Raw genomic sequence first — 57,671 nt, 5'->3', positions numbered from 1 at the left:
TCATCACGCTGCTCTACTTTTTTGCCATTTATCCCATCCTGCTGATGTACAGCGTGGCGATTACCAACACCGTCGATAGCTTTATCGTGCACCAACTGGGCCTGGTGTCGCCGCCGCGTGCCGTGCTGGCGTTGATTTTGATTGTCGGCATGATGACCGTGGTGCGTTTTGGCGAGCAGATGATTGTCAAGGCGATGAGCGTGCTGGTGTTCCCGTTTGTGGCGGTTCTGATGCTGCTGGCGTGCTATCTGGTGCCGCACTGGCATGGCGCAGCGCTGGAAAGTCTGTCATTCAGCCAGAGTAACGGCGACAGCAATATCTGGATGACGCTGTGGCTTGCGATTCCGGTGATGGTGTTTTCCTTTAACCATTCACCGATCATCTCCTCTTTTGCTGTGGCAAAGCGCGAAGAATATGGCGCAGGGGCGGAGCAGAAGTGTTCACGTATCCTGGCCTGCGCCCATCTGATGATGGTGCTGACGGTGATGTTCTTTGTGTTCAGCTGCGTGCTCAGCCTGTCACCGGCGGATCTTGATGCGGCCAAAGCGCAAAACATCACCATTCTGTCTTACCTGGCGAATCACTTTAACGTGCCGATGATTGCCTGGCTGGGACCGATTGTGGCGATGGTCGCGATCACTAAATCATTCCTCGGTCATTACCTTGGCGCACGTGAAGGTTTTAATGGGCTGGTGATTAAATCGCTGCGCAGTCGGGGTAAGTGTGTCGCGCCGCAACGTCTGAACCGTTTGACGTCACTGTTTATGCTGCTTACCACCTGGCTGGTGGCGACGCTCAATCCGAGCATTCTGGGGATGATTGAGACCCTGGGCGGGCCGATTATTGCCATGCTGCTGTTCCTGATGCCGATGTATGCCATTCAGAAAGTGCCGGCAATGCGTCAGTACAGCGGGAAGATCAGTAATGGATTTGTGGTGATTGTCGGTGTGCTGGCAATTTCATCCATTTTTTATTCGCTGGCGAATTAATGCTATGACGGTGGCGAACTCTCGCCACCGTTAAATTGCCTTACACCGCGCTCAGTTCTAACGTGCGGCCAGTTTTAAACACACTCATTGATTGCGCCAGACGCTCAGCCTGGTCTTGCAGCGCCTGGGAGGCTGCCGACGCTTCCTGCACCAATGCGGCATTCTGCTGCGTTACCGCTTCCATCTGGGTAATCGCCAGATTGATTTCGCTGATACCGCTGCTCTGCTCGTTGCTGGCAATGGTGATTTCACCCATGATATCCGCCACGCTTTTCACGCTGTTGACCACTTCACCGATGGTTGAACCGGCATGAGAAACCAGACGGCTGCCTTCATCCACTTTCGCCACCGAATCTTCAATCAGCACTTTGATCTCTTTTGCTGCGGAGGCAGAGCGCTGTGCCAGATTGCGGACTTCGCTGGCGACCACGGCAAAACCACGTCCCTGTTCACCGGCACGCGCTGCTTCCACTGCGGCGTTGAGTGACAGGATATTGGTCTGGAAGGCAATGGAGTCAATCACGCTGATGATATCGACAATCTTCTTCGACGACAGCGCAATGGCTTCCATCTTCTCAATCACCTGTTCCATCACCTCGCCACCTTCTTTCGCTACATCAGAGGTGTTGGCGACCAGCTTGTTAGCCTCACGCGCGTTCTCGGCGTTGTGTTTCACCGTTGACGTCATTTGCTCCATCGCTGAGGCGGTTTCTTCCAGCGAACTGGCCTGCTGTTCGGTACGCGAGGAGAGGTCAAGGTTGCCACTGGAGATCTGATTGGATGCCACGGCAATGGTGTCAGAACCGGCACGTACATCAGAAACGATGGTCAGCAGGTTATCGTTCATGCTTTGCAACGCACGCATCAGCACGCCGGTTTCATCTTTGCTTTTCACTTCAATGTGGGTACTGAGATCGCCCGCCGCGACTTTACCGGCAATCTCAACCGCTTCATTCAGCGGACGTACGATCGAACGAGTCAGTAAAAAGCCGAGGATAATTGAGGCGACAATGGCGATAGCGGAGAACACCAGCGTCACCATGATGGCCGTTGAACCATCGGCAATGATGGTAATTCCTTCCTTCTGCAGCTGTTCAGACTGCGAATTGGCAAAAGCGTTAGCACTGTCGAGATAGGTATTCTGAGTATCGGTGATCGATTTCAGCACATAGGTGCTGGCACCCTCGAGATTGCCTGCACGCACCAGATCCAGCAGCGCATTTTTCTGCTGTTCAAACTTGTGACTGGCTTCCAGCAGACCGGCGATCTTCTTTTTCCCGACGGCGGTCACCTGGATCGCTTCGATTTTTTTCATCGCCGTATTGGTACGATCGGTCGCTTCAGCCAGTTGTTTGTAGCGTTTTTCGTTGTTCTCCGGGCGCGAGGTATCGATAACGATGCCACGCAGGTATTTGATCTGATCATTGACGCCATCGCGCACATCAAAACCCAGGCGCACTTTGACATAACGATCTTCGACAATGGAGGTGATGCCATTTTTGATGTTGCTGATTTTCGTGATGGAGGTAATCCCCACCACGACCAGCAGCGCCACCACCAGGCCAAAGGCGATGCCCAGCCGGACGCCGACTTTCAGGTTCTTAAAGCTCAACATAGGTTCTCCCCGTGATGCCAAAATGTATGGTTTTCAAGATAGAAAAGCAGATGAGATATCTGCATCAGGTTGATGTTTTTTAAGGAAAAAAAGTGTGCTCACTTCGGCGGGACAAGCCTGACCGGCACGCGCAAGCGCTATGGTTATCGGATGTTAATGTTTTTACTTTAATTTTTTAGAGGTGTGTCACAAAAATTTGACCGGAAATGACATCTTGCAGGCGGGATGTAACATGCAGCGGCGCGATAACTCGCGCCGCCACGCGTGATTTATCGCACCGCCTCCAGCACGCGGTAAATCACATTCGACAATTCATTAATTTCGAATTTTGCCACATAACCATCGGCCCCGACTTTGCGCACATGGTCTTCGTTAGCGCTACCGGAAAGGGAAGAGTGGATCACTACCGGAATATGGCGCAGCACATCATCACGTTTGATGTTACGCGTCAGGGTAAAACCGTCCATCTCTGGCATTTCGAGATCCGTCAGCACCAGCGCAATTTTGTCATGGATGGATTGACCCGAAGCCTGCGCTTCCTGCTGCATCTGGGTGATTTTCTGCCACGCCTCAAGACCGGTGTTGTGCATGATGGCGGGGATGCCCATGCTTTTCAGACCCTGCTCCAGCAGCTGACGCGCCACTTTGGAGTCTTCCGCCACAATTGCGACCTGGCCTGGCTTGAGGTTGAAGTTTTTCACCGTCTCTTCGCCCGGCTCGACGCCGCGTACCGATGGGATGATGTCATACAGGATCTGTTCGACATCCAGCACCAGGGCCAGATTGTTGCTGTCACCGTCGCTATCGAGGCAGGCAATACTGGTGATGTTGCGGCTACCGATGCCCGCCTCAGCGGTGTGCACCTGATTCCAGTCGAGACGCACGATGTTTTCCACGGATTCCACCGCGAAGGCCTGGGTGCTGCGCGCATATTCCGTCACCAGCAGCAAATTCAGCCCGGTTTCCGGGGTACAACCGGTCACGGCAGGCAGGTCGATCACCGGAATAAACTGATCGCGAATGCTGGCCATACCCAGCAAAGGTGACTGCATACCCGCAGCACGGGTGATATTCGGCATCGGTACGATTTCACGCAGTTTGAATACGTTAATACCGTACAGTTCGGATTTACCTTTCCGCTGATCGGAGCCGAGGCGGAATAGCAGCAGTTCGAATTTGTTTGATAACGCGAGGTTAGCGCGTTCATCGATCTCTTTCTGGAAATTATCCATCCTGGCCTCGCTCAGGGCTGTGTTAAGGGCATGGCAACATCGCCGTGATCGGGTTATCGGCAGGTTGGTTAAAAAATAGAGAGTGGAGAGGGGAATTTTAGCGTGAAGGCGATCGCCCTCACGCTGGCCGGATCATTTCAGCAGAATGGCACGCACGCTTTTGCCTTTGATCTTGCCTTCTTTTAGCTTGATCAAGGCCGCTTTGGCCTGGGAGGCCGCAATCGCCACATAAGCATGGGTAGGGGTGAGATCGATCTTACCGATCTGATCGGCATTGAAACCGGCTTCGCCCGTCAGTGCGCCGAGGATATCACCGGGACGGATTTTGGCTTTGCGGCCACCATCGATACACAGCGTCATCATCGTGGCAGGCAGCGCTTTCACCGCATTACCTTTCAGGGTACTGGCGGCAACCCATTTGAGCTTCTGTTGCAGATAATCTTCCAGGGCATGGGCGCGCACCATCTCATCGGCGGCGACGAAACTGACCGCCAGACCGGTTTCTCCAGCGCGGCCAGTACGACCAATACGGTGCAGGTGCACTTCCGGATCCCACGCCAGCTGGAAGTTCACCACCAGCGATAGCGCTTTAATGTCCAGACCACGTGCCGCCACGTCGGTAGCGATCAACACCCGGCTGCTGCCGTTGGCAAAACGTATCAGCACGCGTTCACGATCGCGTTGTTCCAGATCGCCATGCAGGGCGAGGGCGCTAATCTGCCGATCGTTCAGGGCGGCGGCAATGTCATCGCACTCACGTTTGGTGTTGCAGAACACCACACAGGAAGCGGGTTGCTGCTGGCTGAGCTGCGCGCTCAGCAGATTGATACGTTCGCTGGCGCTGACTTCGACAAACTGCTGTTCAATGGCGGGCAGTTCGGCTTCGGTTTCGGTCGCTACTGCCAGTGCGTCACGCTGATAGCGTTCGCTCAGGCTGGCGATGCTGTCTGGCCAGGTTGCGGAAAACAGCAATGTCTGACGGGATGCCGGGGTAAAGCCGATAATGGCTTCCATGTCGTCACGGAAACCCATCTCCAGCATACGATCTGCTTCATCCAGCACCAGAGTTTGCAGCTGGCTGAGGTCGAGGTTGTCGCGCTTCAGATGATCAAGGATACGGCCCGGCGTACCGACCACGATATGCGGGGCGTGCACCAGTGAATCGCGCTGCGCGCTCATCGGCTGACCACCGCATAACGTCAGAATTTTTATGTTACGCGTGAAACGCGCCAGCTGACGTAACACGTTGCTGACCTGATCTGCCAGCTCGCGCGTCGGGCACAATACTAACGCCTGAGTATGAAACTGGCTGTTTTCAATCCGTTGCAGCAGACCGATACCAAAGGCGGCGGTTTTGCCGCTACCGGTTTTTGCCTGCGCACGCACGTCGCGCCCCTGCAAAATGGCGGGCAGGGCGGCAGCCTGAATTGGCGTCATGGCGTCAAAACCCATCTCGCGCAGGTTGTCGAGTTGGCTGGCGGGCAGTTGCGTCAGGGTAGAAAAAGCAGTCACGGAACAGTCTCTGATATCGGGCGGAGTTGCGGCGGCCAGTCTGGCAGAAAGGGGCGGTCTCATCAATGATAAATCACGCGGGGGTAGTGAGGTGATTACTTACGGGAACCAATAAAAATCTGGAAATATTTGGTTTATTTTTCGACATAAATCATCGCAAAGTTTTGATGTTTTTTCCGAAACTTCTGACAGTCTGAAAATCTGCATCAGACAAAAAAGACTGACTTTACAGCAAAGTGGCCACAGGTTAACACCAGGATCGCCCTCATTCACTGATGTTATGCTTATCTTTCCTGTCTGTTACAGGAAAATCTGATTAAACGAGGCGGTCACTCTGTTTTATATTTAGCGCGCCATTTGGCAAATATAAAACAACTTCAGAGGTCATTTCATTGAGTCACTACGTTCAGGGACATAACGAGGACATTCTGAAAATCGTCGGCCGCGCCGTGTTGACCCTACACATTCATGGAGAGACGCTGTCATCTGACAAAGTCAGTTCCATGATTGCCTGTTACGCGGAAGAAGAGCCTGTCAGCGACGAAGAAAACCAGCGGCTCTATGCGCTGGCTATTCAGATGTTATCGTAATCATCCAGCATGGCATGGGATGCAGTCGTCTATGCCTGATTATTCCTAAAGCCTCCGCACCTGGAGGCTTTCTTGTTTCAGAAGACAGACTTCGGCAGCTTATTGGTCCTACCAATCGGCTTTAAATATTGCCATGACGTCACATAATACGAAAAATCACCCCAGTCTCGTTGCTTTAGATTAACAATGCGTTAACTATCTGGACCCGGAAAGCCCGATTAGCTGAATTTTGGTCGGACCAATTTAGCTAAAAACAGCGGCAAATTACGTGTGGTGCACCTCTGATGCGTCACGCAGACTTCTGGTGACCTCTGGAGATCGCAGCATGCAAGTCTGGCAACAAAATTATGATCCTCTCGACAATATCTGGCTTTCCAGCCTGGTGGCGGTGATCCCGATTGTGTTCTTTTTCTTCGCGCTGATTAAGCTCAAGTTGAAAGGCTATCAGGCGGGGACGGCGACGGTGGTACTGGCACTGCTGGTGGCCTTGCTGCTGTACGGTATGCCGGTGGGGCAGGCGCTGGCCTCGGTGGTTTATGGTTTTCTCTACGGTCTGTGGCCGATCGCCTGGATCATTGTCGCGGCGGTGTTCGTCTACAAAATTTCGGTGAAAACCGGTCAGTTCGACATTATTCGTGCTTCGATTCTGTCGATCACCCCGGATCAACGTTTGCAGATGCTGATTGTCGGCTTCTCATTTGGTGCCTTTCTTGAAGGGGCTGCGGGTTTTGGCGCACCGGTGGCGATCACCGCCGCGCTGCTGGTAGGGCTGGGTTTCAATCCGCTGTATGCCGCTGGCTTGTGTCTGATCGTCAACACCGCGCCGGTGGCGTTTGGCGCGATGGGGATCCCGATCATTGTTGCCGGGCAGGTCACCGGGCTGGACAGCTTCCATATCGGACAGATGGCAGGGCGTCAGCTGCCGTTCCTGACCATCATCGTGCTGTTCTGGATTATGGCGATTATGGATGGCTGGCGTGGGGTGAAAGAAACCTGGCCGGCGGTGATGGTGGCGGGGGGATCGTTTGCTATCGCCCAGTTCCTCAGCTCTAACTTCCTCGGCCCGGAGCTGCCGGATATCATTTCCTCGCTGGCATCCCTGGTATGTCTGACGCTGTTCCTGCGTCGCTGGAAACCGGTGCGGATTTTCCGCTTCAATGATGTGGGCGCTTCGCTGGTGGATCAGAACCTGTCACGTCAGCGTTATAGCGCCACGCAAGTCATCCGCGCCTGGATGCCGTTCCTGTTTCTCACCGCCACCGTTACGCTGTGGAGTATCCCACCGTTTAAAGCGTTGTTTGCCAAAGGCGGTGCGCTGTATGACTGGGTATTCACCTTTCCGGTGCCGCTGCTGCATGAGCTGGTGGCGCGTATGCCCCCGGTGGTCGGTAGCGCGACGCCCTATCCGGCGCTGTTCAAATTTGATGTGGTATCAGCGACCGGTACCGCGATTCTGGTGGCGGCAGTGCTGTCAGTGATTTGGCTGCGGATGAAGCCGCAAGCGGCGCTGGAAACCTTTGGCGAGACGCTAAAAGAGCTGGCGCTGCCGATTTACTCGATTGGCATGGTGCTGGCCTTCGCCTTTATCTCCAACTATTCCGGTCTGTCTGCCACCTTGGCGCTGGCGCTGGCCCATACCGGCGATGCCTTCACCTTCTTCTCACCGTTCCTCGGTTGGCTTGGCGTGTTCCTGACCGGCTCGGATACCTCTTCAAACGCGTTGTTTGCTGCTTTGCAGGCGACCACGGCGCAACAGATTGGGGTGTCTGATGTGTTGCTGGTGGCGGCCAATACCACCGGCGGGGTAACGGGTAAGATGATTTCACCACAGTCAATCGCCATTGCCTGTGCCGCCGTTGGGCTGGTGGGCAAAGAGTCGGACCTGTTCCGTTTTACCGTCAAACATAGCCTGATCTTTACCTGCATGGTGGGGGTGATCACCACGCTACAGGCTTATGTCTTAACCTGGATGATTCCATGACAGAAAACACGCCGCGTTTAGCGGAGACGTTGCGGGCGCGGTTGCGCGCCTGGATTGATGAGCACCAGCTGCAACCCGGCATGCGCCTGCCGGCAGAGCGGCAGCTGGCGGCTGAGTTTGGTGTTTCGCGCTCGTCGCTGCGCGAGGCCATTCAGCAACTGATCAGCAGCGGTGTGTTAATCAGCCGACGCGGCGGCGGCACCTGGCTTTGCGAGCCGCAGGAGCCGTGGTCAGAACAACGTATTGTTGCCCCGATTCGTCAGCTGCTGGCTGACGATCCTGATTACCGTTATGACATCCTCGAAGCGCGTCACGCCATTGAAGCCAGCACCGCCTGGCATGCGGCGTTACGCGCTACAGAGGCCGATAAAGAGAAATTGCAGTACGCCTTCGATGCCACGCTGAAACTGAGTGAGCGTGATGATCCCGATTTGGCCGCTCAGGCTGACGTGCGTTTTCACCTTGCCATTGCCGAAGCCTCGCACAATGTGGTGCTGTTGCAGACCATGCGCGGCTTCTTCGAACTGCTGCAATCTTCCGTGATGCAAAGCCGCCAGCGCATGTATACCCAGCCGGTGATTTTTGACCGCCTGACGGAGCAACATCAGGCTTTGCTGAACGCGATTCTGGCGGGGGATGCTGAAGCAGCACGCCTCGCGGCGATGGACCACCTCGGCTTCGTCCACACCACCTTAAAAACCCTGCATGAAGATGAAGCCCGACAGGCGCGCATTACCCGTCTGCCGGGGCATGAACTGGATAAACGCAAGGACAAATCCTGATGATCATTTCTGCTGCTAGTGACTACCGCGCCGCGGCGCAACGTATTCTGCCGCCGTTCCTGTTTCACTATATCGACGGGGGAGCCTACGCTGAGCATACGCTGCGGCACAACGTCTCGGACCTCGCGGAAATCGCGTTGCGCCAGCGCGTGCTGAAGAACATGTCCGATCTCAGCCTTGAGACCAAATTGTTTAATGAAACCTTATCGATGCCGGTGGCACTGGCACCGGTGGGGCTGTGCGGCATGTATGCCCGGCGCGGCGAAGTGCAGGCAGCTCGCGCCGCAGCGTTAAAAGGTATTCCGTTTACTTTGTCGACGGTGTCGGTGTGTCCGATTGAAGAAGTGGCTCCGGCTATTAATCGTCCGATGTGGTTCCAGCTGTATGTGTTGCGCGATCGCGGTTTTATGCGCAATGCGCTGGAACGCGCCAAAGCGGCAGGTTGTTCAACGCTGGTGTTTACCGTGGATATGCCCACGCCTGGGGCGCGCTACCGTGATGCGCACTCCGGGATGAGCGGGCCAAATGCGGCACTGCGTCGTTACTGGCAGGCGGTGACCCATCCGCAGTGGGCGTGGGATGTCGGTTTGCATGGCCGTCCGCACGATCTTGGCAATATCTCCACCTATCTCGGTAAACAGACCGGGCTGGAAGATTATATTGGCTGGCTGGCCAATAATTTTGACCCATCGATTTCGTGGCAGGATCTGGAGTGGATCCGAGAATTCTGGGATGGTCCGATGGTGATCAAAGGCATTCTTGATGCAGAAGATGCGCGCGACGCAGTGCGGTTTGGTGCTGATGGTATCGTGGTCTCCAACCACGGTGGGCGTCAGCTTGATGGCGTGCTGTCCTCCGCACGGGCGCTGCCAGCGATTGCCGATGCGGTGAAAGGCGATATTACCATTCTGGCGGACAGCGGCATTCGCAGCGGTCTGGATGTGGTGCGGATGATCGCCCTCGGTGCCGACAGCGTGCTGCTCGGTCGTGCTTTCCTGTATGCGCTGGCGACACATGGTCAGCGTGGCGTGGAGAATCTGCTGACGCTGATTGAGAAAGAGATGAAGGTGGCGATGACGCTGACCGGGGCGAAAACCATTGCGGATATTACGCGGGATTCACTGGTTCAGGCTAACGCGCTGCTGTCCGAAGCAGGGCTGGCCCCGGCGCGTCCGCGCGCGGTGAGTTGATCCGGCAGAGTGAAAGGCGTTGTCTATACTTACTCCCTGTCTGACTACAGGAGGAATGACATGACCATTCATAAGAAAGGATCGGCCCATTGGGAAGGTGACATCAAAGGCAAGGGAACCGTCAGTACTGAAAGCGGCGTGTTGAGCAACCAGCCTTATGGCTTTAACACGCGCTTTGAAGGGCAGAAGGGCACTAATCCGGAAGAGTTGATTGGTGCCGCGCACGCAGCCTGTTTTTCCATGGCACTCTCCCTGATGCTCGGCCAGGCCGGACATCCGCCAAAAAGCATTGATACTACTGCGGATGTCTCGCTGGACAAGCAAGGTGAGGGCTTTGCCATCACCAAAATTGCCCTGACCAGCAGCGTATCGCTGCCCGGTATTGATAAAGCCCAGTTTGATGAAATTATTCAGAAAGCCAAAGCCGGTTGCCCGGTGTCCCAGGTACTGAATGCCGAGATCACCCTCGACTATACCCTGAATAATTGATCGCCTCAGCGGCGGACCAGAGCTAAACTCGACGATGCGCCTGCGGGCGCATCGTTACGTTCAGCCATCCGGGAGGGTGCGTGGCAAAATATCTGGCTGCGAAGAAACACTGGAAAATGGTTTTGGTATTGTTGTGCATCTGCGGGGCGTTGCTGCTGATTCGCTGGGCGGCAATGATATGGGCTTAAAAGACTGGATTAGCCGCCACAAACTCGGTGTGCTGGTGATGGTCATTCTGGTACTGGAGCTGGTGCATTATTTGCTCACTGCCAGCTGGTTGCCGTGGCAGCTGGGCCAGGCTTAGGCGTATTCGTTGTCCGGCCGCGCGCTGCGTACGTTACTGCGCGCAATACGATAGGCTTTGCGCGGATCCCCCACCACAAATTCGAAGGTTGGTGAGTAGTAAAAGGGCAGCCAGCCGCCATAGCCGCTCTCCCACTCCCAGCGTACCGGGCAGGGCCAGAGAATGCCGTCATACAAAATGTAATAAACCCAGCGTCCGTTCGGACGACGGGGGCGAGAAGTCTTCATGGGATTCACAACGGTAAAAGTGTACAACAGCTTATATTTTGAACGCTAAGCCACGTACTTGCAATGCCGCCTGGTTAATTTATACACAGGTGGCAGACTCACCGGCACCAAATTAACGGTGTACTTCACCGCAAATCAGCACCACTTTTGGCCGGACTTTATGAATCCGGTCCGCCATTTGCTCACAGGCCACTTTGGTCGGGTAAATATATTCCGACACGGGCAAGGCATCACAGGCATCGTGCCCACAAGCGCTCACTAATAAAACAAAACCAATCAACATGGTTTGGCTCCTGATACACATTTTCTCTGGTACGGAAAGTGTGACTGTTTGTTCCTTTTTTACGATCCAGTATAGCCAAACGAAACGGGAGCCGCTTATCAGCCTGAGCGGCTTTTTTTACCCGAATTTCGATATTATAACTGCACCAGGGCTTAACAGCAGCGCAATCTGAGCTAAACTGTGCGGCCCTGGAAAAATGAGAAGTGAGTCAAAGATGTCTACTGAAATTGCCCACCCGGACAGCAGCCCGAAACAAGCCGCCCTGCAACTGGTGATTGAGCTGGTGCGTGCCGGGAAACTCAGCCCGCTGCACGGCGATGCCTCGAATATGATTTCAATCTACGAACAATTCAAAAAGCATTTCGAAGCGGAAAAAGCGTAAGGTCGCGGCGCGAGTTATCGCGCTGTTTTTATGCGTAATACCAGACCGGCAGAATCGCGATAAGGTTATTCAGCGTGTGCAGGAACACCGGCAGTGCCAGGCTGTTACTGCGCAGGCGCGCGTAGCACAACAGCAGTGAGAACAGCGTCAGTGCCACGATGGTTTCCCAGTGCACGTATTGTGTGTGCATCACGGCGAACAGCAGCGACGTCAGCAGCATGCAGGCGAAGCGGCTTTTCGGTGCCCACAGCAGGAAACCCTGTAGCAAAAATCCCCGAAACAACACTTCTTCAAATACCGGTGCCAGCAAAACTGCCGTCAGCAACAGGATCAGCATCGAATTGCGTCCCTGCTGGGTTTGCGCCACCAGCCAGCCTTCCGGTTGCAGGAACTGGGTTTGTGCCGCCATCAGAATAAACAACGCACCAATAAACATCAGCGTCTGGCCGGGACGCAGGTAGCCCAGCGGAATGTCATTACGACGCTGACAATAGAAGCGATACAGGGGATAGATCACCGCAAATTCGAACAGACACAACACCGGTACCAGCAAACCATCATTCCGCAGCACCCCGTAGTTAGGAAACAGCGTAATCAGCATGGTGACGAGGTAATAAACCACAAAGCTGCCAACGTAAAACAGCGTCAACGTAACTTTGTCGGATTGGGTGTCCATAGGCGACTCAGCGAGCAGAGGAAAACGCATAGTAGCAATGGCGGTGATCGCTGTCGAGGTGGCGGCGCGCAGTTTTCTGTTGCTCAATTATTCTGCCATTGGGCTAAATCTGCCGCGTGTCACGCCGATAACCGAAAAAACCATTACAGGCGTCGCTGCGTGATTGAAACGCAGCCTGCCACCTCTTTCCGCTGTCTGTTTTTCGCGAGCATTACGCATGAATTCTGAGTTTCACCGGGATACGTTGTTGTCTGCCAGGGACAACATGGAAGCACACACGGTGCGTGTGACGCGGCGTAGCCTGCGCACGCTGACCGTGTTGCTGTTTGGTGTCCTGATACTCTCGATGCTGATGGTGCTGGCTATCGCTCATCATCAAAATAACGTTTCCATCGAGCATGACGAGATGTTGTTACGCCAGGCGTGGCATACCCGCCAGCAAGAGATGCTGATAGACGTGCGCGATTATGCCTTCTGGGGCGAGGGCTATAAAAATCTGCATCTCCAGCTCAATAAAGTCTGGGCTTATGAGGAAGAGAACCTCGGCGCAAACCTATACAAAGAGTACCACTACGAAGGGGTGTTTGTGGTCGATGGCACAGGAAAGACGCGCTACGCAGTTATCAATGGTGAGATGGTGGATACCCCGCTGGAAAGCTGGCTTGGCGTACAAACCGCTGCGCTTTTGACGGTAACTCGCAGACTGACGCACGATGCGATAGCGCGTAATTTACTGGTGAATGGACAGCCGGCTCTGATTGCCGCTGCACCCATAACCCCCGGCAAAGTGCCCAATTTACCGACTCTTCCCGGTCCGCCATCCGTGTTGGTGTTTGTGAATATTTTTACTCCGCTGAAACTTCAGGCGATGGGCAAAGCGATGGATGTGATCAATCCACGTATTCCCACCAGCAGCAGTGATGCCCGGCACGAGCCACGGTTGGTGGAAACGATCAGCGGTGCTGAACCAGTGGTGATTCGCTGGCAGCCTAAAAATCCGGGTATGGGTTTGATTTGGCTGCTGCTACCCCTGTTGCTGTTGACGGCGCTGACCATTGCGCTGGTGACACGGCGGGTGAGCCGCCATGCCTTATATAACGCGGTACTTTCCGATCGACGCTTTGAAATGCTGGTGATCAGTCAGCGTGAGCTGGCCGACAGCGAGGAGCGTTTTCGCGATTTGGCCGAAGCCGCCTCCGACTGGATTTGGGAAACCGACGATCAGGGACGCCTGTGCTATCTGTCTTCACGTTTTAGCGAAGTGACCGGCCATGATGTGAAACGCTGGCTGGGGCGACATCTTGACCATCTGCTCAGCCATCCCAGCCACTCGCTGGTGGCCTGGCTGATGCGACAGGGGGAGGATGTGCAGCGCGTGCCGCTGCGTTGCCAGTTTATGTCTGCTGCGGGAGAGCGCCGTATCGGGCAGTTGATGGCGAAAAACATTCGTCGTAACGGATTACGTGCCGGTTTTCGCGGTACTGTCTCGGACATTACCTATGAAGTCGATGCACAGGCGCGCATCCAGTTCCTGTCACGGCATGACATTCTCACCGGGCTGGCAAACCGTATGCAGTTGCAGGAGTACCTGACGGCGCATCTCGACCAGGCCACCGATGACGATCCCTTAATCGTGATCAGCCTCGATCTCGATCAGTTTAAGCCGATCAATGATACCTGGGGGCACACGGTCGGTGATGCGGTGCTGAACCAGATTTCACAACGCCTGCGTAGCCTGGTGGGTGCGCATGAGCTGGCTGCCCGACTGGGCGGCGACGGATTTATTCTGGTGATGCGTGAGGCCTCGCGCGCGGGCGTTGAGTACCGCTGCCGTGCCCTGCAACGTGCGGTGCATCAGCCGGTGTTGAGTGGTACACATCAGCTGAACCTCAGCGCCAGTATGGGAATTGTCTGTGCGCCACAGGATGCCAGCCAGCCGGAGGCGCTGCTGCGTCTGGCAGATATCGCGCTGGGACAGGCGCGGGCCGCCGGGCGCAATCAATGGGTATGGTATTCCAATGAGATGGCGAGCCATTTGCAATCAAAACGCGAAATGGTACAGGCGATAGAAGCCGCCCTTAGCAACGAGGCATTTAGCCTGCATTATCAACCGCGTTATCAGCTGCAAAGTGGTCAACTGGCAGGGGCTGAAGCCTTGATTCGCTGGCAGGTGGCGGCGGACAAGTGGATCACGCCAGATCGCTTTATTCCCCTCGCGGAAGAGAATGGGTTGATTACCGCCATCAGCGATTGGGTACTGATGCGTGCGTGCACCGATGCCTGTGCGTGGGGCGAGCAACGTTATGTGTCGGTCAATATCTCACCGGTTGAGTTTCGTACCAGCGATCTGGTGCAGCGCGTGGCTCATGCGCTGGCTGCCAGTGGGTTGCCAGCGACCCGTCTGGAGCTGGAGATCACCGAAAATATTACCTTTGAAAATCCGGACCGCGCACTGGAGATCATGCAAGGGTTGCGGACATTAGGCGTGCGTCTCACCGTAGATGACTTCGGCACTGGCTATGCCGCCCTGGGTTACCTGAAAGCGTTTCCGTTTAACGGCCTGAAAATTGATCGTTCATGGATGAAGGAGTTTCCGGAGTCACAGCAGGCGCAATCGGTGGTGGCGGGGATTGTGGCACTGGCACGGGCATTCGCGCTGACCATCACAGCCGAAGGGATTGAAACAGAAGCGCAGTTGAACGAGTTGAAAGTATTGTCGTGCGAAGAGGGGCAGGGCTACTTTCTTGGGCGACCAATGCCGCTGGCGGCGTTCAGTGCGCTGCTGGAAAAACAGGATGTTTAACGAACTTTGACGGCCACGCAGGTCATCAAAATTGCCACAACGATAAAAATTGCTAATTCCATTATCATCACCTCAGATAAATCTTAGGTCATTTTACGCAATACTTGCTGAGATAATGGGCAAATTGTGTGATTAATCCGAAAAAATGCGGAGGGAATCGCTATTTTACGAGGTTTTTCTGCTGGAAATTTTTGCGCATCACGGGCACGCTTGGTGACTCTCGGGCATCCGTTTGTCTGAAAATCCAGGAGGAGAAAACGTGAAATATTATGGAAAAGCGCTACTGGTGCTGGGATTTTTTGCCCTGACCGCCTGCCAGTCGGCGACCAAACCTGACACCGCGGCGGGGACGACCCAGGATGCGGAAAACGATATGTGCGGCGCATCGCAGTATCAAAACACTATCGGCCAGCCCTTATCGGTGTTGCATGACAAACGCTTTGATGTGCCGGTGCGCGCCATTCCGTGGAATTCGGCCGTCACCATGGACTTCAATCTGCGTCGTCTCAACTTTATGGCTGACCAGAGCGGCAAAATCAGCAAGGTCTATTGCGGGTAACATCAAACCGACATGGCATTGTCATCGGGCTGTCACAGCTTCAGGCGAGGATAGCAACGCATTTAGGAGATTTCCTCGTCACTCTCGAATATGCAATGCTCGTCTTGTTTCTTCCCGCTTCGGCGGGAATTTTTTTGCCTGCGAGATCCTGTAGCGGCGCGATTTATCGCGCAATGTCTGGGGCGTGAATCAAAACCTGCGCGATAAATCGCGCCGCTACGCAATGTGGCAAATTAAAATTTTACTCATGGGGGCGTGCCTCCAGCAGTTGCGCCAGCAGGTTGCGATAACTTTGCAGGCGTTGCTCATCACCCTCGAATTCCAGTTTGGCAATCACTCTGGCGATTACCGCTTTGCTGGTTGCGGGCTGACCATCATCCATCAATTCACGCATAATGGCGGCCAGCAGGTCGGTCTCGTGCGGTGCATGCCATGCAGGACTGTTAAAATAGTCGGTAATCGCCCGACTGGCGCTGTTGGGATGCGTTCTCATAGCTGACCTCCGCAGAGACAACGATGCCCGCCGCCCGGAACAGGCAACCGCGGGGAGATAGTGGTTTATGCATGCTCGCTGACCAGAACGGGTAGCGTCCCACCAGCGGTCGCTGGTGATTTTTTAAACATAGTTGCGACGCCAAAAATTGTCAGTAACCGCCAGAAATATTTTTTCACGTTTTGAGCTATTGGCGGTGAGCGAAAATCATCCCCGCAATGTTTTTACACATTAACCGGCTGAGAATTGCCGCCTGCGTAATATTTGCTGTGCACAGAAGTAAGCTGTACAGCGGAAAACTGCGTTTTTATCCTGATGCCATGTTTTGCCGTCCAGTAATGTCAGCTGATTGTTAAACTGAACCTTCATTTCATTTTTGATGTGCTTTCTCATGTTACGCTCCGTTGAACCCTGGAAAATCAACCTGATCTCGGTATGGTTTGGTTGTTTTTTTACCGGACTGGCGATCAGCCAGATCATCCCGTTTCTGCCGTTGTATATCGAACATCTTGGGATACGCGGAGATAATGCGCTCAGCCTGTGGTCGGGGCTCACCTTTAGTATCACTTTCGTGGTTTCCGCTGCGGTAGCACCGCTGTGGGGCAGCCTTGCGGACCGTAAAGGGCGCAAGCTGATGCTGTTGCGTGCTTCTTTTGGCATGGGGGTGGTGATCCTGTTGCAGGCCTTTGTCACCCACGCCTGGCAATTGCTGCTGTTGCGCGCCCTGATGGGGCTGACATCCGGCTATATTCCTAACGCGATGGCGCTGGTGGCAGCACAGGTGCCGCGCGAGCGCAGCGGCTGGGCGCTGAGCAGTGTGGCTACCGGGCAGATTGGCGGCGTGATCCTGGGGCCGATGATTGGCGGCCTGCTGGCTGACTGGCTTGGTCTGCGTCTGGTGTTTATCGTCACCGCCGCGCTGTTGTTGATCAGTTTTCTGGTCACGCTGTTTCTGATTAAAGAAACCGGCTATACCCCGATCAGCAAGCAGGACAAGATGAGCGGACGCGAAGTGTTTCGCAGTCTGGATAATCCGCGTCTGATGGTCTGCCTGTTCGTCACCACCATGGTGATTCAGATGTGCAACGGATCGGTGAACCCGATCCTGACGTTGTTCGTACGTGAATTGGCACCGAACGCGCAAAACATTGCTTTCCTCAGCGGCTTTATCGCGGCGCTGCCGGGCATTTCAGCGCTGATCTCTGCGCCACGCCTTGGCAAACTCGGCGACCGCATCGGCACCCAGCGCATTCTGATCGCCACCATGATCACCTCGCTGGTGTTGCTCACCGCCATGTCGTTTGTGACCAGCGCCACCCAGCTTGGCGTACTGCGTTTTCTGCTGGGTTTTGCCGATGGCGCGATGATGCCCGCAGTGCAAACGCTGCTGGTACGTCATTCCCGTGATAATGTCACCGGACGCATCTTCGGTTATAACCAGTCGTTTATGTATCTGGGTAACGTGGCGGGACCACTGCTGGGCGCGGCCGTTTCGGCGGCGACTGGCTATCGCTGGGTATTCTTTGCTACCGCGATGGTGGTGCTGCTTAACGTGCTGTTGCTGCGTCGTTTCTATCGCCGCCCGAAAACCACGCTGACTCAACCGGTGAGTCAGCGTGAATCGGCGGAGAAAACTACTGACGCAGCGTCAGAGCGAAGTGCCAGCGCTGCTGAGTAAGCAGGAACTCCGGGCTAACGCTCGGACTCCAGGAATCATCACCGCCGACACCCATATGGAAGCCATCGAGATGCAGCCAGCAACCCGCTTCCGGTTGCAGCAGGTGGCGATGTGAGGTGTCACGCAGCTGTTCCAGGCTGTGCGGGCTGAGCGAAAATGCAAAATCACCGCTCACCTGCCAGCTGCCACTATCCAGCTGACGAGTGCCACCCCGCAGGCCATTTTCGCCCGGGAAGACGTAATCGGTGCGCATCGCGTCCAGCGGCAATTGCCAGCGGGAGAACTGCGCCGCCAGCTGGCGATCGGGATAGTTTTCATCGGGTCCCAGCCCCAGCCAGCTAACCTGCTGTGGTGTGTGCGCCAGCTGGCAGCGTAACCCGATACGCGCCGGGGGCGGCAGACCGGCAGCCTGTTCCACCTCGATGTCGATAGTCAGTTCACCCGTACCGCGAATCTGATAGCGTTTGCGGCTGGTAAAAATCACTTGCCCGGCAAACAGCCACTGATGCCGCGTGTCGATCAATACGCTGTGCTTCAGGCTATCCAGCTCCATGTCCACCAACTGCGGCTCCAGTTGTTCGTAACCGGCGCGTTTCCAGCGTTCGACCCAGGCGTTAGGATCAATATTGGCGGCCTCGCTGGTGCCGATATCGTTATCAATGGGCGCGCGGATAAAACAATCCTGCAACGGAGTCAGCAGCGTCTCTTCATCGTTAACAAACCACTGCACTAGCTCACCGCTGCGGCGGGAAAAATGCCAGCGTTGGTTCGGCAGGCAGACGGCAATCAGATCGTGATTCGATTCGATAACCGGAGCCGGTTCGTGGTTCGCCAGCGTGCGCGCAGGGAGAGTGGCGGGCAGCGGCCACTGCTGCCAGGCAACGCGAGCATCGGCTTCCGACCAGGACGTCGGCTGTACCTGATGAACTGCCAGATTGAGCCAGCAATTGCCCTGTAAATTCTCCACCGGCGGCAGGCTAAATGACTGACTGCCGCGCGGTGCGATCGCCAGTGTCAGTTCACCATGAGCAATCGCTTCCCCTTCCTGCTCAATCGACCAGCGCAGCACCTCGTTGTCGCTGCGGCGAAACAGGTAATCACTGCTGACGGTAAAGCGCCAGGGATCCCGGGCATCCGGGGTGAACTGGAAAAACTGCTGGGCGCGCTGCGCTTCGAATAACGCCGGGTGTGGAGAACGGTCGGCAAACACCAGCCCGTTCATACAGAACTGACGATCATTAGGTGTGTCACCAAAATCTCCACCGTACGCCTGCCACGGCTGTCCTTGCTCGTCGTAGCGTGTCAGGCTTTGATCAACCCAATCCCAGACGAAACCGCCCTGCAGACGCGGGTGCTGGCGAAATGCCTGCCAGTATTTGGCAAAGCCGCCAAAGCTGTTGCCCATCGCGTGGGCATATTCACACAGGATCAGCGGGCGCGTTTCGCCAGGCAAACCGATCCATTTTTTCAGCGACCATTTCGGCACCGCCGGGAAGGGTTGATCCTGATCGACGCGTGCATACATCGGACAAATAATATCGGTGGCGGCGGTGTTGGCTCCGCCGCCTTCATATTGCACCGGACGGGTGGGATCGCTGCTTTTCACCCATTGATACAAGGCATCATGCGTGCTGCCGTGACCGGATTCATTGCCCAGCGACCAGATAATGATGCAGGGATGATTTCGATCACGCTGCACCATGCGCGTAACACGTTCGCTGTAAGCGGCAAACCAGCGCGGATCGCTGGAGAGGCGATTCATCGGCTGCATACCGTGAGTTTCGATATTGGCTTCATCCACCACGTATAAACCGTATGCATCGCACAGGCGATACCACAATGGATGATTGGGATAATGGGCGCAGCGCACCGCGTTGAAGTTGTGGCGTTTCATCAGTTCGATGTCGCGTCGCATACTGGCTTCATCCACCACCTGACCGTTTTCCGGATGGTGCTCATGGCGATTGACGCCGCGAATCAGCAGCGGCTGACCATTCAGACACAGCAGACCGTTCTCAATGGCGACGCGTCGGAAACCGACATCATAAGCCTCGGATTCCAGCAGTGCGCCTTGCTCATCCAGCAGCGATACCACCGCGCGATACAGATGGGGGGTTTCGGCACTCCACAGCAGCGGCTGGCTGACAGGCAGCTCCAGCAAGGACTGCTCCGGGTAGTGACCGCGCTCGTCAATAATGGTGCTGCCCGGTGCCTGTTCATGTTCGCCAATCAGGGTAGTGCCCTGCCACAGGCTCAGGCGTAACCGACAGCCTGGCAGCGGGCGTGTCGGGCTGTGGAGCTTCACGTTCACGCGTAAATCGCCGCGCACATATTCCGGGCTGAGTGCGGTCTCGATCTGCACATCCGCCAGCTGTGTCGCCGGTTTATGCAACAGGGTGACATCGCGGAAAATACCACTCATGCGCCACATATCCTGGTCTTCAAGGTAGCTGCCGTCGCTCCAGCGCAACACCATCACCGCCAGGCGATTATTGCCGGCGCGCAAGGTGCGGCTCAGGTCAAATTCGGCGGGTAAGCGGCTATCCTGCGAATAACCGATCCACTGACCATTGCACCAGAGAAAGAACGCCGAATTGACGCCATCAAAAATAATGCGCGTCTGGCCCTGTTGCAGCCAGGCATCATCGACACTAAATGTGAGCGAGTAACATCCGGTGGGGTTACTGGCTGGCACGAAAGGCGGATTGACGGGGATCGGGTATTGCACATTGGTATAAATCGGTGCGTCATAGCCTTGCAGCTGCCAGTTTGCCGGGACGGAAATGTTGTCCGCGTCGGCCAGATCCTGCAATAGCCAGCTTTGCGGTACCGCTTCCGGCTGAGTGAAATAGCTGAATGTCCACTGACCATTCAGACTCTGGCGTGAAGGGGAGGGACGATCATCGCGCGCGGCCAGTTCCTCACGCCAGCTGGCAAAGGGCGGATGCGCGTCAAGCCGGTTCAGACTGGTGACGACCGGATTTTCCCAGTCGCGTCGCGCCAGAATGTCACTGAGGGAAACAGATAAAGATGTCATGTTGGGATCTCATTAATTGTAATGCGCTCACATTGCGTGAAATTCCCCCAGCTGTAAAGTGCCGTGACGCCTTGCCGGAGCGGATTTTTTATCGCTTTCATTACGTCTTTGTCGGTTTTCTCCTGGCTTAGTGCCAGTAAATTGTTAAGCATGGTGAGCAGAGATGAATAGCGCCAGCTTACGGAGAATTCTGTGTTGTCGGGCGTGACGGCGGCTCATACACTCAGCCCGATTTCTCCATCCTGAGGTAATTATGGTCCGTATTGTTAAACTCGCAGCCGTAGTGGCATTGGTGACCGCGCTGAGCGGTTGTATTTTTCCGCCGCCAGGTGGCGGAGGTGGTTGGGGCGGCGGCGGTCACGGCGGTGGCCCGGGTCGCGGATTTATGGGTCCATAAGTGATTAACATCCTGCGTTAATTACTGTTTGGCGTGCGAAACGTTTCACGAAAGCATTATTTTTCAGAGAAACGTTTCGCCGATTAATAATAAAATGCTGCGCTGAGTTTTCTTTCCTGCCATTTTTAACTGTGTTATCTGGATCCCACAAAAATCCCTGTTGTTTTATTCTGCCCAATGCTAACGTCAGCATTTCCCTCAACTAATTGAGTTGGTCGCATGAAAAATCTGATTGCGGAACTCCTGCTTAAGCTGGCTGAAAAAGAAGAAGAGTCTAAAGAGTTAGTGGTTCAGGTTGAGGCGCTGGAAATTGTGGTCACGGCCTTGTTACGTAAACTCGAACCGGAGCAATTAAAAGACATTACTTCGGGTATTGAGGTTGCAATGTCGCCGGTTGCGCATCAGGAAGCCTCTTCGGACGCTATCCTGCTACGCAATTACGTGGAAAAACTGTTAAACCATCCCCGCATATGATTTCCCGCAACGCCTGTGATCGCCACAGGCGTTTTTCGTTATATTTATTTCTGCTTTGCTTATCTCATGCCAGGCTTATCAGGCAATAACTTTATGGAGAAGGTGCAATGAAATCGTTTCTTATGGCAATGATGGCTGCGGGTCTGCTGATTGCAGGCAGCGCGGGTGCGGCAGAGAAGACCGCACAGCAGGAAAAAATGACCATGTGTAATCAACACGCGTCCTCTCAAAACCTGAAAGGTGACGCGCGTAAAAGCTTTATGAGTTCCTGCCTGAAAAAAGACAGCAAGATGGGCACTATGACGCCACAACAAATGAAGATGAAAACCTGTAACACCGAAGCGGGTGATAAAAAACTCAGCGGTGATGCACGGAAAACCTTCATGAGTTCCTGCCTGAAAAAAAGTTGATCTCCACATAGCGGCCTGCGGGCCGCTAATTATTTGTACCTGCCACGGTGTTATTAATCTGTTTCTGTCGGCGTACTCCCTTAATTACATTTTCTTTCATCTGTAAAACGGCGAATAAACAGGCTGTTATTACCCACGTTGTTTTCCTCTCCCTGCCAAATCATCAGACTTTGCCACACTTACTGTTTGTATGGATTTATTGCTTCACATCTGACTACAGCGTAGGGAGGCACAACGTGAGCTATCAATCTGTCGTTGAACTGAAGGCGCTCAGGCAACATAAACCCACTAAATTCTCTGTGGGTGAGAAGGATATTTTACTGATCCGCGAAGGTGAACGTGTCCATGCCCTTCAGGCGAAATGCCCGCATGCCGGAGCGCCGCTGGAACAGGGGGCGGTCTGTGGCGGCGAGCTGGTATGCCCCTGGCATAAAGCGGTATTTGGCATCGAAGATGGCAGGATGCATGAACCGCTGGCCCTGGCTGACTTGAAAAACTACCCGGTGCGCATCGAACAGGGCAAGGTCTGGGTCGATACCAAACCCATGTCTGCCGCGTCACTGCCTGCTGTTGAACGGGAAACGCCGGTCTGCGTGGTGTTGGGATCAGGTGCCGCAGGGAGTGCGGCCTTGTGGACGCTGCGCCATGAGGGTTTTAAAGGGCATCTGGTGTTAGTCGAACGCGAAGCGCAAGCCCCTTACGATCGCACCGCGTTAAGTAAATTTGTTCCGTCCGGGAAAATGGCGATTGAAGATGTGCCGCGTTTGCTGAAGCAGGATGTGCTGAGCCATGTGGAACGTATTCAGGCCAATGTGGTGGAACTGAATAGCGCGGAACAGCTACTGGTCTTTGCTGATGGCAACAGCTTGCATTTTGATCAGTTACTGATCGCCAGTGGTGGCACGCCACAGCCGCTGGCGATTCCGGGACACGATCTTCCCGGCGTGCATCTGCTGCGTTCGCTTAATCAGGCCAGCTCACTGCTGAACGACGTCGATGAAACTCATCAAATCGTGATCATCGGCAATAGCTTTATTGGCATGGAGCTGGCGGGAGCATTGCGCAACCGCGATATTGACGTCACGGTGCTGGCACGTCACCCGCTGCCATTTGCGAAACAGTTCGGCGAGGAAATTGGCCAGCATTTCCGCGATCTGCATACCAGCAATGGCGTGAAAATGATCGTGGGAGAGCCGCAGGCGCTGGTCGGCAATGACAGAGTTGAGGCAGTCGCGCTGAAAAATGGCAAAAGTCTGGCGGCCAGCCTGGTGCTGTTTGCCACCGGTATTAAACCGGTAACCGGCTTTGTTCATGATCTGGCGATGCAGAGCGATGGCAGCCTGACCACCGATAGTCAGCTTCAGGTGGCAAAAAATATCTGGGCGGCAGGTGACATCGCCAGCTATCCCACCCAGCAGGGACCACAGCGGATTGAGCACTATCGGGTGGCGCACCAGCAGGGACGAATTGCCGCGCTGAACATGCTGGGCAAGCGTGAGCTATATGATCGAGTGCCGTTTTTCTGGACTGCGCATTACGGCACGCGTTACGAGTATCTGGGACATGCTACCGAGTGGGATGAGTTCCACTTGCTGGGTTCGCTGCCGGATAAACGTTTTATCGCTTTTTATGGTCAGCAGGGCAGGCTGGTGGCGGTGTGTTCAGCTGGCATGTACACGCTGACGGCGGCATTGGTGGAACATATGCAGCAGCCAATGACCGTGGCGCAGGGGATCGCGTTGTTTGAGGATTATCAGGGATAGCGAAACCCGTTATCTGCCTGTGTAGCGGCGCAATAAATTGCGCCGCTACAGGTTATGACTTACTCAATGCATCCGATTTTTTCATACATTGCTGCATCGCTTCGATCACCGCCGCCCGGAAGCCTTTTTCCTCCAGCACCTTGACCGCTTCAATGGTGGTCCCGCCGGGGGAGCACACCATATCCTTCAATTCGCCGGGATGTTTACCGGTCTCCAGCACCATCTGCGCGGAGCCTTTCACCGCCTGCGCGGCAAACTGATAGGCCTGGGCTCGCGGCATACCGCCGAGAACCGCTGCATCCGCCATCGCTTCAATAAACATAAACACATAGGCTGGGGCAGAGCCACTCACGCCAACAACCGCGTGAATCAGGTATTCACTCACCACGGCGGCTTTACCGAAACTCTCGAAAATCGCCACCACTTCATCGGTTTCATGCTGCTCAACCAGCACATTCGGCGTGACTGAGGTCATCCCCTCATTCACCAGCGACGGCGTATTCGGCATCACGCGGATGATTTTACGATCGTGACCCAGCACGGCGGCCAGCGAATCCAGCGTTACGCCAGCGGCGATCGATACCACCAGCGCCTCTTTTTTCAGCTGGCTGGCCAGATCCTTCAGCACCTTGAGGATCACATTCGGTTTCACTGCGCCAAAAAGGATATCGACTTCACGCGCCAGGCTTTCGGCGCTCTCGGCTGCCGTGACGCCATACTGCTGCGCCAGTGCCTGATTGGTGGCGGGTTTGCGGTCAAAAACCCAGATGTTGGCCGGGGCGATTTGTCCACTGTTCACCAGGCCGCTGATGATCGCTTTCGCCATATTACCGGCACCAATAAACCCGATTTTCTTCTCCAGCATCGCTTGATCCTTTAGATGGTTCGATTTTCTGTATCGGCTAGCTTACGTCGCTGGGCAGGGGTTGCAACGTTCCGATCAAATTAAATTTGCCATTCTGGCGCAGAACGGGAAGATCACCTGCATTCACCGAGAGAAAGGATTAACTATGTCGATTTGGGTTGATGCTGATGCCTGTCCCAATGTCATCAAAGAAGTGCTCTACCGCGCCGCCGAGCGCACCCAAACCCAGGTCACCTTTGTGGCTAACCAGCCACTGCGCGTGCCGCCGTCACCCTGGCTGAAAACGTTGCAGGTGGCAGCGGGTTTTGATGTGGCCGATAACGAAATCGTCAAACGCGTACAGCCAGGTGAGCTGGTGATTACCGGTGATATTCCGCTGGCGGCGGAAGTGCTGGAGAAGGGGGCAGCGGCGCTGAATCCGCGTGGTGAACGTTATTCGCCGGACACGATTCGCCAGCGTTTAACCATGCGCGACTTTATGGAAACCATGCGCGCCAGTGGTATTCAAAGTGGCGGCCCGTCGGCGCTAAGCCCACGCGACCGCCAGCAATTTGCTAACGAACTGGATAAGTGGTTACGTCAACGGCGTTAGACAAAATTGTCATCGTCGTCGAAGTCGCTGCCGCCGAAATCGCTGAAATCGTTGTTATCGGCGAAGCTGTTATCCCAGCCGTTGTTATTGTCATTCAGAAACGCATTGTTGCTGTCGTTGACGCCATTAAAGGTATCAAGATTGTCATCAACCTGCGGCAGCGCGGGTTCATTGATGATGTTCACAATCTCTTCCGGCTGCGAATGGTGGAACAGGCTGGTTAGCATGTCCGCCATCACCACACCACCGGCCACACCGACGGCGGTCTGCAACGCACCACCGAGAAAACCGGTACCGCGTGCGGGTGGCGCGCTGGCGTATTGCGGCTGCTGGGGCGGTTGCTGCTGCGTCGGGGCACTGTTCCACACCGGCTGCTGCTGTGGCTGTGCAGCGGGGCGCGATGCGCCACCACCAAACAGGCTGGAAAGGAATCCGCCGCTGCTCTGCTGCGGAGCCTGCTGCTGCTGCGCCTGCGCCTGTGCCAGACGATTTTCCAGCTCACCCACCTGGGCATTGAGCTTTTTCATCGCCGCTTCCTGAATCAGGATGGCCTGCGCCATGTAATAAGGCGCTCCGGGCTGCGACAGCAAATGCTGTTTGATTAACTGCTCGGCGCCGACATCACGCGGGCCGCTCTGGCTCTCAGCCTGTTTCAGACGGTTGAACAGGCTTTCAATTAACTGTTGTTCTTCGCTCTGCATGGTAAACCTCCGTTTGCGAGTTACCCCACTATATGAGGGCGAGATGACAGAAAGTAAATCAATGCGCTGGTAAGCAAATGTTGCCCAGACTTACACTTTTGTCGATGCACAAAAATTGCATGATTTTTTCTATATAAATCATGATCATGTGAGATTGTATGGGCAAGATACGCGTAAATCGTGCTTCGCCGGTGGCTGATGAAATGAAATCCAGGTATCATGCGACGCAATATTGACCTGATGACAATGCCCGTGCGGCAAAACACGGCGGAGGATGAGCCAGGATGTCATTACCCATCTATCTGATCGGCGCACGCGGTTGCGGTAAAACCACCATTGGCCAGGCGCTGTCGCAGGCACTCGGCTACGACTTCCGCGATACCGACCATCACCTGCAAACCACCACCCAGCGCAGTGTCGCCGAAATCGTGACTGCTGAGGGCTGGGACAGCTTCCGTGCACGCGAAACCGAATCACTTCAGGCAGTCACCGCACCCTGCACCATCATTGCCACCGGTGGCGGCATGGTGCTGGCGGAAGTGAACCGTCGCTTCATGCGTGAGCATGGTCAGGTCATTTGGTTAAATGCCCCTTCCAGCGTACTGGCCGATCGTCTGGAGCGGCAGCCCGAAGCGGATCAACGTCCGACACTGACCGGTCGCCCGATTGCGGAAGAAATGGGCGATATTCTGCGCCAGCGTGCACACTTGTACCATCAATCGGCCCATCATGAAGTGAATGCAATGCAATCGCCGGAATTGGTGGTTGAAGAGATCCTCCGCTCGCTGTCACTGGCCCGCGCCAGCTAACCTCCTCAGATTTCTCCCTGTTTAAATTGCGACCATCCCCGCTTGTCTATACTTAAGGACGGGCAGGGGATTGCTGCTGTCCGTTTGGATAACTGACATACCCAGGAGGGAGATGTATGCCATCAAGACCACCTTATCCGCGACATGCTCGCATCGTCGCCGTTGAAAAAGGCACGCCGGGCAACACCGTGACCTGGTACGAATTACGCGCCGATCATCCACGTCCGGATTCGCTAATCAGCGAACATAAAACTGCTGCTGAAGCGCAGGATGCTAAACTTCGCTATGAAGATGTGGAAAAAGAGTAATATCGGCTGGCAGGGATGCCGGTTATTAGTTTGTGCCGCTCAGGGTCATTTTCTATTCACGTGAAATAACTACAAAGCTGCCACAAAGTTACCGCCTTTTCTGCATCCAACTTATTCTGCCTGATAAAATCATTAAGTTTTAACTTTATTCCTCATTTTATGCTGTCTTAATTCCTCCCCTGATTTGACCGGTACAAAATTTGCGCTTGACCACAAAAACCTGACGTTTTACTTTCGGGGTATTGATTCAGGAACTTAGTTCCAAATGGTGAAACTACCTGCATGACCACACTCGAAAATGCCGCCGCAGTACTTAAATTATTTCAGCGCTTTGGCGTGACGCAGGGGCATCCTGGTCTCACCTTTACCGAAGTGGTTGAGGCGCTGGATCTACCGAAAAGTACCGTTTCCCGTTTACTGGCGACGATGGAAAGCCAGGGATTACTGGAGCGCGATCCCGATAGTCGTTGTTTCCATATTGGCCGCGTGTTGTTGTCGGTGGCGGGACATTATCTTTCAACCCCGCTGGTGGATAGCGCCTCTGCTGCCATGGCGCGCCTGGCGGCCAGCACAGGCTGCATGGGCTATATCTCGGTGCTGGACGGGAACGATATCATCGTGATGCGTATGTACCACGGCCGCCTGTTTACCCAGTTGATCACCCCGCCAGGTACCCGTATGCCTGCGGCGGGCACCTCCACCGGGCGAGTGCTGCTGGCACAAAGCAGCGATGAAGTGGTGCGCGAGCGTTTTGCCCATGAGTGGCATGCCGCTTCACAGAACTCACCGCTCGATCCTGATGCGCTGTGCGCTGAACTGGCGAGCATTCGTCAGCAAGGCTGGGCGCTGGCGCGTAATGAGACGCTACCAGGCATCAGCTCGATGGCGGTTGCCGTCACCAACAAGCACCGCGGCGAAAGTGTCGCACTCTGCCTGTCATTTCTTTCACAAGAAGCCGCGCCCGGCTATCCGGAAGCGCTGCTCAATGAATTACGCGCCACTGCGGCCCTGATGGCCGAAAAATATGGCGCATGATTTAACGGCGTAATACTTCGCGCCACACCAGGGAAATAACAGGCCTCCGGGCCTGCTTATTTCAACCATCAGGGAACGATATTTAACTAAAACGCCGCTGTCCCGCGTGACGGGCGGTGCGTAATAACGTTTTCGCCAGGGTGAAAATACGGGGAATACCATGCGTCACCATAATCCAATAAAAAGTGTCGGAGTCGGTTTAATGCTGGTGTTGTTGTCCATTGCGGGCGCGATCATTGGCGTACAATTAATTACTACCATCGGGGTCACCCCTAATACTTCAATTATCGGCGCGCTGTTTGCCATGCTGCTGGCGCGTATTCCGTTGCAATGGTTTCGTCGCTACCGTTCGGTGGAAGTGCAGAACCTGGCGCAAACTGCCATCTCATCTGCCACTTTCGGTGCCGCCAACAGCCTGCTAATGCCGATTGCGGTGCCCTGGGCGCTGGGCGAGCCACAGCTGGTGCTACCGCTGTTTGTCGGGGTCAGTGCAGCGATGCTGCTGGATGCTTATCTGCTGTATCGCCTGTTCGATACCCGCATATTTCCGGCCAGCAATGCCTGGCCGCCAGGCGTTGCCGCAGCGGAAGCGATCAAAGCCGGTGACAAAGGTGGCCGCCAGGCGTGGCTGCTGGTGGTGGGGATTGTCGGCGGGATTGTGGGTTCGATGCTGAAGATTCCGATGTCGGCATTTGGCACGGCGTTTATCGGCAATATTTGGGCGCTGACCATGCTTGGTATGGGTTTCCTGTTACGCGCTTATTCCCAGCCGGTGGCGGGCATTGATATTAACGCGCTGTATATTCCGCACGGGGTGATGGTCGGTGCCGGTGTGGTGGCGTTGATTCAGGTGGTACAGGTGATTCGCAGCCGCCGTCATGATGCGCTCAGCGTCAGTCGCAGCGATAGCGAAGTGAAACGCTCGCTCGGTTTCGGCACCGTCGGCTATATCGTCATTTCCGCACTGCTGGCGCTGGCAGGCGGATTGTGGAGCCAGATGAGCTTGCCGATGCTGGTGCTGTTTATTGTTTACGCTGCTTTTGCTGCTTTTGTTCATGAGTTGATCGTCGGTATCGCTGCGATGCACTCCGGCTGGTTTCCGGCTTTTGCGGTGGCGCTGATTACCCTGATCCTCGGTATTTTACTCGGCTTTCCGCCGCTGGCGCTGTGTCTGCTGTGTGGCTTTACCGCCGCGACCGGTCCGGCATTTGCGGACATGGGTTATGACCTGAAAGCCGGTTTTATTCTGCGCGGTAACGGTGCGGATGTGCAGCAGGAGTTGTGGGGCCGACGCATTCAGTTGATTGCGGCGATGATCGCCTTTGTGATCGCCATTCCGGTGGTGTGGTATGCCCATACCCTGTTCTTTGCGGAAAACCTGCTGCCGCCGGTAGCCCGGGTTTATGCCAAAACCATTCAGGCCGGTGCGGAGCCGGGTATCGCGGGTAACCTGCTGCTTTGGGCCATTCCCGGTGCGATTATTCAGCTGATTGGTGGACCAAAGCGTCAGCTTGGTGTGCTGCTGGCCACCGGTCTGCTCATCAACAATGCCGCCGCCGGTTGGGCGGTGCTGGTGGGGATAGCATTACGCATTCTGATCCTGCGCGTGTGGGGCGAGCGCGGTCGTTCACCGATGGAGGTGATGGCGGCGGGTTTTATCGCCGGTGATGCGCTCTACAGCTTCTTCCACTCACTTTTTGCCAGTAGCAGTAAGAAATAACCAGGGAATCCAATATGAGTTTACAGCAGACATTGCAGGTTTTTGAGTTACTCGATAGCGCCTTTGTGGATGGTCAGCAGGTGGTTGATCTGTTTGCCGCGTATCCCGGCGTCAGCGCCAGCACCAAACGCGTGAGTGGCCCGAAAGGGCGTACCGACTTTGTGCGCATCGATATCCCTGGCGCCAAAGGTAAAAGCCAGGGGGGCAGTGCGCCGACCCTCGGTATTATTGGGCGTCTCGGCGGGATTGGTGCCCGTCCGACACGTATCGGCATGGTGTCGGATGCTGATGGTGCCGTGGCGGCCATCAGCAGCGCGCTGAAACTGGCGCAGATGCAAACCCGGGGCGATGTGCTGGCCGGTGACGTGATCATTACCACCCATATCTGTCCGGATGCACCGACACGCCCGCACGAGCCGGTGGATTTTATGGATTCACCGATTGATGACGTCACCATGAATGACAACGAAGTGGTAGCCGGAGTGGACGCTATCCTCTCCATCGATACCACCAAAGGTAACCGTATCCTGAATCACAAAGGTTATGCCCTGTCACCGACGGTGAAAGAAGGCTACATTCTGCGCGTATCGGAAGATTTGCTGCGCATTATGGAGATGACCAGTGGCCGCCCGGCAGTGACTTTCCCAATCACCACCCAGGATATCACGCCGTATGGCAACGGGGTTTATCACCTCAACAGCATTCTGCAACCTTCAACCGCCACCGATGTGCCAGTGGTCGGTGTGGCCATTTGCGCTGAGTCGGTGGTGCCCGGCTGTGGGACGGGTGCCAGCCACGAAGTGGATATCGCCAGCACGGTGAAATTTGCCGTGGAAGTGGCTAAAGAGTTTGGTCGCGAGACTTGTCAGTTCTACGACGCGCAGGAGTACGCTCTGCTGCTATCTTTGTATGGTAGCCTCAGTCATTTGCGTTCCCGGAAATCCTAAGTATGAAAACATCTCTGGTTACCCTGACCATTGGTCAGTCACCGCGCAGCGATATTCTGCCGTTGTTGCAGGCGTATCTGCCCGCAGAGCAGGTGGCGCACGCCGGTTTACTCGACGGTCTCTCTCTGGCGGAAGTGGAGCAGCACTACACTCCAGCGGCTGGTGAGAAAGTGCTGGTTTCGCGGATGCAGGATGGACAGCAGGTACGCCTGGCGGCACGTCTGGTGGAGCAGGGATTACAGCAGAAAATCTACGCACTGGAGGAGCAGGGTTACAACACTATCCTGCTGCTGTGCACCGGAGAATTTGGTGCACTGAAAACGCATAAAGCGTTGTTGCTGGAGCCTGATCGCATCATTCCGCCGCTGGTGGGGGCGATTGTGCACGGCCACAAAGTAGGGATTGTAGTACCGGTGGAGGAACAGATTGCTGAGCAGGCCAGCAAATGGCGTAACCTCGGCACTCCTCCTTGTTTCGCCGTCGCCAGTCCTTATCTGGCTCAGCAGGCGGATCTGATTGAAGCCGGCCTGTCGCTGCAGGAGCAGGGAGCCGATGTGGTGGTACTGGATTGCATCGGCTATCACCAGAAACATCGTGATTTTCTGCAGAAAATGCTGGGGATCCCGGTCCTGCTGTCTAATGTACTGGTAGCCAAACTGGCAGCGGAATTAATCGTTTAATCCACAGGGATCACAACTTGCGATCCCACCTGTCATTTCGCGTGACAGATCAGCGAGTTCCCTTGTAATCTGCCAGTCAACCTAATGTGCTGTGAGGAAGTGACATGCTCAACGTGAGTGAGTATTTTGACGGAAAAGTGAAGTCCATTGGTTTCGAGAGTGTCACCATTGGACGCGCAAGCGTGGGCGTGATGGCGGAAGGTGAATATACCTTCGGTACAGGGCAGCCGGAAGAGATGACGGTGGTCAGTGGTGCACTGAAAGTGCTGCTGCCGGGTGAAACTGAGTGGAAATGGTTTGAAGCTGGTAGCGTGTTCAACGTACCGGGCCAAAGCGAGTTCCATCTCCAGGTCGCTGAGCCAACCTCTTATCTGTGCCGCTATCTGTAAGCAGTTGCCCCAGGCCGCAGATTGCGGCCTTTTTTGTCAGATTTACATCACAAAATTTGTAAATTTAATTTTTTATCCTATCTTCATTTAAAAATAATCACTTCTTTTTTATTCGACGTTTTTCAAACAGATAAATTAAAGTTAATTAGTCGAATAAGTAATTAACAAGTCGACATGTTAATTTTTCTGGTGATTATGCTGGTTGCATATTGATTTCATCTGTATTAAAAATGAATCCGTTCGCTGAATAATGATTCTAAAAAGGAGGTTAGCATGTCGATTGGTCGAATATATTCTGCACCGATTTTACCGGACCCTGTTATTCGTTCTGATAAAGATTATTCTGAGTTGTCGCCGTCGCCGTTTGGTTTTATTCCCCGTGTTTTTTATTCAGCATGTGAAGAACGACCGGTTTCATTTAAGTATCAGGTTAATTCGCGTGTCAGTCTGAATGAATTGCCCGCAGAAAATAAACGGTGGTTTGGGGAGACGGTGCCACCACTTTCTGAACCTGTTGTCAAACCTGCACCGGTTAAACTAACAAGAGGTTTTGTTTCACCTTTTAGCGGAAAGTTAAATATTCTCAATCTCAGGCTGAATAAATTTGGTAGCTATTCACCAGTGGACGTTGCGGCTAAATCCGTGCAGAAGAATTTTGTGCCAGAACCAAAAGAAGTTATCCAGGACGCGGGATGTGTTTCTGGGTTAGGGCAGTTTGTTCGTACGATTAGTAAATCAAATAAGTATCCCGATGATAAAACGCTGGAAGCAATAGTGGCTTCACTGGAGACAGGAAGAAACCCTTCCGGGAATTACCGGAGCTGGCCATTTGATTCTGAATGCAGAACAGTGCCAGAGCCTGTTTCTGAGCATCTGACGCCACCGACGCCTGAGCCAGAGCGTCAAACGTTGCCGAAGCCTGCTTCTGAACATCTAACGTCACCGAAGCCTGAACCAGAGTATCAAACGCTTCCGAAGGATATCGAAGAGACCTCTTCGTTGTCCGGTAGTGACTCCGGATGCGACATTCTTTCTGACAGTGAAGACCCATCCAGGCCACCAATCCCACTTGAGCCGGTTGTTATTATAAAAACGGTAATGGACAGAAAAGCAGAGAATTTGCAGGTTAAAATGGATAATTTTTATAATCAATTTGATGAAAGCCGCACCAGGGAAAATGACAGGCGAAGGCCTAATCCTTCTGGTTTTACGCTGAGAGCGAAGATGAGCAATCATTATCTTTGTCAAAATGCTAAACCACCCGCTATCGTCAGAACCATTCTTAAAAATGAAGTCCCGACCAGCAAGTATGAGGGTTTTGTCATTCCTTTTACTCATTCTGACCATTTGAGAATGGAGAATGACAGGAATAGAAAATTATCGGTCCGGGATTCTGATGATCAATTCTTAGAGGAGCTGAAAAAAGAAATAAATGATTGTGCTCGTATATTTGAAGAGAGCCAGGCGTATCATTATTCACGTTATACGAAAATCAGAGAGAAAATTGATGGTCTCAATGGTGTGCTGGAAGCTATCGATGAAGACAGTGTTTTATACCTCCCTCCTAAGGTAGAGTTAAAAGACTATTACTATAGTCTACGTGATGAAATTATGCTGGCTATTGCAAGCGAGCAAAAGACCATCCTTGTTGATAATGCAGGCAGGAAAATAAATCCGCTGTATGTGGAGGACGAACCTGACTATTAGAGGCATCAACGTTTTTACTGAACTGAACGGACTCGTAGCGGCGCGATTTATCGCGCTGCTACGTGCGTGATATCGGAAATAAATGTGCGATTTCCTGCGCGAGGCGTCAAAAAAACGCGTGATGTGTTAAAAAAACGCGCGATAAATCGCGCCGCGACATCACAGCTCCGCCTTTATTCTTTCACGGGCCATAACCAGGCGGCACCCCGTACACCGCTGGAATCGCCATGCACCGCTTTGAGTACCGGTGTTTCGCACTCACGACCAAAGACCCACTGTTTCATCAGTGTCGGTACGGTCTGATACAACCGATCGTTATTACTCATGCCACCCCCCAGTACAATGACATCCGGGTCGAGCAAGTTCACCACCTGAGCCAGCGATTTTGCCAGACGCATTTCGTAACGGTGCATCGCCAGCTCAGCTACCGGATCATGCTGTTCTATCAGCTTAATGATCTCTGCCCCTTTCAGCGCTTGTCCGCTCAGACGCTGATAATCGATGGCAAACCCCGTGCCGGAGACAAAGGTCTCGATGCAGCCCTGCAAACCGCAATAGCACGGCACCTCCGCGCGATAACGCAGCTCATCTTCATCCATCCACGGCAGCGGATTATGGCCCCATTCACCGGCATTGCCGTTGCCGCCGATACGCGACTCACCGTTTATCGCCACCCCTGCACCCGAGCCGGTGCCGATAATTACCGCAAACACCAGCGGTTGTCCCGCACCGGCACCATCCACCGCTTCGGATACCGCCAGACAATTCGCGTCGTTAGCGATACGCACGTCACGATTCAGCGCCTGTGCCAGATCCTTATCCAGCGGTTGCCCATTCAGCCAGGTGGAGTTGGCGTTTTTCACCCGCTGGGTATAGGGCGAAATGGTGCCCGGAATGCCCAGTCCGACCGTACCCTGCTGCCCGGTTTTCTCTTCCGCCAGCTGCACCAGATCGACAATCGCCTGAACCGTCGCACCATAGTCATCACGCGGGGTATTCACGCGGTGTCGAAACAGCTCCTGACCCTGGTCTGACAGCGCAATCACTTCAATTTTGGTGCCACCTAAATCGATACCAATACGCACGTTTTATTCCTCATTATTCGTTCTGGTGAGAGATACAGTAGAAGGCCGTTTGGGTAAAGGCAATGAAACCCATCCGATGTTTCGCTATCATGCGCGCTGACTCGTAGACTTGTGCGTCCGATCGCACCCCCGGTAAGGAATCCCGATGTTGTGGTTTAAAAATATGATGGTTTATCGTCTGAATCGTGACATCCCGCTGTCCGCAGACGATCTGGAAAAACAGCTCGACGCCTTCACCTTTTCACCCTGTGGTAGCCAGGATATGGCCAAAACCGGTTGGGTCTCCCCAATGGGTAACCGCAGCGAGGCGCTGACGCACGTGATTAATGGTCAGATTGTGATCTGTGCACGTACTGAGCAAAAAATCCTGCCTTCTCCCGTGGTGAAGCAGGCACTGGAAGCCAAAATTGACAAGCTTGAGGCGGAACAGAGCCGCAAGCTGAAAAAGACCGAAAAAGACTCGCTGAAAGATGAAGTGTTGCATAGCTTGCTGCCGCGTGCCTTCAGCCGCTTCAGCCAGACCTTTATGTGGATCGACACTGTCAACAACCTGATTATCGTTGACTGCGCCAGCGCAAAGAAAGCTGAAGACACGCTGGCGCTGCTGCGTAAAAGCCTGGGTTCGCTGCCGGTAGTACCGCTGACGCTGGAAAAACCGATTGAAATGACGCTGACCGAATGGGTGCGTTCTGGTGAACTGCCTGCCGGTTTTGCCCTGATGGATGAAGCGGAGTTGAAAGCGTTGCTGGAAGACGGTGGCGTCATCCGCTGTAAAAAGCAGGATCTGGTGTCAGACGAAATAGCGACCCATATCGAAGCCGGGAAAGTGGTAACCAAACTGGCACTCGACTGGCAGGAACGTATTCAATTGGTTATCGCCGATGACGCATCGGTAAAACGTTTGAAATTCAGCGATACGCTGCGTGAGCAGAATGACGATATCGATCGTGACGATTTTGCCCAGCGTTTCGATGCAGACTTTATCCTGATGACCAGCGAACTGGCTGCGCTGATCAGTAACCTGGTCGAAGCGTTAGGCGGCGAAGCCCAGCGTTAAGGATGACATCCTTACTCGTAGCGACGTGATTTATCACACGCCTTTTAGCCGGGGCACTTTTCCTGGCTTAAAAACAGCGCGATAAATCGCGCCGCTACGTAATATTATTGTTATTCGCCCACCAGCATTGAATCCTGCGGTGCGTTGTCGCGCTGCGCTTTCGTGGCAAGGAAGTAGACATAGCCCACCGCCATAATCGCCACAAACAGGCCGCCAATCACCGGGTTAAACCACAGCATCGCCACCAGACACACCAGCGACAGCACCAGCGCGATACCCGGCACAATCGGATAGCCCGGTGCGCGGAAGCTGCGTTCCAAATCCGGTGCGGTGCGACGAAGTTTAAACAAGCTCAGCATGCTCATCAGGTACATCACAATCGCGCCAAACACCGCCATGGTGATCATGGCCGCCGTCAGGCTCATACCTTGCAGATTAATCCAGCCGTCACTGTAAATCGCCGCAATCCCAATCAGGCCACCGGCAATAATGGCACGATGCGGCGTCTGAAAGCGTGACAGTTTCGCCAGGCTTTGCGGCAGATAACCGGCACGCGCCAGCGCAAAGAATTGACGTGAATAGCCCAGAATGATGCCGTGGAAGCTGGCAACCAGGCCAAACAGGCCGATCCACACCAGCATATGCATCCAGTTAGAGTTTTCGCCGACGATCATCTTCATCGCCTGTGGCAGCGGGTCATTGATGTCCGACAGTTTGCGCCAGTCACCGGCACCGCCCGCCAGCAGCATCACGCCAATCGCTAAAACCACCAGGGTCAGAATGCCGGTGATATAGGCTTTGGGGATGGTACGCTTCGGATCTTTCGCTTCTTCTGCTGCCATCGCGGCTCCTTCAATGGCAAGGAAGAACCAGATAGCAAAGGGTATGGCGGCAAAAATGCCAGACACCGCAGGCATACCAAAATGTTCGCTGCCCGCCCAGCCGTTGGCGGCGAAATTAGCAATGCTGAAGCCGGGTGAGACCACGCCCATAAACACCAGCAGTTCCAGCACCGCCAGCACCGTAACCACCAGCTCAAACATCGCCGCCAGTTTCACGCCGAGAATATTCAGCGTCATAAACACCACATAAGCCCCGACCGCAGCGGTTTTGGGGTTGAGTTCCGGGTATTGCACATTGAGATAGGCACCAATCGCCATGGCGATGGCTGGGGGCGCGAATACGAACTCGATCAGGGTTGCCAGACCGGCAATCAGGCCACCGGTTTCACCAAAGGCGCGGCGACTATAGGCAAACGGACCACCGGCATGCGGGATAGCGGTAGTCAGTTCGGTGAAGCTGAAAATAAAACAGGTGTACATGGTGGCGATCAGCGCCGTAGTAATGAGAAATCCCAGCGTCCCTGCTACGCCCCAGCCGTAACTCCAGCCGAAATACTCCCCGGAAATGACCAGGCCAACCGCGATACCCCAAAGATGCAGGGTTCCCAGGGTGGGTTTGAGCTTGCTCGTCATAATCTTATCCCCGTCGTTTTTGTTGAGTGCGGTAACTTCACCGCGCCGGTTTATCGTTTGCGCTACAGTGAAGGGGATAATGCCGCTGCCTCTTACGGGAAAACTTGACGCAGGCGCAGTGAGTTTTGTCCTCCACGGTCAACTCTGACGCAAGAAAAGTGCCAGATGCACGCTGCGGTCAACTTTGGGTCATCTGCGGTCAAGCAGTCAGGACGACGTCATCCCATGCTGATAACACTGTTGTCATCCCTGGAGCCTGATGAATGAGTGCCAAACAATCCGACACCCTGACAAATGCTGAAATCACCGTGCTGGCGCAACAGGCGTTGGCGTGCTACCCCGCCGCGCTACAGGGCGAGCTGAAGCTGCTGTGCCGTTCTGAAAATGCCACCTTCCTGGTGCAGGCAGGCGGCAAACGTTATGCGTTGCGTCTGCATCGCCCGGACTACCACAGCAAAGCGGATATCCAGAGCGAGTTGCTATGGCTGGATGCGCTGCGCGATACCGGTATCATGGTGCCGGAAGCGATTCCGGCCAGCGATGGTGAAACTGTGCTGTCGCTGCGCCTGCCGGATGGAGAAGTACGCCATGCGGTGCTGTTTCACTGGATCGAGGGCGATATGCCGACCACCGATGTCGATCCCAAAGCCTTCCAGCAGCTCGGTCACATCACCGCGCGGTTGCATCAGCACAGCAAGCGCTGGCAGAAACCGCAGGGCTTCCAGCGTATCATCTGGGATCATCATACGATGGTGAGCGATCACAGCCATTGGGGACGCTGGCAGGACGCGCCCAACCTGAATCCGGCCGATCATCCTGTTGTGCAACAGGCGATCGCCCGCGTGGGGCAGGAGTTGCAGGATTTTGGCAAAGGCGAGGATCGTTATGGTCTGATCCATGCCGATCTGCGTCTTACCAATCTGCTGTTGCATAAAGGGGAAACCCGGGTGATCGATTTTGATGACTGCGGCCTCGGCTGGTATCTGCACGATCTGGCGGCGGCGATCAGTTTTGTCGAGCATCATCCGCGCGCAGAAGAGTGGGTGGACAACTGGATCCGCGGCTATGAGCAGGTGGGGCATATCAGCGATGCGGAAATGGCGCTGGTACCCACCTTACTGATCCAGCGTCGTATTCAGCTTACCGCGTGGATGGGTTCCCATGCAGAAACCGAAATGGCGCTGAGCCTCGGGCCGCGCTGGGCCGATCATTCAGTACGGCTGTGTCATCGCTATCTGGAGAATAGCCAGCTGCCTGTCGGGGCCTGATGCACCATCTGCGGGCGTGGCTGCGCCGTTACGGTGCTCGCCGCGTCCGCTATCCACCCTAATTGCCTCTTTTGCTGCGTTGCCCGCCTGGTACGAAAATTGCTGGATACGGTAATTCGATTCACTCCTGCGTATCCTGTGAGGTCAGCATGAATTCACTGATGAGACAGCCCGAGGCGTTCAACGCCTTGTCAGCGCATGCCAGTGCCAGTAACCGTGGCGTGCTGGCGGCAGCGGCCACTGGCCTGAGCGACTTCATTACCGGTAAAGGCGGTGATGTGGATCGCATCTTTGGCATCAGCGGCATTGATTCAGAATTGCTCGCCAGCCCAACCCTCAGTCTGGGCCTGGTTAACTATTGCCGCGTGATGGAAGAAGCGGCGCGACATTCTGGTTTTGATAACTTCGGTTTGCACTACGGCAGGCAGTTCAAACCGCAGTCATTAGGCCTGATTGGCTACATCGGCCTATGTTCGCCGACGCTGGAGCAGGCACTGCATAACGTGGTGAATGCTTTTCCGTGGCACCAGCATGACACCCTGACGCGCCTGGTGGACAAAGGCGACTGCTGGCGGCTGGATTATCAGGTACGCCACGGGGCGATTCTGTCACGTCGGCAGGATGCGGAGCTGACGCTCGGCATGTTTCTCAACCTGATCCGTCATGTAGCAGGGAAAAACTGGGCACCACGTGAAGTTCACTTCGAACATCCGCGCCCGGAACAGTGGCATGAGCACTGCAAAGTCTTTGATGCGCCAGTGTGGTTCGAACAACCCTTCAACTCGTTATTGATCCCGAAACGCGATCTGTTACGTACCATGCCAGAGCAGGATCCGATGTTGCTGATGGTGATGCAGGATGCGATCCGCCGCCTCAACAGCAGCGCCAGCCAGCAGAGCGTGGTGGAGCAGGCGCGTTCGCAGGTCAATCTGTCGTTGATTCAGGGCGAGCCGGTGCTGGAGGAAATTGCCGACAAGATGGGGCTGTCGAGCTGGTCGTTACAGCGCCGGTTGCGCGAAGAGGGTATCAGTTTCACCGCGCTGGTGGACAAGGTGCGGTGCGAAATGGCCACCCATTATCTGCAACAGAAACAACTGCCGATTTCCGAAATGGCGCTGTTGCTGGGGTATTCCGAAGTGAGCGCGTTTTCACGCGCATTTCGTCGCTGGTTTGGCATCAGTCCGCGTCAATGGCGGCAAGATGGACTGGTAAATTAACCTGCTGTGGCGCAAAGCCAAACCACGCTGGCTGCCCACGATCGGGTGGCGGTGGTAATCCTTTCGACTGACCAATCAACTGCCAGGCACGCAGACACAGCGGCTCATCGCCCTGGGTCTGGGTGACGGCATAGCGCCCGCTTTTTTCCCACTCCAGCCGTACCAGGCAACGCTGACCAGCATAATGACTGGCATCACGAAAATCATGTACCAGCTTCAGCTGCATTTCATCAGCCCATTTGCAGGATGCACTCGTGGGTGACTTATCCGGCTGGCAGACATTGCTCGCCTCATCCTGTTGTTGTGATGAGGAATTCTGACAGGCGCTAAGCACCACCCCAATGGTTAGCAGGCCCAATAGTCCCGCCATTCTATTAATTAAATTCATTAATATGCCGTTATTAGCCCTAAAGATCTGATTGTGCCCTGCCGACAGTCTACAGACCGACTCTCTGAATGCTATGGCAATCGTCTTACTGTCGGAAAAACCAGAATTTGCCGCCCCGTGCGGTTTTCTCTTCTTTATTCATGGATCTGAAATGCAAAAAAAATATGCCTTCGCGGCACTCTCCTTGTTATCGGCAGCACTGCTGAGTGGTTGTGCCACTGAGTCTTCGCGCGCCATCGAAGCCCCGCAGGTGCGGGCCGCCAGCCAACCGGCGTACCAGGGCGTGCGTAGCCCGATTGCAGTAGGCCAGTTTGATAACCGTTCGTCGTATATGAACGGCATCTTCTCAGATGGCGTGGATCGTCTGGGTAATCAGTCAAAAACTATTTTGATCACCCATTTGCAGCAAACCGGGCGTTTTAACGTGCTGGAACGCAGCAACCTGAAAGAGCTGCAGCAGGAAGCGAACTTTAAGCACAGCCAGCAAAACATTAAAGGGGCCAACTATATCGTCACCGGCGATATCACCGAGTTTGGTCGCAAAGAAGTGGGTGATCAGCAGCTGTGGGGCATTCTGGGCCGCGGTAAAACCCAGGTCGCTTACGCCAAGGTCAACCTCAATGTGGTCGACGTCACCACCTCTGAAGTGGTTTACAGCGCACAGGGTGCGGGCGAATACCAGCTTTCCGCACGTGAAGTGATTGGTTTTGGCGGCACCGCCAGCTACGACTCCACCCTGAACGGCAAAGTAATGGATCTGGCGATCCGCGAAGCAGTCGATCATCTGGTTGACGGCATTACCAGCGGCGCCTGGCGTCCGGCGAAATAAGGATATTCCCAATGAAATTGATCAAACTGAGTGCCGCGCTGATTGCGGCGGGTGTACTGGCAGGCTGTGCACCAAAAGGGCCGGAGCCGATTTATTACTGGGGCGATTACCAGCAGCAGATTTATAGCTACTACCAGAAAGACAAAGATCCGATGCAGCAGATTGATGCGCTGAATCTGGATATCGAAAAAGCCCGTTCGGTGAATAAACCGGTTGCCCCGGGTCTGCATGCGCAGCTGGGCCTGTTGTATGCACAGACTGGCCAGACGGATAAAGCGTTCAGCCAGTTTGCCGCGGAGAAACAGCAATTCCCGGAATCCGCCCCGTATATGGATTTTCTGATGAGTAAGAAAAAAGGAGCAACCCAGTGAACAAACTGATTGCAGGCTTGGCGGTGCTGACCGCGCTGCTGCTGACCGGCTGCGCGCCGCATAAAAAACCTTATGACTACAGCGCGTTTCGTGCCAGCAAACCGGCTTCGATTCTGGTACTGCCGGCGGAAAACAAAGCGCCGGACGTCAATGCCGCGCATAGCTTCACGTCGCTGGTGACGCAGCCCCTGGCGGAAGCGGGTTATTACGTGTTCCCGGTGGCGGTGGTGGAAGAGACGTTCCAGCAGAACGGTCTGACCAATGGTCATGATATTCAGGCGGTAAGTACCCAGCGTCTGCACGATATTTTCCATGCTGACAGCGCACTGTATATTTCGATTACCGATTACGGTACCAGTTATTTAGTGGTGGACAGCAACACGAAGGTATCGGCATCGGCGCGTCTGGTGGATTTGCGTACCGGCAAGGAACTGTGGCAGGGCAGCGCCACTGCTAATGACGGCGAGAATGGTAACAACAATAATGGTGGCATCATCGGCATCCTGGTGTCGGCGGCGGTGAAACAAATCGCCAATAATGTCACCGATAAAGCACATACCATTGCCGGTGTGACCAGCGCACGTTTGCTGGCACAAAACGAAGATGGCGGTCTGCTGGCGGGACCGCGTCGTCCGGTAACGGCAGCGCGTTAAGTGATAGCAAAGGGAGCGGGGTATCCGCTCCCTTCCACACGAAAATCACGTCGCGACGGCGTATTCCCCTGGCAACTCCAGCTTGCTGTAACCCAGCCCGTTCATCTTACGCACCTTGATCTGCACCGGAATGCGTTCCTTCATGGCTTCCACATGGCTGATCACGCCGATGGTTTTGCCACTGGCATTCAGTGCATCCAGCGCGTCGAGCGCGGTATCCAGCGTCTCGGCATCCAGCGTGCCGAAGCCTTCATCAAGGAACAACGATTCAATACGTGTTTTATGGCTGACCAGGTCGGACAAGGCCAGCGCCAGCGCCAGACTCACCAGAAAACTCTCGCCGCCTGACAAGGTACGGGTATCACGGGTGGCATCGGCCTGCCAGGTATCCACCACATCCAGCTCCAGCTCATCGGTGACGCGGCGTTGCAACAGATAACGGCCATGCAGGCGATCGAGCTGACGATTCGCCAGCCACACCAGATGATCGAGCGTCAGGCCCTGAGCGAAACGGCGGAATTTGTCACCTTTGGCTGAGCCAATTAATTCATTGAGCTGGCTCCACTGCTGCAGCTCTGCTTCGTTGTCGCTGATTTGGCTCAACAGGGAATGCTGCTGCTGACGCAAAGCGGTGTCACTTTGCAACTGTTGCTGTACTTCGCCCTGATGGCGGGCATTATCGCGCAGCGCCATGCGCAGGCTTTCCAGCCTTGCATCAATATCCGCCGTCCTGTCATCGCTCAGCTCTGCCGGACGTTGCTGCTGATGTGCGTTCAGCCTCTGCTCCAGCTGCCGGGTCAGGGTGATTTGCTGCTGACGTTGTTGCTCCAGTGCCTGTAAATGCTGACGCAGTTGCAGCGCCTGATGTTCATCGAGTAACGCCTCACGCAGCGCCACCTCGTCGGCGAAATCACTTTTCCGCAATGCGCTGAGGAAGGTACTTTCGGCGTCCTGAACCCGCGCAGCCAGCGTTTGCTGTTGCTGGTCGATTTGCGCCCGTTGCCCATTCAGGCTATGCAGCGTGCTTTGCGCCTGCTGCCATACCTGCAACTGCTGCGCCAGCTCCCGTTCACACTGCTGCATCAATTGCTGCTGTGCCTGGCGCTCGGCCTGCACCTGACGATCGCCAAACAGCTGCTGGCGCTGTTGCTGCTGTTCTGCCCGTTGCTGCTGTAAACCGTTCAGTCCCTGTTGCAGGGTGTCCAGCCGCTGTTGTTCACGCGCATGGTTTTGTTGCCGGTTGTGAAATTCACTGTCTGCTTTGGCTCGCTGTGGTTGCAGGGTAGTGAGTAACCGCTCACTCTCCTGCCATTTTTGCCAGCGTTGCTGCAATGCTTCCAGCCAGCTGGCGCGTGTATCACGTGCGGGCAGGGCGAGTTGATGCGGTGTCAGCTGCTGTTCCAGTTGCTGACTTAATTGCTGCCAGGCCGCGCGTTCAGCTTCGCTGCGCTGGTTGAGATCGTTCAATGTCTGCTGGACGCTGGTAATCTGCTGTTGCGCCAGCTGCTGCTGTTGCAAATGTTCCAGCCATTCCCGTAGCTGGTTTTCCTGCTGATCCTGCTGCTGTTGCCAGCAGGTAACTTTATCTTGCTGCTCCAGCGCAAAGGTGAGCGCCAACTCACCGGTCAGCCGTTGCCAATGCTCAGTCAAGGTGGTGATTTGCTGCCCGATATCCTTGAGTTCCTGCTGCAACGCCTGCTGTTGCAGCAGCGACAGGCGTTGTTGCTCACCTTTAGCGGTGCCGGATTCCTTTAACTGAGTTTCCTGATTTTGCAGGGCGACAAGCCGCTGCTGATTTTCACCGGGTTCCAGCTGCCGATATTCTTCGATAGCCGGATGCTGACAGGAGCCGCACAGCGGGCAGGGTTGGTCCGGCTGTAACCGGGCGCGTTCATCCGCCAGCCGGGCGATGGTGAGTTCCAAATCACAGATTTTCTGCACATCAATTCGCGCTTGATTGATGCGCTTCCACTCCTCGCGCAGCGCCTGTAAAACCTGTTCTTCCGCCTGATATTGCTGGGTTAATGCGTGCAGTTTCTGCTGGCGTTGTTGCTGTTGTGGCTGGAGCGAGCGCCACTGCGCGGCCAGCAAGGTTAGCTGCTGGCGGGATGCACGCTGCGCCTGATGTTGTGTCAGCGCATCACGCACCTGACTGATATCATGTTGTGACTCCAGCTCTGCCACTGGCTGCGCCGCATGCTGGCGAGCAGAGAAGGCTTGCTGTAGCTGGTCGAGCTGCTGTCGCTGCTGCTGATGCTGGTTGCTCAACTGGGCGATGGCCTGCTCGCGCTCATCCAGTCGCGCAATATCGGCTTGCCAGCGCGCCAGATGTTCTCCCCATTCAGCAACGTTGGCTTGTGTGGTGCGCCACTGCTGCTGTTCATCCCAGATCTGTTGTAAGCGTTCACTCTCCTGCTGTTGCTGGCTGAGTGCGGCTCCGCTTTGTTGCAACACTTGCTGCTGCTGGGCTATCTGACGTTGTTGTTCGGTGATCTGCTGTTGCAGGGTGGCGATTTGCTGATCAAGCGGGATGACCTGCTCTGTCAGCAACGTTTCCAGTTGCTGTTGTCCGGCTTGCGCCTGATCTCGTGCCTGCTGTGCCGCCTGATAACGCACTTCACCCTGCTGCTGAGCGTCGAGCGCCTGTTGCTGCTGCTCCAGTAACTGCTGTGATTGCTGCGTCAGTGCCGCCAGTTCCTGGCGTAATTGTTCCCGCTGTTGCAGCTTATCGCGCAGTTTTTCCGCCGGTTCGGCGCGTGCCAGTCGCTGGCGTTCCGGTTCTGCCTGCTGCCACGCACTTTCTGCGGTGTGAAGCCCCTGCTGTGCCTGCTGCTGCTCATTGGTCAGTTGCCGGGCCAGGGTTAACCACTGCTGCTGCTGCTGGGTGGTGATCAGTTGCTGGTTGAGTGTCGCTTCGCTGGTGCTGAGTTGTTCCAGTTGCGAAGTCAGTTCTGTCCGTCGGGCTTCATCCAGCAGCACCATGCCACCGGCACGGGCGCGCAGGGTATCAAGATCGGTACGGGCGGTTTTGTAACGCTCAAAAACCTGCATCGAAACCTGACCGTAAATCTCGGTGCCGGTCAGTTCTTCCAGCAGCTCGGCGCGTTCGCCGGGTTTCGCATTGAGGAAGGCGGCGAACTGTCCCTGCGACAACATCATCGAGCGGGTAAAACGGGCGAAATCGAGGCCAGATAAGGTTTCGATCAGCCTGAGTTTGTCACCCACTTTGTCGGCGACGATTTGGTTGTCAGCGCAGCGTGCCAGTTCAACACGCGGAGCCTGCAATTTGCCATCGGCCTGACCCCGGGCGCGGTTCTGGCTCCAGAAGGCACGCCAGGCTTCACCTTTGATTTCAAACTCTACTTCGGCCAGACATTCGGTGGCATCGCGAGTGATAAGTTCGTTCTGGGTTTGTGACAACACGCCGAGGCGGGGTGTCTGGTGATAAAGTGCCAGACAGATGGCATCGAGCAGGGTGGTTTTACCCGCTCCGGTGGCACCGGTGATGGCGAACAGGCCATTGCTGGCAAAAGGCTCGCGACGAAAATCAATAAACCATTCACCGCGCAGGGCGTTGAGGTTTTTAAAACGCAGCGTCAGGATTTTCATGCAGAAGGGTTCTCCAGCGCGGCAAGGGTGGTGCGAAACAGTTGGGTGAGCCGCGCAGCCTGTTCCGTATCCAGATCTTCTTCCAGCGCCAGACGACGTGCAAATACCTCTTCAACCTGCAATTCGCTCAGGGTTTCATTATCCCGCCGTGCCAGGCTGCGGCTACGTTGCTCACGGCTGCGGCGGACCAGTAGCACTTCCACCGGTAAGCCTTCTGTCAGTTGCTCAATCCGTCGTTGCAGATCGCTGAGATGTTCCTGAGTGGTGATTTCAATGTCCAGCCACACCGGTTGTGATGCATCACTATTTTTAAAGGAGGCCAGCTGCTGTTCAATCTCTGCCAGCGAACCTTTCAGCATTTGCATCGGCTGAAACAGTGGGATGGTCAGCGGTGTCACGGCATCGAGGCCTGTGCTGAAATCAAGCAGGAACACACTTTTATCCCGACCCAGCTCATCAAAACTCAGCGGGATGGGGGAGCCGCTGTAGCGAATTTGGTCGCGGTCGGCAATGCGTTGTGCACGATGGATATGGCCGAGGGCGATGTAATCCGCGGCGGGAAAGGCCTGGGCCGGGAAGGCATCCAGGGTGCCGATATAGATATCGCGTACTGAATCACTTTTGGTCACCCCCACGGTAGTGAGATGGCCGGTGGCGATAATCGGCAGCTGGCCGCCCAACGCCGCGCGCTGTGCCTCAGCGGCGGCAAAGCAGTGCTGATAATGCTGCTCGATGGCTTCCAGCAGCGAAAGCTGTTTTTCCCGTCCGGATTGTCCGGCCTGGCTGCGCAAAATATCGCGTGGACGCAGATAAGGGATGGCGCACAGCACCGCGCCTGGCGAGCCGTCACGCTGTTTCAGCGTCAGTACCTGCTGCTCGCCCTGCGGCGTTGCGCTGGTGATCACCTGGGTATTCAGGCAGGCGAGCAGTTCACGGGATTCATTCAGCGTGGCTACCGAATCATGGTTACCGGCCAGCACAATCAGCTGGCAACCGCTGGCCTGTAAGGCCACCACAAAGCGGTTAAACATTTCACGTGCGTAACTCGGGGGTGAACCGGTATCAAACAGGTCACCGGCGATAATGAGTGCATCCACCTGATGCCGCTCAATTTGCTGGCGCAGCCAGTCGAGAAAGGCTTGATGTTCCGCCGCACGACTTTTGCTGTAAAAGAACTGGCCCAGATGCCAGTCCGCCGTATGAATGATGCGCATGGATGCTCCCTGCCAGATTTCGCGTTGGGCGATTATATACGGATGGGACTGCCACTGACATGCGTATTAGCCGAACAAATGCGCCGGAAAAATCATCAATTCCTCAGAAGTTAACTATTCAGCGCGGAAAAATATCAGAGGTTAAATAAAGGCTCACTGATAACGTAAGGAGATAAATATGTTTCCTGTTAACCGTAGCGAATCTGTAACCTCCACCTCCGCCATGCGTTCAGCACCCGATAGCCATGCTTTAGCTTCTGCGGCTGGGGATAATATTGTCGTGGTGGCGAATTCAGCACAGCGTATGGGGTCTGCGACCTCTCAATACGACACAGAAGCGCCCGTCACGATGGGGCCAGAAGAGTATGAAAAACTGATTTACGGCAGGGCGACGGGAAGAACATCGTCCTTACTGCCTTTTGGGGCCGATGTCGTTCCTGCGGGTGATACTGCTGAGCTTTTCGCAACGTTTATTACTACCAGAGGAAGAACTGTAGACGATGATGCGGTGGTTTATAACCGCGCTCCAGGTTGGGTATTTATCGCCCACCCTCCTGTTGTTGGCCCCTCTCCGACCTATTTAGCCTCGTTGCGGGAAGATTTTTTAGCGATGGTGCTGAACCCCGATTTTAATTATCGCGCTGAAAATTGCCTGCCGAACTACGGGGTAATGACAACAATATCAATTCCCTATGTTGAGGGTGCCGAACCCGGGAATGCTCGCGCGCATTTCTTTTATCTTGATGCCTTCCGACCAAAAGATGTGAGCGCTTTCCTGCGTGATTTTTTCGATGCCATTATTTCCGCCAGCCAGAAAGTCACAACCCATGATGAAGCCATAGCCATAACTACCCTGATGAGTATGAATTATTACTGGGACCAGGCGGACGTCCCACCGGTATTTGCGGGTGATATAACGCAGGATGAGTTTATCAGCATGCGTGATCAGCTGCTGGCAACGGATAAGTTCTCTGCGCTGAAAGCACAGATGGCGGAAAAAGCGAAATCCTGCGAGGAGATGGAACAATTATTGAGCCAGATGGAGTTAAATGACCATCCTGCACCGCAACATTTACCTGACGCCGTACCCAGGTAAAAAACGGACAATAATTTTGAGAATGAGGGATCAATATGTTTGCTATTAATAATATCCCAATACCAGAGGCTAAATTATCACGGGACGATAAAGCCTCTGCGGCACAGGTGGTTGATAATATCAGTAGTATTAGCAATGCAGAAGCAGGGATGCAAACTGGTAGTGACCAGAGTATCAAAGAAGGAGCATCACTTTCCCACATGCTGGAGGACAATGGCATAACGACGGAGCAGTTCAATCAATTTCTCTTTGCGCTCTACGATAAAAGTCGCGAGCATGATATCTGTTCTCATGGCCAGGTGAAAATTCCCGCCGGTAGCGTTTTTATTATTCCTGCTGAACAGGTCCCGTCTACGCGAAAATTAAGCAGCCGGGATTACTTCACCTGTTTAAGGCAACAGCTTAGTTTTTTTTCGGGGATAAATACTTTGCCGTTTGAAAATTCCCCTTTTTCACCAGTGAAGGGAAAAATGATCACGGCAAAATTAGAACTACGAGGAGGAGGACCGGTTATTTTTGAACGTGCGCATATGTTTTATCTCCACGGATTCCGGCCCAGTGATGTGAGAAAGTTTATGGCAACCTTCTTTCAGGTGATTCTCGCCGCTTACAACAAAGGAAATGTGGTTGAAAAAGCCACCACGTCGGCGTCCTTTGCTGGTATGAATGATGCCTGGGCGCTGTCGGAAAACGCGCCGGAATTTGCCAACAATATGAAGCTACGGGCTTTCCTGAATCTGCGGGATGATTTGCTGAAAGGAGAGGAGTTTGCTGAAATGAAGGCGCAGATGAAGGAAATAAGCAGCTAAACCGCCGCCGATACGCTACGCTGTCTGCCGGGTCGGGAAGGTTAGCTTCCCGGCCCGGGAAAAATCATTTTTTCTTAATAGTTACCTGAGAAGCATATTCGTATGCTACCCGCCAAAAATCCTGTTTCTGCTGTCACATTTCTGTTTTTATACTCCAGACCACCCGTTGGTTTTTTCATAAAAGTGTCATAAAACTGACGCATAATGACGCCGCAAATCTCAGTGACAGCCGTCATATCAGCAGGAGTAATAATGGCTAAGCGCATTTTGGTTGTGGAAGACGAAGCTCCCATCCGTGAAATGTTATGTTTCGTGCTGGAACAGAACGATTACCAGCCGATTGAGGCGGAAGATTATGACAGCGCAGTAGGGAAGCTGATTGAACCCTGGCCAGATTTGATTTTGCTGGACTGGATGTTACCCGGTGGTAGCGGTATCCAGTTTATCAAACACCTGAAGCGTGAAGCCATGACGCGGGATATCCCGGTGATGATGCTGACAGCGCGTGGTGAAGAGGAAGATCGCGTACGTGGTCTGGAAGTGGGCGCGGATGATTACATCACCAAACCTTTCTCCCCCAAAGAACTGATGGCCCGTATCAAAGCGGTGATGCGCCGTATTTCACCGATGGCAGTGGAAGAAGTGATTGAGATGCAGGGGCTGAGCCTCGACCCATCATCGCATCGTGTGATGTCAGAGACCACGCCGCTGGAGATGGGGCCGACCGAGTATAAACTGCTGCACTTCTTTATGACGCACCCGGAACGCGTTTACAGCCGCGAACAGCTGCTGAACCATGTCTGGGGCACCAATGTGTATGTCGAAGATCGTACTGTCGATGTACATATCCGTCGTTTACGTAAAGCGCTGGAGGTCTCCGGCCACGACCGCATGGTACAAACCGTACGCGGAACAGGGTATCGTTTCTCTGCCCGCTACTAAACGGAGTTTATACCGTGCTGGAACGACTCTCCTGGAAGAGATTATTAACCGAGCTGGTGCTGGTTTGTCTGCCGGCGCTGATTCTCGGTTTGCTGTTTGGTTATCTTCCCTGGCTGCTGCTGGCTTCGGTACTGGGTGTGCTGTTATGGCATTTCTGGAACCTGATGCGGCTGTCGCACTGGCTGTGGGTTGATCGATCCATGACGCCACCCGGCGGGCGTGCCAGCTGGGAACCGTTGTTTTACGGCCTGTATCAAATGCAGTTGCGTAACCGCCGCCGCCGCCGCGAGTTAGGCAATCTGATCAAGCGTTTTCGCAGTGGTGCAGAATCGCTGCCGGATGCGGTGGTGCTGACCACGGAAGAGGGGGCTATTTTCTGGTGTAATGGTCTGGCACAGCAGCATCTCGGTCTCCGCTGGCCGGAAGATAACGGCCAGAACATCCTCAACCTGCTGCGTTATCCTGAGTTCTCCCGCTATATTCGCCAGCGTGATTTCAACAAGCCCCTGACACTGGTGCTGAATAATCAGCATCATATGGAGTTTCGCGTGATGCCTTACAGCGAAGGACAGTGGCTGATGGTGGCGCGCGATGTCACGCAAATGCACCAGCTGGAAGGCGCACGACGTAGCTTCTTTGCCAACGTTAGCCATGAACTGCGCACGCCGCTCACTGTGTTGCAGGGCTACCTTGAAATGATGAACGATTCGGTAATGAACGAACGTTCGCGCAATAAAGCGTTGCAAACCATGCAGGAGCAAACCCGGCGTATGGATAGCCTGGTGAAACAACTGCTGACGCTTTCGCGCATTGAGGCCGCTCCCGCCATTGATCTGAAAGAGACCGTTGATGTGCCAACCATGCTGCTGCTGTTGCAGCGTGAGGCGGAAACCCTCAGCCAGGGACGACACGAGATTCACTTCCACACTGACCCGCACCTCAAAGTGCTCGGCAATGATGAGCAACTACGTAGCGCAATCTCCAATCTGGTGTACAACGCGGTGAACCATACGCCGGAAGGTACGCGGATTGATATCAGCTGGCTGCGGAGTAAGCAGGGCGCGGAGTTTAAGGTGTGCGATAACGGGCCGGGTATCAGTGCTGAACATCTGCCCCGTCTCACCGAACGTTTTTATCGGGTGGATAAAGCACGTTCACGCGCCACCGGGGGAAGCGGACTGGGACTGGCGATCGTGAAACATGCTCTCGGCCACCACAATACGCGGCTTGAGATCAGCAGTGTGCCGCATCAGGAGACGAGCTTCAGCTTTATCCTGCCGCCAAGGTTGATTGTCGCCAGTGGGATACGGGAGAATGTGGCGCAATAACTGTCACGGAAATCCCGCATGAAATCGTTGCTGCTGTTCATTTTGCTGTCGTTCTCTGTCCTGGCACAGGGGCAACAAACCATGCTGGCTGGCAATCTGAGTAGTGTGGGTTCCGATACCCTCGGTTATCTGATGACGCTGTGGGGTGAGGATTTCAGCCGCCAGTCGCCTGGTGTGAATGTGCAGGTACAGGCGGCGGGCTCATCAACCGCTCCCACGGCGCTGGCTGCCGGAGCGGCGCAACTCGGTCCGATGAGCCGGCCAATGCAGGCAGACGAGCGCCAGCTGTTTACTACCCGCTACGGCTACCCGCCGCTGGCAGTGCCGGTGGCGATGGATGCGCTGGTGGTGGTGGTGAATCAGGACAACCCGCTGACGCGCATCGAACCGCAGCAACTTGATGCGCTGTTTTCGGTGACGCGTTTATGCGGTGCACCCCACGCCGTACAGCGCTGGGGCGATGTGGGGCTGACCCTTCCCGGCTGGGAAACGCGCAGCATCGAGCGTTATGGGCGCAACTCAGCTTCCGGCACCTGGGGTTTCTTCAAGCAGCAGGTGCTGTGCAAAGGTGATTTCCGTGCCGATGTATCCGAATTTCCCGGTTCCGCAGCTGTGGTGCAGGCCGTGGCGGCGACGCCCAACAGTATCGGCTATGCCAGCTTTGGTTTTCATCTGAGTGGGGTAAAAACCTTACCGGTGGTGACCGCCAGTGGCGACAGCGTGATGCCTGATGCAGAGTCTATCCGCAGCGGTCGCTATCCGTGGTCACGTCCTCTTTATATCTACGTCAACAAAGCGCCCGGTAAACCTTTGGCACCGCTGGTATCTGCATTTCTGCACCAGGTATTGTCGCCACAGGGGCAGCGCCGCGTCAGTGAGGCAGGCTACCTGCCGCTGTCAGATAGCCAGATGGCGCTGGCGCGGGCAGCCATTGAGGGGAATTGAAGAACGAGCATCCCAACATGAATTTTCTTCATGTCACCTGAATTTTCTTCGTTTGCCCAATTTCCCTTAGCATGTCACTCTCTTTAGCCATATAGCCATCCAGATGGCTAAAAATAACCAGACGAAATTATTACCTGACGCAACCATGCGTTTACGGCTTTAGCCAGGAGTGATCATGCAACGAGTTACCGCCCCGTTCCGCGCCGATACCGTCGGCAGTTTTCTGCGCCCCGCTGCGATCAAGCAGGCGCGTGAGCAGTTTGCTCAGGGTGAGATTGATGCCGCCCAGCTGCGTCAGGTAGAAGATGAGGCCATCCGCTATGTCGTGGAGCAGCAGCGTGCTAATGGCCTGAAAGTGGTGACTGATGGTGAGTTCCGTCGTGCATGGTGGCACTTTGACTTCTTTGACAGTCTGCTGGGCGTGGAGCGTTACGAAGCCGAGCAGGGCATTCAATTCAACGGCGTGCAGACCAAAGCGCGTGGCGTCAAAGTGACTGGCAAAGTGGCGTTTAACCCCAATCACCCGATGCTGGAACATTTCCGTTTCCTGCAAAGCATTGCCGGTGATGCGGTACCGAAGATGACCATCCCCAGCCCAAGCGTGCTGCACTTCCGTGGTGGTCGTAAAGTGATCGATGCCGCCGTCTATCCGGATCTGAAAGACTATTTCGCCGATCTGGCGCAGACCTACAAAGATGCCATCAAGGCGTTTTACGCTGCGGGCTGCCGTTATCTGCAACTGGATGATACCGTCTGGGCCTACCTGTGCTCGGTGGATCAGCAACAGCAGATCCGTGAGCGTGGCGAAGATCCACAGGAACTGGCGCACATCTACGCTCAGGTGCTGAATACGGCGCTGGAAGGTAAACCGGCGGATCTGACAGTGGGACTGCATGTGTGTCGCGGTAACTTCCGTTCAACCTGGATCTCGGAAGGCGGCTATGAGCCGGTGGCTGAAATCCTGTTTGGTGGCGTGAATATCGATGCTTTCTTCCTTGAATATGACAACGAGCGTTCAGGCGGTTTTGAGCCGCTGCGCTTTATTAAGCCGGGCCATCAACAGGTGGTACTGGGCCTGATTACCACTAAAACCGGTGAGCTGGAAGATCCGGCACAGGTGAAAGCGCGTTTGCAGGAAGCGGCGCAATTCGTCAGCCTGGAGCAGATTTGTCTCAGCCCGCAGTGTGGTTTTGCTTCCACCGAAGAGGGCAACAGCCTGAGCGAGGAACAGCAGTGGCAAAAAATTCGCCTCGTAGTCGATATCGCAAATCAGGTGTGGTGATGCTGTAAAGTTGTGCAAACAGGCGCGTAAATCGCGCCTTTTGTGCATGTAGAAAGCAAGTTTTGCACGTATATCTCTCGCGCTGTGGAAAGTTTCAGCAAATCATCTGATGCGTTATCGACCTTATCTATACTGATTCACTGCTTTTCACCTGATTCGTGCTATATCCTTCTGGTTTTCCGATCCCGTATTGCCTTTCTTCGCTATAAACGTTTTACTACGGCCCGTTGTCAATCCATCCCTCTGTGAACAGAAGAAAAGCAGTTTAAATCACCTGCGCTTTGAGTATACGGCGAGCATAACGCACTGGCATTGCCTGATAAGTCGTTGTTTTTAGCGCGGTCAGGGGACAACACGAACCCAACTTCCACCGCAACATCAGTTACAGGCAGTACAGAAGTTTATGACATATCGTTTAACCCCGAAGGATATCCTCGCGCTGGGCTTCATGACGTTTGCCCTGTTTGTCGGCGCAGGAAACATCATTTTCCCACCGATGGTAGGTATTCAGTCTGGCGAACACGTCTGGACTGCCGCTATTGGTTTTCTGATTACCGCGGTAGGTCTGCCGGTGATGACCGTCATCGCCCTGGCGCGTGTGGGCGGCGGTATCGATGCCCTTAGCTCGCCGATTGGCAAAGCCGCCGGTCTGCTGCTGGCGACCGTGTGCTATCTGGCTGTTGGCCCGCTGTTCGCGACGCCGCGTACCGCAACCGTATCCTTTGAAGTGGGCATTGCCCCGCTGACTGGTGATGGTGCGCTGCCGCTGTTTATTTACAGCCTGATCTACTTCTCGCTGGTGATCGTCATTTCCCTCTATCCGGGCAAATTGCTGGATACCGTGGGTCATTTCCTGGCACCGCTGAAAATTGTTGCGCTGACGGTGCTGGGCATCGCCGCGCTCCTGTGGCCTGCCGGTGGTCTCTCTCCGGCGACGGCGGATTATCAGCGTGCTGCCTTCTCCAGCGGTTTTGTTAACGGCTATCTGACCATGGATACGCTGGGCGCGCTGGTGTTCGGTATTGTTATCGTCAACGCTGCCCGTTCACGCGGTGTGGAAGATGCGCGCCTGCTGACCCGTTACACCATGCTGGCGGGGATCATCGCCGGTGTCGGTCTGACACTGGTTTATCTCTGCCTGTTCAAGCTGGGTTCAGACAGCGGCGCGATTGTTGATCAGAATGCCAACGGCGCGGCGATTTTACATGCTTATGTACAACAGACTTTCGGCGGCATGGGCAGCTTCTTCCTGGCTGCGCTGATCTTCGTAGCCTGTATGGTGACGGCTGTTGGCCTGACCTGTGCCTGTGCAGAATTTTTTGCGCAATACCTGCCGTTATCGTATAAAGCCCTGGTCTTTATCCTCGGTCTGTTCTCTATGGTGGTGTCGAACCTCGGCCTGAGCCATCTGATCCAGATTTCGATTCCGGTGCTGACGGCCATTTATCCGCCGTGCATCGTGCTGGTGGTGCTGAGCTTCACCCTGAGCTGGTGGAACAAAAGCAGCCGCATTATCGCTCCGGCGATGTTGGTCAGCCTGCTGTTCGGTATTATTGATGCCATCAAAACCACCAGTTTTAAAGACGCGCTGCCGTTATTCAGTCAGCACCTGCCGCTGGCCGATCAGGGACTTTCCTGGTTGCCGCCTTCGCTGGTGATGCTGCTGATCGCGGCGGTGGTGGATCGCGTAAAAGGACGCGAACAAGTCGCCGTTCACCAGTAAGCGACATTGCTGTTAATTTCGACCACGGGCCTGCCCGTGGTTTTTTCATTTGCAAGGTACTGTTGTTATGCAAGAAACCAATAAGCTCAAACGCGGACTGAGCACGCGCCATATCCGTTTTATGGCGCTGGGGTCAGCGATTGGCACCGGGCTGTTTTATGGCTCGGCTGATGCCATCAAAATGGCCGGTCCCAGCGTGTTGCTGGCGTACATCATTGGCGGCGCGGTGGCTTATGTCATCATGCGTGCGCTGGGCGAGATGTCGGTCAACAATCCGCAGGCCAGTTCATTTTCGCGCTATGCGCAGGATTATCTTGGCCCGCTGGCCGGTTACATCACCGGCTGGACTTATTGCTTCGAGATTCTGATCGTGGCGATCGCCGACGTGACAGCTTTTGGTATCTACATGGGGGTGTGGTTCCCTGAGGTCCCGCACTGGATTTGGGTGCTGAGCGTGGTGCTGATTATCGGCGCGATTAACCTGATGAGCGTGAAGGTGTTTGGTGAAGTGGAGTTCTGGTTCTCCTTCTTCAAAGTCGCCACCATCATCGTGATGATTATTGCCGGTTTTGGCATGATTTTCTGGGGCATCGGCAACGGTGGGCAGCCAACCGGTATCCATAATTTGTGGACCAATGGCGGCTTCTTTGCGCATGGCGTGGTAGGGATGTTGCTGTCGTTGCAGATGGTGATGTTTGCCTATGGTGGGATTGAAATCATCGGTATCACCGCCGGCGAAGCGAAAGATCCGGAGAAGTCGATTCCGCGTGCCATCAACTCGGTGCCGTGGCGTATTCTGGTGTTCTACGTGGGTACGCTGTTTGTGATTATGTCGATCTACCCGTGGAATCAGGTCGGTACTTCTGGCAGTCCTTTTGTGTTGACCTTCCAGCATCTCGGCATTGCCGCAGCGGCGTCAATCCTGAACTTCGTGGTGCTGACGGCTTCTCTGTCTGCGATTAACAGTGATGTATTTGGTGTCGGACGTATGCTGCACGGCATGGCGCAGCAGGGCCATGCACCGAAGATGTTTATGAAGGTCTCAGAACGCGGTATTCCGTGGGTCACGGTGCTGGTGATGATGCTTGCCATGCTGGTTGCGGTCTATCTCAACTACCTGATGCCGGAGAAGGTCTTTCTGGTGATCGCCTCCCTGGCGACCTTTGCTACCGTCTGGGTGTGGATCATGATTCTGCTGTCGCAGATTGCCTTCCGCCGCAAGATTAGCCAGCAGGAAGTGGGTAAGCTGAAGTTTGCCTTGCCTGGCGGCAGTGCCACGGCGTGGGTTGGAGTGGTGTTCCTTGCCTTTATCATCGCCCTGATTGGTTACTTCCCGGATACGCGCGTGTCGCTGTATGTCGGTTTTGCCTGGATAGTGCTGCTGATGCTGGCATGGCCGCTGGCGAAGCGAAATAAATAATAAATTGGGCGGCCCAGGCCGCCCAATTTATTTAGGGGGTAGCGGCGCGATTTATCGCGTTATTTTTGTTTTGTCCAGTGACGGTGTCTACCCATCCCGGCATTGCGCGATAAATCGCGCCGCTACGTATTTTTGTGGTTTCTCACCAGTTCTTTCCTAACGCAATCTCGCCACCATAGGGACTGAGATGGTTGTTGTCGTAATACAACGGCAAGCCGTTATTGGCAAACAGGCAACCATGGTCATTACAAAGGTTTTCACGCAAAGACAGCACCCGCACACCGGCACTGGCATAGCTTTGCAGCAGTTTATCCACCGCCGCTTCCGGGTACTGGAAGAGTTTGGTGCGTGCCGTGCTCAATGGCGGGGTATCCCAGCGTCCCAGCCAGTCGCTCAGTTCACGGCGAATCGGGATATTACGGTTGTTGCTGTAGCGCAGAGGATCGATATCCAGCGATGGGGCATCCTCAATGATGGTGACTTTCTTCCCGGCCTGTTGCAGTGCCGCCACCACCTTATCCATACCGAATTTTAACGCCTCCAGATTGCTTTTTTCCGGATGCGCCAGCTCACGGAAACCGGAGCCCGGCAGGATGCTCATGCCGGATGCCCAGTAGGCACTGATCACTACTTCGTCAATCTTGTCACTCAGCACCATTTTTAGTACCTCGCGATTAAAATCGACGCACTGCTGGGCATGGGCGGGTTCCTGAACCACCACCCGCGTCGCATCAATCAAAAACGGACAGGAGGCTTTTGTTAGCTGAAACAGCGGTTTGTGCTGGCGCAATGCATAACCCGCGACCGGGGTGCGCAGCGCGGCGGCATGGCTATCGCCGATTAAGGCAATACCGGGCTGATCGGTGTCCGGATGGCACTGCGCATTCAATGACGGGAAATTGGCGCCGTAGTCCAGCAGGCATGGGTTGCGCTGTGCCGAAATTTTCCACGACTCACCGTTGACCACCTGTTCGCTGACGCGATACTTCAGGCCGCCGGTTTGCCACAGGATCACCATCGCACCGGCGGCCAACAGTGAGGAGGCACAGTAAACCGGGATCACCAGGCGGGTGGCACGTTGCGGATGACGGAAAGGTTGCTCAACAAAGCGCCAGGAGATCCAGGCAATCAGCAACGCCAGGGCGCTAATCGCCAGACCCTGCCAGACCGTTAACGGATGATCGCTACAAATGCGCGCCAGGCTGAGCAGAGGCCAGTGCCATAAATACCAGGAGTAGGAGACGGTACCGATAAAGCGCATCACGCGGTTTTCCAGCAGCAGCTGGTTCAGGCGACCGCGTGCGCCGATCATCAGGCAACCTGCCGCCACCGGAATCATGG

At 54.7% G+C, this 57,671-nt stretch carries 54 protein-coding genes (2 of these 54 running past the window's edge); 38 read left to right on the top strand and 16 right to left on the bottom strand.

Annotated features, from left to right (window positions below; all coding sequences use genetic code 11):
* Window positions 1–989 carry the 3' portion of an HAAAP family serine/threonine permease gene (locus tag PW844_RS23790; protein ID WP_299457150.1) on the top strand. The gene continues 301 nt to the left of window position 1, outside the view, so 989 of the gene's 1,290 nt are visible here — the last part of the coding sequence; its start codon lies off the left edge, out of view; it ends in the stop codon at window positions 987–989.
* Window positions 990–1,029: 40 nt separating this feature from the next.
* Here the strand turns inward: PW844_RS23790 and PW844_RS23785 are convergent, their stop codons facing one another.
* From PW844_RS23785 to dbpA, 3 genes are all read right to left on the bottom strand, one after another.
* Window positions 1,030–2,604, bottom strand: coding sequence for a methyl-accepting chemotaxis protein (locus tag PW844_RS23785; RefSeq protein WP_299457149.1), 1,575 nt, complete (start codon window positions 2,602–2,604; stop codon window positions 1,030–1,032).
* 269 nt (window positions 2,605–2,873) lie between these two features.
* Entirely contained in the window at window positions 2,874–3,836 is a 963-nt protein-coding gene (locus tag PW844_RS23780) for a chemotaxis protein (RefSeq protein WP_299457148.1), read from the bottom strand.
* A gap of 132 nt (window positions 3,837–3,968) precedes the next feature.
* A complete protein-coding gene (gene dbpA, locus PW844_RS23775) occupies window positions 3,969–5,348 on the bottom strand; it encodes an ATP-dependent RNA helicase DbpA (RefSeq protein WP_299457146.1) in 1,380 nt (459 codons plus the stop codon).
* A 392-nt stretch (window positions 5,349–5,740) separates the two neighbouring features.
* On the opposite strand from dbpA, the gene PW844_RS23770 reads away from it, so the two are divergent.
* The 7 genes from PW844_RS23770 (at window position 5,741) to PW844_RS23740 (ending at window position 10,684) form a co-directional block, all read left to right on the top strand.
* Entirely contained in the window at window positions 5,741–5,938 is a 198-nt protein-coding gene (locus PW844_RS23770; protein WP_299457143.1) for a hypothetical protein, read from the top strand.
* Between the two features lie 325 nt (window positions 5,939–6,263).
* A complete protein-coding gene (lldP, locus tag PW844_RS23765) occupies window positions 6,264–7,919 on the top strand; it encodes an L-lactate permease (RefSeq protein ID WP_299457141.1) in 1,656 nt (551 codons plus the stop codon).
* Window positions 7,916–8,701, top strand: a complete 786-nt coding sequence (lldR, locus tag PW844_RS23760) for a transcriptional regulator LldR (protein ID WP_299457139.1) — start codon at window positions 7,916–7,918, stop codon at window positions 8,699–8,701. The genes lldP and lldR overlap by 4 nt, the downstream gene beginning before the upstream one ends.
* The gene (lldD, locus tag PW844_RS23755) at window positions 8,701–9,891 is read left to right on the top strand and encodes an FMN-dependent L-lactate dehydrogenase LldD (protein WP_299457137.1); all 1,191 of its coding nucleotides are present in this window, start codon (window positions 8,701–8,703) and stop codon (window positions 9,889–9,891) included. Before lldR ends, lldD begins: the two co-directional genes overlap by 1 nt.
* 60 nt (window positions 9,892–9,951) lie before the next feature.
* On the top strand, window positions 9,952–10,380 hold the full coding sequence (locus PW844_RS23750) for an OsmC family protein (protein WP_084873003.1): 429 nt from the start codon (window positions 9,952–9,954) through the stop codon (window positions 10,378–10,380).
* An 80-nt stretch (window positions 10,381–10,460) separates the two neighbouring features.
* On the top strand, window positions 10,461–10,568 hold the full coding sequence (yniD, locus tag PW844_RS23745; RefSeq protein ID WP_223300457.1) for a small membrane protein YniD: 108 nt from the start codon (window positions 10,461–10,463) through the stop codon (window positions 10,566–10,568).
* On the top strand, window positions 10,559–10,684 hold the full coding sequence (locus PW844_RS23740; RefSeq protein ID WP_276329367.1) for a hypothetical protein: 126 nt from the start codon (window positions 10,559–10,561) through the stop codon (window positions 10,682–10,684). The genes yniD and PW844_RS23740 overlap by 10 nt, the downstream gene beginning before the upstream one ends.
* Here the strand turns inward: PW844_RS23740 and PW844_RS23735 are convergent.
* Complete coding sequence (locus PW844_RS23735; RefSeq protein ID WP_084873005.1) at window positions 10,681–10,911, bottom strand: hypothetical protein; 231 nt, start codon at window positions 10,909–10,911, stop codon at window positions 10,681–10,683. The two genes, PW844_RS23740 and PW844_RS23735, sit on opposite strands and share 4 nt — an antisense overlap.
* Before the next feature lie 112 nt (window positions 10,912–11,023).
* Entirely contained in the window at window positions 11,024–11,194 is a 171-nt protein-coding gene (locus PW844_RS23730; protein ID WP_299457127.1) for a hypothetical protein, read from the bottom strand.
* 214 nt (window positions 11,195–11,408) lie between these two features.
* On the opposite strand from PW844_RS23730, the gene PW844_RS23725 reads away from it, so the two are divergent.
* A complete protein-coding gene (locus PW844_RS23725) occupies window positions 11,409–11,576 on the top strand; it encodes a hypothetical protein (RefSeq protein ID WP_299457125.1) in 168 nt (55 codons plus the stop codon).
* Window positions 11,577–11,604: 28 nt separating this feature from the next.
* On the opposite strand, the gene PW844_RS23720 is transcribed toward PW844_RS23725, so the two are convergent.
* Entirely contained in the window at window positions 11,605–12,252 is a 648-nt protein-coding gene (locus PW844_RS23720) for a type II CAAX endopeptidase family protein (RefSeq protein WP_084873007.1), read from the bottom strand.
* Window positions 12,253–12,469: 217 nt separating this feature from the next.
* On the opposite strand from PW844_RS23720, the gene PW844_RS23715 reads away from it, so the two are divergent.
* Together PW844_RS23715 and PW844_RS23710 are read left to right on the top strand one after the other, a co-directional pair.
* Complete coding sequence (locus PW844_RS23715) at window positions 12,470–15,055, top strand: EAL domain-containing protein (RefSeq protein ID WP_299457123.1); 2,586 nt, start codon at window positions 12,470–12,472, stop codon at window positions 15,053–15,055.
* 259 nt (window positions 15,056–15,314) lie between these two features.
* Complete coding sequence (locus PW844_RS23710; RefSeq protein ID WP_299457121.1) at window positions 15,315–15,614, top strand: I78 family peptidase inhibitor; 300 nt, start codon at window positions 15,315–15,317, stop codon at window positions 15,612–15,614.
* Window positions 15,615–15,855: 241 nt separating this feature from the next.
* Here PW844_RS23710 and PW844_RS23705 read toward each other — a convergent pair whose 3' ends face one another.
* Window positions 15,856–16,107, bottom strand: coding sequence for a biofilm development regulator YmgB/AriR family protein (locus PW844_RS23705; RefSeq protein ID WP_084873013.1), 252 nt, complete (start codon window positions 16,105–16,107; stop codon window positions 15,856–15,858).
* 391 nt (window positions 16,108–16,498) lie between these two features.
* Between PW844_RS23705 and PW844_RS23700 the strand changes: the two genes are divergently transcribed.
* Entirely contained in the window at window positions 16,499–17,785 is a 1,287-nt protein-coding gene (locus tag PW844_RS23700) for a multidrug efflux MFS transporter (protein ID WP_299457119.1), read from the top strand.
* Here PW844_RS23700 and PW844_RS23695 read toward each other — a convergent pair.
* On the bottom strand, window positions 17,742–20,822 hold the full coding sequence (locus tag PW844_RS23695; RefSeq protein ID WP_299457117.1) for a beta-galactosidase: 3,081 nt from the start codon (window positions 20,820–20,822) through the stop codon (window positions 17,742–17,744). The genes PW844_RS23700 and PW844_RS23695 overlap by 44 nt on opposite strands.
* 616 nt (window positions 20,823–21,438) lie before the next feature.
* Between PW844_RS23695 and iraP the strand changes: the two genes are divergently transcribed.
* The 3 genes from iraP to PW844_RS23680 all read left to right on the top strand — a co-directional run bounded on the left by iraP (window position 21,439) and on the right by PW844_RS23680 (window position 23,866).
* A complete protein-coding gene (gene iraP, locus PW844_RS23690) occupies window positions 21,439–21,693 on the top strand; it encodes an anti-adapter protein IraP (RefSeq protein ID WP_299457115.1) in 255 nt (84 codons plus the stop codon).
* Window positions 21,694–21,800: 107 nt separating this feature from the next.
* Entirely contained in the window at window positions 21,801–22,103 is a 303-nt protein-coding gene (locus tag PW844_RS23685) for a PsiF family protein (protein WP_299457112.1), read from the top strand.
* Window positions 22,104–22,339: 236 nt separating this feature from the next.
* The gene (locus PW844_RS23680; protein WP_299457109.1) at window positions 22,340–23,866 is read left to right on the top strand and encodes an FAD-dependent oxidoreductase; all 1,527 of its coding nucleotides are present in this window, start codon (window positions 22,340–22,342) and stop codon (window positions 23,864–23,866) included.
* A gap of 52 nt (window positions 23,867–23,918) precedes the next feature.
* On the opposite strand, the gene proC is transcribed toward PW844_RS23680, so the two are convergent.
* Entirely contained in the window at window positions 23,919–24,731 is an 813-nt protein-coding gene (gene proC / locus PW844_RS23675) for a pyrroline-5-carboxylate reductase (protein WP_084873027.1), read from the bottom strand.
* Window positions 24,732–24,876: 145 nt separating this feature from the next.
* Here proC and PW844_RS23670 point away from each other — a divergent pair, with 145 nt between their 5' ends.
* Window positions 24,877–25,323, top strand: a complete 447-nt coding sequence (locus tag PW844_RS23670) for a YaiI/YqxD family protein (RefSeq protein WP_084873030.1) — start codon at window positions 24,877–24,879, stop codon at window positions 25,321–25,323.
* Here the strand turns inward: PW844_RS23670 and PW844_RS23665 are convergent.
* Window positions 25,320–26,024, bottom strand: a complete 705-nt coding sequence (locus PW844_RS23665; protein WP_299457104.1) for a DUF2076 domain-containing protein — start codon at window positions 26,022–26,024, stop codon at window positions 25,320–25,322. The genes PW844_RS23670 and PW844_RS23665 overlap by 4 nt on opposite strands.
* Window positions 26,025–26,308: 284 nt before the next feature.
* On the opposite strand from PW844_RS23665, the gene aroL reads away from it, so the two are divergent.
* The 8 genes from aroL to PW844_RS23625 all read left to right on the top strand — a co-directional run bounded on the left by aroL (window position 26,309) and on the right by PW844_RS23625 (window position 33,619).
* A complete protein-coding gene (gene aroL / locus PW844_RS23660; protein WP_299457101.1) occupies window positions 26,309–26,833 on the top strand; it encodes a shikimate kinase AroL in 525 nt (174 codons plus the stop codon).
* Window positions 26,834–26,949: 116 nt separating this feature from the next.
* Window positions 26,950–27,141, top strand: a complete 192-nt coding sequence (locus PW844_RS23655) for a YaiA family protein (RefSeq protein WP_084873037.1) — start codon at window positions 26,950–26,952, stop codon at window positions 27,139–27,141.
* A 282-nt stretch (window positions 27,142–27,423) separates the two neighbouring features.
* The gene (locus PW844_RS23650) at window positions 27,424–28,176 is read left to right on the top strand and encodes an IclR family transcriptional regulator (RefSeq protein ID WP_299457096.1); all 753 of its coding nucleotides are present in this window, start codon (window positions 27,424–27,426) and stop codon (window positions 28,174–28,176) included.
* Between the two features lie 160 nt (window positions 28,177–28,336).
* Window positions 28,337–29,896, top strand: coding sequence for an OPT/YSL family transporter (locus PW844_RS23645; RefSeq protein ID WP_299457094.1), 1,560 nt, complete (start codon window positions 28,337–28,339; stop codon window positions 29,894–29,896).
* A gap of 14 nt (window positions 29,897–29,910) precedes the next feature.
* Window positions 29,911–30,843, top strand: a complete 933-nt coding sequence (locus PW844_RS23640; protein WP_299457092.1) for a DUF1177 domain-containing protein — start codon at window positions 29,911–29,913, stop codon at window positions 30,841–30,843.
* A gap of 2 nt (window positions 30,844–30,845) precedes the next feature.
* On the top strand, window positions 30,846–31,523 hold the full coding sequence (locus tag PW844_RS23635; RefSeq protein WP_299457090.1) for an AroM family protein: 678 nt from the start codon (window positions 30,846–30,848) through the stop codon (window positions 31,521–31,523).
* A 104-nt stretch (window positions 31,524–31,627) separates the two neighbouring features.
* Complete coding sequence (gene ppnP, locus PW844_RS23630) at window positions 31,628–31,912, top strand: pyrimidine/purine nucleoside phosphorylase (protein WP_299457088.1); 285 nt, start codon at window positions 31,628–31,630, stop codon at window positions 31,910–31,912.
* A gap of 273 nt (window positions 31,913–32,185) precedes the next feature.
* Window positions 32,186–33,619, top strand: coding sequence for a hypothetical protein (locus tag PW844_RS23625; protein WP_299457086.1), 1,434 nt, complete (start codon window positions 32,186–32,188; stop codon window positions 33,617–33,619).
* 173 nt (window positions 33,620–33,792) lie between these two features.
* Here the strand turns inward: PW844_RS23625 and mak are convergent, their stop codons facing one another.
* A complete protein-coding gene (gene mak, locus PW844_RS23620) occupies window positions 33,793–34,704 on the bottom strand; it encodes a fructokinase (protein ID WP_299457084.1) in 912 nt (303 codons plus the stop codon).
* Between the two features lie 145 nt (window positions 34,705–34,849).
* Between mak and rdgC the strand changes: the two genes are divergently transcribed.
* Window positions 34,850–35,761, top strand: coding sequence for a recombination-associated protein RdgC (gene rdgC / locus PW844_RS23615; RefSeq protein WP_299457082.1), 912 nt, complete (start codon window positions 34,850–34,852; stop codon window positions 35,759–35,761).
* Window positions 35,762–35,871: 110 nt separating this feature from the next.
* Here the strand turns inward: rdgC and eat are convergent, their stop codons facing one another.
* Window positions 35,872–37,236, bottom strand: a complete 1,365-nt coding sequence (eat, locus tag PW844_RS23610; protein WP_084873057.1) for an ethanolamine permease — start codon at window positions 37,234–37,236, stop codon at window positions 35,872–35,874.
* A gap of 263 nt (window positions 37,237–37,499) precedes the next feature.
* On the opposite strand from eat, the gene PW844_RS23605 reads away from it, so the two are divergent.
* Together PW844_RS23605 and PW844_RS23600 are read left to right on the top strand one after the other, a co-directional pair.
* Window positions 37,500–38,504: a phosphotransferase gene (locus tag PW844_RS23605; protein ID WP_299457080.1), complete on the top strand. Its 1,005-nt coding sequence runs from the start codon at window positions 37,500–37,502 to the stop codon at window positions 38,502–38,504.
* A 149-nt stretch (window positions 38,505–38,653) separates the two neighbouring features.
* On the top strand, window positions 38,654–39,721 hold the full coding sequence (locus PW844_RS23600) for an AraC family transcriptional regulator (RefSeq protein WP_139810896.1): 1,068 nt from the start codon (window positions 38,654–38,656) through the stop codon (window positions 39,719–39,721).
* Here PW844_RS23600 and PW844_RS23595 read toward each other — a convergent pair.
* Window positions 39,681–40,109, bottom strand: a complete 429-nt coding sequence (locus PW844_RS23595) for a cell envelope integrity TolA C-terminal domain-containing protein (RefSeq protein WP_299457076.1) — start codon at window positions 40,107–40,109, stop codon at window positions 39,681–39,683. The genes PW844_RS23600 and PW844_RS23595 overlap by 41 nt on opposite strands.
* 151 nt (window positions 40,110–40,260) lie before the next feature.
* Here PW844_RS23595 and PW844_RS23590 point away from each other — a divergent pair, with 151 nt between their 5' ends.
* The 3 genes from PW844_RS23590 to PW844_RS23580 are packed head-to-tail and all read left to right on the top strand — an operon-like array spanning window position 40,261 to window position 41,962.
* A complete protein-coding gene (locus PW844_RS23590; protein ID WP_208714159.1) occupies window positions 40,261–40,938 on the top strand; it encodes a CsgG/HfaB family protein in 678 nt (225 codons plus the stop codon).
* Window positions 40,939–40,949: 11 nt separating this feature from the next.
* The gene (locus PW844_RS23585) at window positions 40,950–41,309 is read left to right on the top strand and encodes a DUF4810 domain-containing protein (RefSeq protein ID WP_084873065.1); all 360 of its coding nucleotides are present in this window, start codon (window positions 40,950–40,952) and stop codon (window positions 41,307–41,309) included.
* Window positions 41,306–41,962: a DUF799 domain-containing protein gene (locus tag PW844_RS23580; protein WP_299457070.1), complete on the top strand. Its 657-nt coding sequence runs from the start codon at window positions 41,306–41,308 to the stop codon at window positions 41,960–41,962. Before PW844_RS23585 ends, PW844_RS23580 begins: the two co-directional genes overlap by 4 nt.
* A 45-nt stretch (window positions 41,963–42,007) precedes the next feature.
* On the opposite strand, the gene PW844_RS23575 is transcribed toward PW844_RS23580, so the two are convergent.
* Window positions 42,008–45,571 carry an AAA family ATPase gene (locus tag PW844_RS23575; RefSeq protein ID WP_299457069.1) on the bottom strand — a complete coding sequence of 1,188 codons (3,564 nt, stop codon included), beginning with the start codon at window positions 45,569–45,571 and terminating at the stop codon, window positions 42,008–42,010.
* On the bottom strand, window positions 45,568–46,785 hold the full coding sequence (gene sbcD, locus PW844_RS23570; protein ID WP_299457068.1) for an exonuclease subunit SbcD: 1,218 nt from the start codon (window positions 46,783–46,785) through the stop codon (window positions 45,568–45,570). Before sbcD ends, PW844_RS23575 begins: the two co-directional genes overlap by 4 nt.
* Before the next feature lie 178 nt (window positions 46,786–46,963).
* On the opposite strand from sbcD, the gene PW844_RS23565 reads away from it, so the two are divergent.
* The 8 genes from PW844_RS23565 to proY all read left to right on the top strand — a co-directional run bounded on the left by PW844_RS23565 (window position 46,964) and on the right by proY (window position 56,330).
* A complete protein-coding gene (locus PW844_RS23565; RefSeq protein ID WP_299457066.1) occupies window positions 46,964–47,881 on the top strand; it encodes a hypothetical protein in 918 nt (305 codons plus the stop codon).
* Window positions 47,882–47,916: 35 nt separating this feature from the next.
* Window positions 47,917–48,690 (top strand): hypothetical protein, encoded by a 774-nt coding sequence (locus PW844_RS23560; protein ID WP_299457063.1) that lies wholly within the window; start codon window positions 47,917–47,919, stop codon window positions 48,688–48,690.
* Between the two features lie 252 nt (window positions 48,691–48,942).
* Window positions 48,943–49,632, top strand: coding sequence for a phosphate response regulator transcription factor PhoB (phoB, locus tag PW844_RS23555; RefSeq protein ID WP_003852491.1), 690 nt, complete (start codon window positions 48,943–48,945; stop codon window positions 49,630–49,632).
* Window positions 49,633–49,646: 14 nt separating this feature from the next.
* Window positions 49,647–50,960: a phosphate regulon sensor histidine kinase PhoR gene (phoR, locus tag PW844_RS23550; RefSeq protein ID WP_299457034.1), complete on the top strand. Its 1,314-nt coding sequence runs from the start codon at window positions 49,647–49,649 to the stop codon at window positions 50,958–50,960.
* A gap of 18 nt (window positions 50,961–50,978) precedes the next feature.
* A complete protein-coding gene (locus tag PW844_RS23545; RefSeq protein ID WP_299457032.1) occupies window positions 50,979–51,905 on the top strand; it encodes a phosphate ABC transporter substrate-binding protein PstS family protein in 927 nt (308 codons plus the stop codon).
* A gap of 175 nt (window positions 51,906–52,080) precedes the next feature.
* Window positions 52,081–53,187 (top strand): cobalamin-independent methionine synthase II family protein, encoded by a 1,107-nt coding sequence (locus PW844_RS23540; protein WP_299457030.1) that lies wholly within the window; start codon window positions 52,081–52,083, stop codon window positions 53,185–53,187.
* A 403-nt stretch (window positions 53,188–53,590) separates the two neighbouring features.
* Window positions 53,591–54,910, top strand: coding sequence for a branched-chain amino acid transporter carrier protein BrnQ (brnQ, locus tag PW844_RS23535; protein ID WP_084873080.1), 1,320 nt, complete (start codon window positions 53,591–53,593; stop codon window positions 54,908–54,910).
* Window positions 54,911–54,977: 67 nt separating this feature from the next.
* A complete protein-coding gene (gene proY / locus PW844_RS23530) occupies window positions 54,978–56,330 on the top strand; it encodes a proline-specific permease ProY (protein ID WP_299457027.1) in 1,353 nt (450 codons plus the stop codon).
* Window positions 56,331–56,472: 142 nt separating this feature from the next.
* On the opposite strand, the gene PW844_RS23525 is transcribed toward proY, so the two are convergent.
* Window positions 56,473–57,671 carry the 3' portion of an acyltransferase family protein gene (locus PW844_RS23525; protein ID WP_299457024.1) on the bottom strand. Its footprint extends 754 nt past the window's final position, so only the last 1,199 of its 1,953 coding nucleotides appear in the window; the start codon falls outside the window, past its right edge; its stop codon occupies window positions 56,473–56,475.

The organism is Pantoea sp., assembly GCF_028283705.1.
Lineage (GTDB): Bacteria > Pseudomonadota > Gammaproteobacteria > Enterobacterales > Enterobacteriaceae > Pantoea.
This window is presented reverse-complemented; position numbering and strand designations above follow the sequence as displayed.

Excerpts from the sequence above, each read along its gene's own strand:
- PW844_RS23785 (WP_299457149.1), bottom strand. The coding sequence starts at position 2,604 with ATGTTGAGCTTTAAGAACCTGAAAGTCGGCGTCCGGCTGGGCATCGCC.
- PW844_RS23780 (WP_299457148.1), bottom strand. The coding sequence starts at position 3,836 with ATGGATAATTTCCAGAAAGAGATCGATGAACGCGCTAACCTCGCGTTA.
- lldP (WP_299457141.1), top strand. The coding sequence starts at position 6,264 with ATGCAAGTCTGGCAACAAAATTATGATCCTCTCGACAATATCTGGCTT.
- lldR (WP_299457139.1), top strand. The coding sequence starts at position 7,916 with ATGACAGAAAACACGCCGCGTTTAGCGGAGACGTTGCGGGCGCGGTTG.
- lldD (WP_299457137.1), top strand. The coding sequence starts at position 8,701 with ATGATCATTTCTGCTGCTAGTGACTACCGCGCCGCGGCGCAACGTATT.
- PW844_RS23750 (WP_084873003.1), top strand. The coding sequence starts at position 9,952 with ATGACCATTCATAAGAAAGGATCGGCCCATTGGGAAGGTGACATCAAA.
- PW844_RS23740 (WP_276329367.1), top strand. The coding sequence starts at position 10,559 with ATGGGCTTAAAAGACTGGATTAGCCGCCACAAACTCGGTGTGCTGGTG.
- PW844_RS23735 (WP_084873005.1), bottom strand. The coding sequence starts at position 10,911 with ATGAAGACTTCTCGCCCCCGTCGTCCGAACGGACGCTGGGTTTATTAC.
- PW844_RS23730 (WP_299457127.1), bottom strand. The coding sequence starts at position 11,194 with ATGTTGATTGGTTTTGTTTTATTAGTGAGCGCTTGTGGGCACGATGCC.
- PW844_RS23725 (WP_299457125.1), top strand. The coding sequence starts at position 11,409 with ATGTCTACTGAAATTGCCCACCCGGACAGCAGCCCGAAACAAGCCGCC.
- PW844_RS23720 (WP_084873007.1), bottom strand. The coding sequence starts at position 12,252 with ATGGACACCCAATCCGACAAAGTTACGTTGACGCTGTTTTACGTTGGC.
- PW844_RS23715 (WP_299457123.1), top strand. The coding sequence starts at position 12,470 with ATGAATTCTGAGTTTCACCGGGATACGTTGTTGTCTGCCAGGGACAAC.
- PW844_RS23705 (WP_084873013.1), bottom strand. The coding sequence starts at position 16,107 with ATGAGAACGCATCCCAACAGCGCCAGTCGGGCGATTACCGACTATTTT.
- PW844_RS23700 (WP_299457119.1), top strand. The coding sequence starts at position 16,499 with ATGTTACGCTCCGTTGAACCCTGGAAAATCAACCTGATCTCGGTATGG.
- PW844_RS23695 (WP_299457117.1), bottom strand. The coding sequence starts at position 20,822 with ATGACATCTTTATCTGTTTCCCTCAGTGACATTCTGGCGCGACGCGAC.
- iraP (WP_299457115.1), top strand. The coding sequence starts at position 21,439 with ATGAAAAATCTGATTGCGGAACTCCTGCTTAAGCTGGCTGAAAAAGAA.
- PW844_RS23685 (WP_299457112.1), top strand. The coding sequence starts at position 21,801 with ATGAAATCGTTTCTTATGGCAATGATGGCTGCGGGTCTGCTGATTGCA.
- proC (WP_084873027.1), bottom strand. The coding sequence starts at position 24,731 with ATGCTGGAGAAGAAAATCGGGTTTATTGGTGCCGGTAATATGGCGAAA.
- PW844_RS23670 (WP_084873030.1), top strand. The coding sequence starts at position 24,877 with ATGTCGATTTGGGTTGATGCTGATGCCTGTCCCAATGTCATCAAAGAA.
- PW844_RS23665 (WP_299457104.1), bottom strand. The coding sequence starts at position 26,024 with ATGCAGAGCGAAGAACAACAGTTAATTGAAAGCCTGTTCAACCGTCTG.
- aroL (WP_299457101.1), top strand. The coding sequence starts at position 26,309 with ATGTCATTACCCATCTATCTGATCGGCGCACGCGGTTGCGGTAAAACC.
- PW844_RS23655 (WP_084873037.1), top strand. The coding sequence starts at position 26,950 with ATGCCATCAAGACCACCTTATCCGCGACATGCTCGCATCGTCGCCGTT.
- PW844_RS23650 (WP_299457096.1), top strand. The coding sequence starts at position 27,424 with ATGACCACACTCGAAAATGCCGCCGCAGTACTTAAATTATTTCAGCGC.
- PW844_RS23645 (WP_299457094.1), top strand. The coding sequence starts at position 28,337 with ATGCGTCACCATAATCCAATAAAAAGTGTCGGAGTCGGTTTAATGCTG.
- PW844_RS23640 (WP_299457092.1), top strand. The coding sequence starts at position 29,911 with ATGAGTTTACAGCAGACATTGCAGGTTTTTGAGTTACTCGATAGCGCC.
- PW844_RS23635 (WP_299457090.1), top strand. The coding sequence starts at position 30,846 with ATGAAAACATCTCTGGTTACCCTGACCATTGGTCAGTCACCGCGCAGC.
- ppnP (WP_299457088.1), top strand. The coding sequence starts at position 31,628 with ATGCTCAACGTGAGTGAGTATTTTGACGGAAAAGTGAAGTCCATTGGT.
- PW844_RS23625 (WP_299457086.1), top strand. The coding sequence starts at position 32,186 with ATGTCGATTGGTCGAATATATTCTGCACCGATTTTACCGGACCCTGTT.
- rdgC (WP_299457082.1), top strand. The coding sequence starts at position 34,850 with ATGTTGTGGTTTAAAAATATGATGGTTTATCGTCTGAATCGTGACATC.
- eat (WP_084873057.1), bottom strand. The coding sequence starts at position 37,236 with ATGACGAGCAAGCTCAAACCCACCCTGGGAACCCTGCATCTTTGGGGT.
- PW844_RS23605 (WP_299457080.1), top strand. The coding sequence starts at position 37,500 with ATGAGTGCCAAACAATCCGACACCCTGACAAATGCTGAAATCACCGTG.
- PW844_RS23600 (WP_139810896.1), top strand. The coding sequence starts at position 38,654 with ATGAATTCACTGATGAGACAGCCCGAGGCGTTCAACGCCTTGTCAGCG.
- PW844_RS23595 (WP_299457076.1), bottom strand. The coding sequence starts at position 40,109 with ATGAATTTAATTAATAGAATGGCGGGACTATTGGGCCTGCTAACCATT.
- PW844_RS23590 (WP_208714159.1), top strand. The coding sequence starts at position 40,261 with ATGCAAAAAAAATATGCCTTCGCGGCACTCTCCTTGTTATCGGCAGCA.
- PW844_RS23585 (WP_084873065.1), top strand. The coding sequence starts at position 40,950 with ATGAAATTGATCAAACTGAGTGCCGCGCTGATTGCGGCGGGTGTACTG.
- PW844_RS23575 (WP_299457069.1), bottom strand. The coding sequence starts at position 45,571 with ATGAAAATCCTGACGCTGCGTTTTAAAAACCTCAACGCCCTGCGCGGT.
- sbcD (WP_299457068.1), bottom strand. The coding sequence starts at position 46,785 with ATGCGCATCATTCATACGGCGGACTGGCATCTGGGCCAGTTCTTTTAC.
- PW844_RS23565 (WP_299457066.1), top strand. The coding sequence starts at position 46,964 with ATGTTTCCTGTTAACCGTAGCGAATCTGTAACCTCCACCTCCGCCATG.
- PW844_RS23560 (WP_299457063.1), top strand. The coding sequence starts at position 47,917 with ATGTTTGCTATTAATAATATCCCAATACCAGAGGCTAAATTATCACGG.
- phoB (WP_003852491.1), top strand. The coding sequence starts at position 48,943 with ATGGCTAAGCGCATTTTGGTTGTGGAAGACGAAGCTCCCATCCGTGAA.
- PW844_RS23545 (WP_299457032.1), top strand. The coding sequence starts at position 50,979 with ATGAAATCGTTGCTGCTGTTCATTTTGCTGTCGTTCTCTGTCCTGGCA.
- PW844_RS23540 (WP_299457030.1), top strand. The coding sequence starts at position 52,081 with ATGCAACGAGTTACCGCCCCGTTCCGCGCCGATACCGTCGGCAGTTTT.
- brnQ (WP_084873080.1), top strand. The coding sequence starts at position 53,591 with ATGACATATCGTTTAACCCCGAAGGATATCCTCGCGCTGGGCTTCATG.
- proY (WP_299457027.1), top strand. The coding sequence starts at position 54,978 with ATGCAAGAAACCAATAAGCTCAAACGCGGACTGAGCACGCGCCATATC.